This is a genomic window from Anoxybacteroides rupiense, from assembly GCF_014196195.1.
In the GTDB taxonomy this organism is placed as follows: Bacteria; Bacillota; Bacilli; order Bacillales; family Anoxybacillaceae; genus Anoxybacteroides; species Anoxybacteroides rupiense.
The window spans coordinates 115,344-171,222 of sequence record NZ_JACIDF010000004.1 but is presented as its reverse complement, the minus strand read 5'-3'; the positions used below and the strand labels follow the sequence as shown (position 1 = coordinate 171,222).

The window sequence follows — 55,879 nt, the reverse complement described above, 5'->3', positions numbered from 1 at the left end:
ATATATGTAGAAATAAGATGGACAAGGCGACGGAGGAAAGCGATGCGCGTATTCATTTATTTGCTCGGCTTTGGTTTTTCAGTTATAGGGGGGGTTACATCCATTGCTTATTTAAATCTCATCACACCGGAGCGAGGGTGGATCAATTACTTTCAATTTATTAGCACGAGAATGGAGTGCTATTTACTTCCAATCGGCATGATTGTCATGTGGTTCAGTCTATACTTTCCGGATCAAGAATAATGGATAAAAAAGGCTGCTGTGGAATAAAATAATCCCCCTCTGCCTATAATGATGGACAAATAGCTTTTGAAGTGAGGGGTATCTTATGTTATATCTTCATGATATTTGGGTGAATTGGTTTGAAGGCGAGGAAAATGGGTATAACGTCTGTCACTTTCATGAATGGAGAAAGGATGACCAAGTCGAATTGCTCGATCAAGTTCCGCTTTTAAAGGTATCTTCCCGTTTGTTTAATTATGTAGAAAATAGTTTGTCGGAGATACCTAAGCCACTTTTAGAAGATGTTTATCAAAAAGCATATGTGCGGAAAAACCATGAACGTCTTCAGCTTGATTATTGTTTCGTTGTAACGGATGGAAAAGGAATATTAGCGATTGACACGATCGGTTCGAGCATTCCAATTCGCAAAAGTCGGCTGATTCCAAGACAAGAGCAGCTTGTCTATGAAATGGTCGCGGACCAGCAAGAAGAAGCCTATCCGCTTCCTTCATATGAAAAAGAATATCATATTTTATCGCCTGCTCCGGAGCTGATGAACGGACTGACACGGAAGGAGCGCCAACTCAAACAGCTTTTGTTTATGGCAATGGATCAACTTTATTCAACGAAAAATGTAGCAGAAATTCGCTATTGGTACACGGAATGGGCGCCGCATAAATATTCTTTAATTCAGCAAATGTCATTTGAAGAAGCATGGCAGCAGCTATATGAGGAAACAAAATACGATTGGTCGGAAAAGCACGTTCAACTATGCGAAAAAATGATTAAAGGACAGCCATTTTTTGAAAAGCTGTGGGAAATGGAGCAAGAGCCGCGGGTTAACTAAAGAGGTTGAATAAAAAGCAAGCCGATGTTGCGGCTTGCTTTTTTTGCTTTGTTGTTATCCTCGATTTCGTCCTAATCCCATCGCATGTTCCATTTTTTTGAGCATTTCGTTTGCTACTTGGTTCGCTTTCTCTGCCCCTTTATCAAGGATGTCATCAAGAGAGCTGCTTTCCATTAAATGATAATATTTCTCTTGAACCGGAGCGAGGGCATCCATAATCACTTGAGCTAAATCGCTTTTAAATTCTCCATAGCCTTTTCCGGCATATTGCTGTTCTAATTGTTCGATCGTTTTATTTGCTAAAATGGAATAAATATTCAATAAGTTAGTAACACCAGGCTTCGTTTCCTTGTCGTAGCGGATCGTTCCTTCAGAATCGGTTACAGCGCTCTTAATTTTCTTTTCAATGGCTTTGGCATCATCTAACAGCGTAATATATGATTTTTGATTTGGATCCGATTTACTCATTTTTTTCAATGGATCGGCCAATGACATAATTCGCGCTCCGACTTTTGGGATGCGCGCTTCAGGGATGGTGAAAATTTCCCCGTATCGTTTATTGAAGCGCTCCGCTAAGTCGCGAGTTAATTCAATGTGCTGCTTTTGATCTTCGCCAACAGGAACGATGTCTGTTTTATAAAGAAGAATATCAGCCGCCATTAACGGCGGGTATGTTAATAGACCCGCGCTCACTGCCTCTTTTCCCGCCGATTTATCTTTAAATTGCGTCATCCGTTCAAGCTCTCCGATATAGGAAAGACACTGTAAAATCCATCCGGCCTGCGCGTGAGCAGGAACTTCCGATTGCACAAATAAAGTGGCTGTGTTCGGATCAATGCCGACCGCTAAATAGAAGGCCGCCAAGCTGCGGATATTTTGACGCAGCTGTTTTGGATCTTGCGGCACGGTAATCGCGTGCTGATCGACGATACAAAAATAGCATTGATATTCGTGTTGCAGCTCAACAAACTGCCGCATGGCACCAATATAGTTTCCAAGGGTGAGAACTCCGCTTGGCTGGATGCCAGAAAAAATGGTTTTCATGAGATAGACCACTCCTTTTCCATTATTTGCCCATAAATAAAGGCCCTATCTCCCCTTAGCGAAAATTAGGGACGATAGGACCGCGTTGCCACCCTAGTTATTGCACAGAAACGTGCAATCACTCTGATCCATGCTGTATCATGCATGGCGCCTCTATAACGCAAGGCAAACGTCTGAGCCTACTCTCCAGTTCAGCCCAGATGCTCGAAAGCCCATTCCATATTGCTAGCCGCTTGTTCCCACCAACCACAAGCTCTCTGAAGGCATCACAACATGTACTCTTCTTTCTCATCGCATGCTGTTTTTTCTTTATTCTAATGCATGAAGAACATTTGCGCAAGAAATAACCGTCGATTTTCCTATTTCTGTATTATTATATCAAACTCATTGAAAAAATTATTTTCAAAAAATTCTCTTTCCTAAATTAAAGTGATAAATTGCTAGTGTAATGAAAGGATAAATTTTAAAAAAATGAAAATGTAAACGCTTTAATTTGTTGTTTTTTCAGTTTTTTTTTGTGATTTTGTAATTTTTTTTATTTACATTTATCGAAAAAAACTATAAAATGCTAATTAGCTGAAAAATAAAGTTAAAAAAACAATTTTAACAAATGGAAAATTCAGAAAAAACAAAAATATAGAATGATTTCTTTTTTAAGTATATTAATGTTTTCGATCTGTAGTAGAGCAGATAAAATTTTTTCCATCCAGAGTGATGGATCTAGTCTTTTGTACATACCAACTCAAGATGCAACTAGGGTACCAAAAGTTCTGCGCTTTTACGTGGGACTTTTGACTATAAAAATTTTTTACTAGGGGGGAAACTCATTGAAGAAAAGACTATCTCTTTTGTTCAGCTTAATGCTAGTGCTTAGTCTCTTCCTTGCTGCTTGTGGCGGATTCAGCAAAAAAGATGACGCCAGCGATGATAAAGCAGGAGGCAAAAAATCAGATGTTCCGCAAGAGCTGCGTGTGAACATTAAGACTGAGCCGTTTTCTCTACATCCTGGTTTGGCGAATGACTCTGTTTCTGGTAACGTGTTGCGCCAAACATTCGAAGGGTTGACAACCATTAAAGACGGCAAACCTGAATTAGCTGCTGCAGAAAGCTACGAGGTTTCCGATGATTTAACGACTTACACATTCAAGCTGCGCGACGCAAAATGGACAAACGGCGACCCAGTGACAGCGCAAGACTTCGAATATGCTTGGAAATGGGCGCTTGATCCAAAAAATGAATCACAATACGCTTATCAGCTTTACTATATTAAAAATGGCCAAGCCTATAATGAAGGAAAGGCGAAGGCTGAGGACGTTGGCGTAAAAGCACTTGACGAGAAAACATTGCAAGTGACTCTTGAAGCTCCAACCCCTTACTTTTTAGAATTAACAGCGTTCTATACGTATTATCCAGTGAACAGCAAAGTGGCTCAACAAAAACCAGACTGGTATAAAAACGCAGGACCTGATTACACTTCAAACGGTCCGTTCAAAATGGTCACTTGGGAGCATAACAGCAAAATCGTTCTTGAAAAGAATGAATCCTATTGGGATGCGAAAAACGTCAAGCTTGAGAAAATCGACATGGCGATGGTCAATGACACCAATACGGAGCTTTCCATGTTTAACAACGGAGAGCTAGATTGGGCAGGAATGCCTACTGGCCAATTGCCGACAGACTCTTTGCCGCAGTTAAAGAAAGAAGGTAAATTGCACGTTCAGCCAATCGCAGGTACGTATTGGTACAAATTTAATACGGAAAAACCACCATTCAACAATGTGAATATCCGCAAGGCATTCACATATGCGATCGACCGCAAAGCGATTGTAGAAAACGTGACAAAAGGCGAGCAAATTCCAGCGATGGCTGCTGTGCCGCCAACGATGTTCCCTGAAAATGAAAAGGGATATTTCAAAGATAACGATGTCGAAAAAGCAAAAGAGTATTTACAAAAAGGTCTTCAAGAGCTTGGCTTAAAGGATGTAAAAGATTTGCCGCCAATCACTCTGTCCTATAATACGGACGACGCTCACGCTAAAATTGCTCAGGCCATTCAAGACATGTGGAAGAAAAATCTAGGCATTAATGTGAAGCTGGAAAATGCAGAATGGAACGTATACATTGACAAATTGCATTCTGGCGATTATCAAATTGGCCGCATGGGTTGGTTAGGAGACTTTAACGATCCAATCAACTTCTTGGAGCTATATCGTGATAAAGAGGGCGGCAACAACGATACAAATTGGGAAAATCCGAAGTTCAAACAATTGCTAATCGATTCACAAAAAGAGGCTGATCCAGAAAAACGTAAGCAAATGCTCAAAGATGCAGAACAAATTTTAATGGATGAGCTTCCAATCGCGCCAATCTACTTCTACACAAATACTTGGGTGCAAAAAGACAACCTAAAAGGCGTGGAAGTATCAGGCCTTGGCGATGTTCAATTCAAATGGGCATATTTTGAATAAGGTGTGAATGAGTGAAGGTATATGGGAACTGTCCCGTATACCTTCATTTCACGATGAAGCCAAATTACAAAAAAATGGAGGTGTTTGAATATGTTGCGGTATATAGGCAGACGTTTGCTCTATATGTTGCTATCACTCTTTTTAATTATTACAGCGACGTTCTTTTTAATGAGAGCTGCGCCAGGTGGACCTTTCTCTGGGGAGAAAAAGCTGCCTCCTGAAATTGAAAAAAACTTAAATGAATACTATGGGCTGGATCGCCCTTGGTACAGTCAATATTTTGACTATTTAGTTTCTGTTGCGAAATGGGATTTCGGTCCGTCCTTTAAATATAAAGGACAAACAGTGAACGATCTCATTAGCGACGGCTTTCCGGTTTCTTTTTTTCTTGGAATGGAAGCTTTGCTGATAGCAGTAAGTATCGGGATTTTGTTAGGGATTATTGCTGCGCTGAATCATAATAAATGGCAGGATTACGGAGCGATGGTTTTTGCCGTTCTCGGAATATCGGTTCCGAGCTTTATTATGGCCTCTGTTTTGCAATACTTTTTAGCGATTAAGCTGCATTTGTTCCCAGTGGCCCGATGGGAGTCATTGCAGCACACGGTTTTGCCGGCGCTTGCGCTTGCGGCGACACCGATGGCGTTCATTGCTCGCCTGACTCGTTCCAGCATGCTGGAGGTATTAAGCAATGATTATATTCGCACAGCGAAGGCAAAAGGGCTTTCAAGAGGACAAATTACGGTAAAACACGCCATTCGCAACGCTTTATTGCCTGTTGTCACCTATTTGGGACCATTGTCCGCAGGGATTTTAACGGGAAGCTTTGTCATTGAAAAAATCTTTGGTATTCCTGGATTGGGAAGCCATTTTGTATTGAGCATTTCGAATCGTGATTATACCGTGATTATGGGAGTTACGGTGTTTTACAGCATTTTACTGCTGGCATCTGTCCTGCTTGTGGATATTGCGTACGGCTTCATTGATCCTCGAATTAAGCTAGCCGGTGGAAAGAAAGGAGAGTAATCATGCAACAAATTCCAAAAGAGATGTTTCAGCCAGCAGCAGCAGAGCTGGGCGAAGCGGAAAAAATATCGAGACCGAGCCTTTCTTATTGGAAGGATGTTGCGATTCGCTTTCGCAAAAATAAATTAGCGATGTTTGGCCTAGTTTTGCTTGTACTCTTAGTCTTTATGGCGATTTTTGGACCACACATGACGAAATACGACTATGCGACAAACGACTTAATGAATACAAACCAGCCTCCATCTTCTAAGCACTGGTTTGGCACAGATGATTTAGGTCGGGATGTATTCGCGCGTACATGGTATGGTGCTAGAATTTCTTTGTTCATTGGTTTAGCCGCAGCGCTTATTGACTTATTGATTGGGGTGCTGTGGGGCGGTATTTCCGGGCTTCGCGGTGGCAGAACGGACGAAGTGATGATGCGGATTGCCGATATTTTATGGGCCGTTCCTTATTTGTTGCTCGTGATTATCTTAATGGTTGTTTTAGGCCAAGGACTAGGTACCATGATTTTAGCGATGACGATTACCGGATGGATCAATATGGCGCGCATCGTTCGCGGGCAAGTGCTTCAGCTGAAAAGCCAAGAATATGTACTTGCATCGCAAACGCTAGGTGCAAGCACATCGCGGATTATGTTTAAGCATTTAATTCCAAACGCGATGGGCCCGATTCTTGTCACATTAACCTTATCGATTCCATCTGCGATTTTTACAGAAGCATTTTTAAGTTATTTAGGTCTTGGCGTGCCGCAGCCTTTAGCGAGTTGGGGGACGATGGCTTCTGATGGAGTACAAGCCATGCAATACTATCCATGGCGGTTATTTTTCCCAGCTACTTTTATTTGCTTAACGATTTTTGCATTTAACGTAGTAGGGGACGGTTTGCGCGATGCGCTAGATCCGAGATTGCGTAAGTAAGGGGTGAAGACATGAAGAAGCTGTTAGAAGTAAAAAACTTAGAGGTTTCGTTTCAAACATATGGCGGAGAAGTTCAGGCTGTGCGCGGTGTTAGCTTTCACTTAAACAGAGGGGAAACGCTGGCGATTGTAGGGGAATCAGGATCCGGAAAAAGCGTGACTTCCCAAACCATTATGCGCCTTATTCCAACACCGCCGGGCAGAATCAAAAATGGACAAATTCTTTTTGATGGAGAGGATCTTGTTAAGAAAACAGACAAGGAAATGGAAGCGATTCGCGGAAAAGATATCGGGATGATCTTTCAAGATCCAATGACGTCGTTGAATCCAACCATGAAGGTCGGACATCAGATCATGGAAGTGTTAACGAAACATTTGAAAATGGACAAATCGGCTGCAAAGGAGCGGGCGATTGAATTGTTGCGTCTTGTTGGGATTCCGATGCCGGAAAAACGCGTGACCCAATATCCGCACGAATTTTCCGGGGGAATGAGACAGCGGGCGATGATTGCTGTAGCCTTGGCCTCCAATCCGAAGCTATTGATTGCCGATGAACCAACGACAGCGTTGGATGTAACGATTCAGGCGCAAATTTTAGAGCTGATGAAAGAGCTGCAGAAGAAAACCAATACGTCGATTATCTTTATTACTCATGATTTAGGGGTCGTTGCTAATGTAGCGGATCGTGTGGCCGTCATGTACGCAGGAAAAATCGTAGAAATGGGAACGGTGGATGAAGTCTTCTATGACCCGAAGCATCCTTATACATGGGGATTATTGGCGTCGATGCCGAGCTTAGATAGCGATGATAAATCGGAATTAGCTGCCATCCCAGGAACGCCGCCAGATTTGACAAACCCGCCAAAAGGCGATGCATTTGCGCCGCGCAATCCATATGCGATGAAAATCGACTTTGAGTTGGAGCCGCCGCTGTTTCAGATTTCGGATACGCACTATGCAGCGACATGGCTGCTTCATCCGGACGCGCCAAAAGTAGAGCCGCCTGAAGCGGTGAAAAAACGTTTGCGCAAGCTCTCCTCCAATTACCCTCAACCTGTTATTGTAAAGGAGAGTGAGTAAAATGGCAGAAAAGCAAAAACTGATCGAAATCAAAAATCTTAAGCAGCATTTTAACGTCGGGCATGGACAAGTAATCAAAGCAGTAGACGGTATAACGTTCGATATTTATAAAGGAGAAACGCTTGGTCTTGTGGGGGAATCTGGATGCGGGAAATCGACGACAGGAAGGACGATTATTGGCTTATATCAAGCAACGAGCGGCGAGGTGCTGCTGAATGGCGTGAGCGTTCACGGCAAAAAATCGCCTAAAGAATTAAAAATGTTAAAGCGAAAAATGCAAATGATTTTCCAAGATCCATACGCGTCGCTGAATCCGCGCATGACCGTTGCGGACATCATTGCTGAGGGCATCGATATTCACGGTCTTGCAAAAACAAAAGAGGAACGAATGAAACGGGTATACGAGCTCCTCGAGACGGTTGGCTTAAATCGAGAGCATGCGAATCGATATCCGCATGAATTTTCCGGCGGTCAGCGGCAACGGATCGGAATTGCCCGCGCTTTAGCGGTTGAGCCGGAATTTATTATTGCCGATGAACCGATTTCTGCCTTAGATGTTTCGATCCAAGCGCAGGTTGTGAACTTAATGAAGAGACTACAGCGCGAAAAAGGACTGACTTACTTATTTATTGCCCATGATTTGTCGATGGTGAAATATATTAGCGATCGCATCGGTGTCATGTATTTTGGAAAAATGGTTGAATTGGCAGAGGCGGAAGAGCTGTATCGCAACCCGATTCATCCTTATACAAAAGCATTATTATCCGCGATTCCGCTGCCGGATCCGGAAACAGAACGAGTGCGCAGGAGAGCGATTTATGATCCATCACAGCACCAATATAAAGATGGAGAAAGTCTCGAATTTCGTGAAATTACGCCGGGCCATTTTGTATTATGCTCGGAGGAAGAATACAAAAAATATAAAGCCATGCATAGTTGATCTCTCGTTTCGAGAGATCTTTTTTTATAAATGGAATGGATATGAATGATTATAAAACATTTTGATTCATTTGACTATTCTAAAAATAAAAAACATAGACTGTTGGCGACCCTTCATACTGCATCACTGGCTCCGTCCATGAATGTCTTGATTCGGTTGCATTTCTTGTCTTCCGAACGTTTTCAAGCCATTCTGATGTAAGAAACGTCACCATGAATGGAGGGATGCTTAAAATGATGGTAGACAAAGTCCGTGTTGACTTTGTCTACCATCTTCTTGAGCATTATCCCGAGATTTTTTTGCCGCCAACGCGATTCCAGCCTTCTTGTGTTTTGGCTGTTTTTTGAATGTGCTCCAATCGTCTGGAGCCGCCAAATACATATTCGCCAACCCCGTTGGCAAAAACCCCCATTAGCGCCGTCATTCCAATGATGAGGACGCCGACAATCATGAAATCAATAAAATATTGGGTCATATGCCCTTCCTCCCCTTACCTGCTTATAGAATGGCCAACAATGGAAATAAGCAAGATGCCGAAACAGGGATGTTCGTTCAAGTAAACGCTTCGACTGCTTCACTTTATCATCGAATCAGCCGCTAAAAAGCGAAGACGGTCGCGTGGTTTCGTTTTTGAGGTCATGGATGGCCGTTGTTATTTTCCTTTCTTTATATTGTAGAGGATTTTAGAGAATATGGGAAGCGGGCTGAAGAAAATGGGGGGACTTTGAAAAACTATACCGTTCTTAGGAATTTTATTGTATAATATACAGTATGAAATCCATTTTCATCTAAATATGAGCAGAAAACAAGCTGACTGGCTCATATGTAAGCAGGACTATTTATCCTGTTAAAGGAGAGTGAGTAACAATTATGGTTACATTGTATACATCACCTAGCTGCACCTCTTGCCGCAAAGCAAAAGCGTGGCTAGAGCAACATGATATTCCGTATGTTGAACGAAATATTTTTTCTGAACCGCTGTCAATCGATGAAATTAAAGAAATTCTTCGCATGACAGAAACGGGGACAGATGAAATTATCTCTACTAGATCAAAAATTTTCCAAAAATTAAATATAAATCTCGAGTCATTGCCGCTCCAAGATTTATATGAGATTATCCAAAAATATCCGGGAATTTTAAGAAGACCGATTATCATTGATGAAAAACGCCTTCAAGTTGGGTATAACGAGGATGAAATTCGCCGCTTCTTGCCGCGCAAGGTGCGAGCTTATCAGTTGCGTGAAGCTCAACGGCTCGTTAATCAGTAAAAAACTTCTACATGGTTGCTCCATGTAGAAGTTTTTTATCATCTTGTTCTTATGTCCAAGAGCGGTCATTTTTCCGATTGATCAGCCAGCCGGCACAGATGATGAACATAGCGGCGGCAAATGGGAAAAAAGGGCGAAGAGAAACAACTTCGTCAATATGTTGGATTCGTTGCTCTCCTAAGATCATTTTCCCAGCTGTATACGCTAAAATGGCTGCTCCAATGTAAATTAAAAAAGGATATCGCTCCATTGAATAAAGTATAATTTTGCTGCCTAAAATGATAATCGGAACAGAAAAAAGAAATCCAAAGACGACAAGAGAAGCACGGCCATCCGCTGCACCGGCGATGGCAATAACATTATCTAATCCCATCACCACATCTGCTGCAACGATGGTTTGTACTGCTTTCCAGAGCGAGGTTGCTGATTCAATGTGCGTAGGTGTTTCGTTTTTTTGAATTAACAGTTTGAGAGAAATCCAAAGCAGCATGCATCCGCCTACAAACTGCAAAAACGGAATCTTTAGCAATATGACGACCGCCGCTGTTAAAACGATGCGAACGGCAATGGCTAACGTGGTTCCAAGCACAATGGCTGTATTTCGTTTCTGCTCCGGTAACTTTCTGCTCGCTAAAGCAATGACAACTGCGTTATCTCCGCCAAGAATGACATCAATACCGATGATGAGAAGAATCGAAGTTATATATTCGCTTATCATTTATGTTCCTCATCTCCTTTTCTTTCATCATCATTATAGTAGGACATGTTTCATTTCATCACTATTTTTTGAAAAATGGGGTTTTTTTATTTCCCTTCTGAAGGTTTTTATCATAAAATAGAAGTACAAGGCATCGCCTTTCGGGGGTAAAAAAGTCCCTTCAAACTCAGTCTTGGAGAAGGGAGAGTTGACAAATGGAAATGGAACGCATTAATGAGCATACGGTGAAGTTTTATATCTCTTATGTTGATATAGAAGAACGCGGCTTTGACCGCGAAGAAATTTGGTATAACCGCGAACGAAGCGAAGAATTGTTTTGGGAAATGATGGATGAAGTCCATAACGAAGGAGATTTTTCGCTTGAAGGGCCGCTTTGGATCCAAGTGCAAGCGCTTGATAAAGGATTAGAGGTGCTAGTGACAAAAGCGCAGCTGTCCAAGGATGGAAGCAAATTAGAGCTTCCGCTTCCTGAAGAAAAATTGCTTCCGATGGACGAAAAAATGGAGGAGCTTCTTGACCACCATTTTCATGTGCAGCAGGATAGCGAGGGGCTGACAGAAGACGAGGAAGAAGAAGTGCTTCATTTTACGATCTCTTTTAAAGATATCGAAGACTTGATTGCGCTTGCTCATCGCGCTGATTTCACAAATGTGAAAAACAGCCTGTTTCAATTCGAAGGCCGCTACTACTTATTTGTTGAATTTGATGAAAACTATACAGAACACGAAATCGACAATTGGTTAAGCATCTTATTAGAATACGGGATCGATTCTCAACTAACCATTTATCGATTAGAGGAATACGGAAAAGAAATTATTCATAGCAATGCATTGGCTACGCTGGCTAAACATTTTCCGTTAAAGTAAAAGCCGATTTCAGCTGTTGAAATCGGCTTTTTCTTCGAGAACAACAAACGGATAGGGTGAAATTCATTGCGAAATACGTTGCAAGTGTTCATTTTTTTACTTCTGCTAAGCGTACTTTTATTTTTTACAAAAGACTATTGGGAAGGCTGGCTTCTTGGATCGCTCAGTATTTTGACGACCTGTTCCGTTATTTTTATCGCCTTTGTCATTTCCTTGGAAAATCGGCGGCCAGCTCAGACGCTAACATGGCTGGTCGTGCTTGGAAGTTTTCCGCTCATCGGCTTTTTCTTTTATATCCTATTCGGTCAAAGCTATCGAAAACAGCGGTTATTTAAAAAGAAGGCGATGCTGGATGAACAAATGTTTCTAAAATTTGAGGGGCAGCGCGATTTTAACATCGAGCAGATGAAGCATATCGAAGAGCACCAACTGCCGCTTCTCCGGCTTGCCCACCGTCTTGGCAAAAGCCCTGTTTCTTTGGCGACGGAAACGAAAATATTAACGAATGGAGAAGCAACGTTTTCCACTATTTTTGCAGAGCTTGAGAAAGCGAATCATCATATTCATTTAGAATATTATATTGTTCGCCATGATGACGTTGGACAAAGGTTGAAGAACATCTTGATTGAAAAAGCACAAAAAGGGATACATGTCCGTTTTCTATATGACGCTGTTGGAAGCTGGAAGTTATCGAAAGCGTACATTCAAGAGCTTCGTGATGCTGGAGTGGAAATGGTTCCGTTTTCCCCTGTCCGTCTTCCTTTTTTAAATAATAAAATTAACTTCCGCAATCACCGTAAAATTATCGTCATTGATGGAACAGTGGGATTTGTTGGCGGGTTAAATATTGGAGATGAGTATTTAGGCAAAAACGAATACTTTGGCTTTTGGCGCGATACGCATTTATGGATTCGCGGAGAAGCCGTAAGAACACTCCAGCTTATTTTTTTGCAGGATTGGTACTATATGACCGGGGAAACCTTATTAACATTAAATTATTTATCGCCGACCCTCATTCCGAACAGCGAGAAAGGCGGCATCCAGCTTATTTCCGGCGGACCCGATCAAGAATGGGAGGTTATCAAGCATTTATTTTTCGCCATGATCGTATCGGCGAAAAAATCGATTTGGATTGCGTCTCCTTACTTTATACCAGACGAGGACATTTTCGAAGCGTTAAAAGTGGCGGCATTAAGCGGCATTGATGTTCGCATTTTGGCGCCCAAACGGCCTGATAAAAAAATTGTGTTTTATGCTTCACGTTCCTATTTTCCAGAATTATTGGAGGCTGGAGTGAAAATTTACGAATATCGCAAAGGCTTTTTACATAGCAAAATTATTATTGTCGATGGAGAGCTTGCCTCGATTGGGACAGCCAATATGGATATGCGCAGCTTTCATCTGAATTTTGAAGTGAATGCTTTCTTATATCATACAGAAAGCACAAAAACGCTTGTAGCTGATTTTTTAAACGATTTGAATGATTCCGATCCCATTGATTATGAAACATTTAAAAAGAGGCGCTTGGCCACCCGTGTGGTCGAATCGATTTGCCGCTTGCTTTCTCCGCTTCTTTAGCGATTTCTATCCAAAAGGTTTATGGAACAGCCTGAGCATGATGGCTCAGGTTTTTTGTTATATCACAATGGATCTCTTGTCCTTTTTTCAAGAAGTAAGGAGCATCTAGTTTTAAGCACCAGCGGCTCGAGTTACAGCTATCCGCACAGGATCAAGCGCGTTTGGTTCACTATCTTCTTGGATCTCTTGTCCTTGTTTTATATTCGGCAGCTAGCAGGAATTTAAGCCAAACGGAACGAATGCTATAAAGAATAAGCCGTGATGAAAGGAGTGTTTTTTTTGCTGGTTGCACAACGTTCAAATGGCCAAACGATTTCTCTATTGGATGGCTGGACGCGGCAAAAGCTCAAGCGACTGAAGGAAGAAGAAACTTTTGTTTGTCCCGGATGCCAAAAAGAGGTGATTCTAAAGCTGGGTACAAAGAAGCTGCCGCATTTTGCCCATAAAAGAGAAACGAAATGTCCGTTTGAGCATGAGACAGAATCGTCGTATCATGCTTCTGGAAAACGGGATTTGTTTACGTGGCTGCAAAAACAAGCACCCGATGTCCAGCTAGAGCCCTACTTTCTTACGATTCAACAGCGTCCAGATCTTTATGTGAACATCCAAGGACGGCCGTATGTGTTCGAATATCAATGCTCGGTCATAAGCGAAGCACAATTTCAAAAGCGCAATAATGGCTACAAAAAAACGGGTATGCAGCCCATTTGGATATTGGGAGCACACCAGCTTCAACGACTATCCGCTTTTCATTTTAAGCTTTCTAGGTTTCAATGGCTATTCACACAGTACGTGTCCTCCATTTCCCCGCAACCCTTGCTTTTCTATTACTGTCCTCAGACAAAGAAGCTGATCCGCCTCGTTCATCTCGTTCCTTTTTCGACCTATCATGCTTTTTCTGTTCCCATCATTCAAAAGATTGATCATGTTCGTATCCATGATTTTTTTACCTATCCGCAAATTTCGTTGCCGTCCTCCTTTTGGCGAACATGGCTCATGCAAAAAACAAAATGGCGCCAAACCTTTACGTTCTATCCTTCCACGTTGACGAGGGCAGTCTGTGCGGATTTCTATTTGCACCACCCTCCATCTTTATTTCCTTGTGAAGCAGGGTGGCCGCTGCAATTTGGCTATTTATTTGAAAGTCCTCCATTTATTTGGCAGACCTATATTTTACTTTTTATAAACAGTTCCAACCGAACGTATTCGCTTGCGGAGATTTATAACTGGATAAAGAAAAAAATTGCAGAACGCAAGCTATTTGTACGTGCGCTTCCATTGGCACAAGCATACCCTTACACAAGGGCGATATATGAGTATATCCAGCGGCTGGAACAGCTCGGCTATGTTCGATGGATGACCAAAAAGTCCATTCAGCGCATCCAAAACTGGACGTTTCCGGCGACGATAGAAGAAGCACTGGCCAATGATCGCTCATTGCTTGAGCAAATAAAAAGAACGTCGCTGTCATATAATGATTGGAGGGAATTTTAAAAAGAAAGAGAATACTACTATAATGTAATGTTTGATAAAGGAGGACAATTTGCATATGACTGAAAAGCAAGCGGTAAAATCATTGCCAAAGCGCAATGAAATTCCTATCGAGGAAACGTGGCGGCTTGAAGATATTTTTCCAAGCGATGAGGCATGGGAGCAAGAATTTCAAGAAGTCAAAAAAATGCTGCCCCAGCTCGCTGATTATCAAGGGCGTCTAGGAGAATCCGCCGATGTTTTCTATGAGGCGCTGCAATATCAGGATCATTTGTCGCTGCGTCTTGACAAGCTGTATACGTATGCGCATATGCGCTACGACCAAGATACCACCAACTCTTTTTACCAAAGCTTAAATGATCGGATTAAGGGGCTTTACAGCGAAGCATCAAGCGCAATGGCTTTTATCGTGCCAGAAATTTTGGCGATTGATGAGGCGAAAGTGAAGTCATTTCTTAAGGAAAAAGAGGAACTTAAGCTTTATGAACATGCTTTAGATGAAATTAACCGACAGCGACCGCATGTGCTGAGCGCAAAAGAAGAGGCGTTGCTTGCTCAAGCGGCGGAGGTGATGGCCTCATCAAGCAATACATTTGGGATGCTAAATAACGCCGATTTAAAATTCCCGACCATTATTGACGAAAATGGGGAAGAAGTTGAAGTGACGCACGGACGTTACATACGCTTTCTTGAAAGTGAAGATCGCCGCGTTCGCCGTGATGCGTTTAAAGCTGTGTATAAAACATACGGAAAATATAAAAACACTTTTGCCAGCACGCTTAGTGGCGCAGTGAAAAAAGATAACTTTTTTGCCCGCGTGCGACAGTATCAATCTGCGCGTCAAGCGGCTTTAAGCAGCAATAATATTCCGGAGAGCGTTTATGATAATCTTGTGGAGACTGTAAATAAAAATTTGGATTTGCTGCACCGATATGTTCGATTGCGCAAAAAAGCTCTAGGGCTTGAGGAACTTCATATGTACGATTTGTATACTCCTCTGGTGAAAAATGTAAAAATGGAAGTGACATATGAAGAAGCAAAGCAGTATCTACTAAAAGGACTAGCTCCACTTGGCGAAGAATATGTAAGCATCGTGAAAGAAGGACTGGAAAATCGTTGGGTCGACGTGCGTGAAAATGTAGGAAAAAGAAGTGGAGCTTATTCTTCAGGAGCTTATGGAACCAATCCATATATTTTGCTGAATTGGCAGGATAATGTCAATAATTTATTTACGCTTGCCCATGAGTTTGGCCATTCTGTCCACAGCTATTATACGCGGAAAACGCAGCCATATCCATATGGCAGCTACTCGATTTTCGTGGCGGAAGTCGCTTCGACATGCAATGAAGCATTGCTCAATGATTATTTGCTAAAAACGATTGAAGAGGAAGACAAGCGGTTGTATTTGCTCAATCATTATTTGGAAGGTTTTCGCGGCACTGTATTTCGGCAAACGATGTTTGCTGAGTTTGAGCATATGGTTCATGTAAAAGCCCAACAGGGAGAAGCGTTAACAGCCGAATCACTGACATCTATGTATTATGAGCTCAATAAAAAATATTTTGGAAGCGATGTGGTTGTTGATGAGGAAATCGGTTTAGAATGGGCGCGAATTCCGCATTTTTACTACAATTATTATGTATATCAATATGCGACAGGCTTTAGTGCGGCTACAGCGTTGAGCAAGCAAATTTTAGAAGAAGGAGAGCCGGCTGTTCAACGGTACGTTGAGTTTTTAAAAGCCGGCAGCTCTGATTATCCGATTGAGGTGCTGAAGAAGGCTGGAGTGGATATGGCGACAGCTAAGCCAATTGAGGAAGCGTGCCAAGTGTTCGCACAAAAACTGGAAGAGATGGAACAACTGCTGTCGTAGATAAAAAACGAATGTGGGGATTACCACATTCGTTTTTTTTGAAATCCTTTAAAACGGTTGCGGTTGTTAAATGTCCATAATGCGAATAAAATCGAAAGAAACAAAAGAGGCATCGTAATGAATAAAGGCATGACGTGCATTAAGCCGAATAAATTCAAAAGAAAGGCAATCAACACTATCAACATCCAAAAAATGAGCGTGATTCGTTTCATTGTTCCCTCCATTTCTAGCTGTTTTATATTCATTGTATGATGATGGTCCGGCTTAACATGCCTTGCTTAAGGATTTATGACAAAATCGTGAACAAATAAACAAAACAGTTGTCAAAAAAAACGATCACTGATATGATAATTACGTGAATAAAATCACAAATAACCTTATACCCCTTTGTTTGACCGTGAAAATTTTCTCCCATCCCCTTTGTTGTCTTAATGACAATAAAAAGACAAAAGACCCGGCCTGCGCTGGGTCTTTTGTCTTTTTATGTGTAAAAGGAAATTATTTGGTCGAAAGATACCTCCAAAAAGTTCCGTACTTTACGGGGACTTTTTCAATTTTTTGCTTGAGTTGCAGCTTTTTCATTTCCTTTTCGACCTCTTGTATATCAAGATCATACACAACGGCGATTTCTTTTGTGGCAACAAATCTAAAATGGTTTAAAAAGGCTTCAAGTGGGGGGGGCGGTGATGGCTCTGGACAGAATCCCAGCATTTCATGAATCAACTCCACATAAATGCTATATGGATAGCATCCAGAAATTTTAATGCCCTCTTCTTCAATATTTTCGTTAAAAAAGACGAGTGTGGGAACTTCTTGGACATCCATTTCTGATGTAATTTTTAAGTCGCATTGAAATGCTTTCGCGGCACTGTTAGAATGAAGGTCCTTCATAAATTCATTAACATCCAGCTCGACATTTTTCGCACACTCCAACAAAACATTAATATCAGCAATATTTTGTTTTTCTAAAAACAGGAGTTCTTGGAGCTTGCGCAAAAAGCGCATGCCAGCCCGTTTTCCTTGTAGTTCCGCCGCTTTAATGGCAATCGAAGCGGAATAGGGAGTGTCTATAGGGTTTTCAAACCATAGGCTTCCATCACAAGACATGCCGGAGCGGCTGGCCGTGCGTTCCCACGTATGAGCAATCACTTCAAATTTTTGTTTTTTACAGATGTTCAATGTTGCCAGTCTTCCGCTTAGCACATGCTTCAAGGTAAAAAATCGTCCATATTCAATGAAAAGCTTTTTGATAATGGGTTCAAGCGCCCAGCATTCCGGACAAAGAGGATCGATAAATAAATAAATTTCCAAAGGCTTTTTCTCACCACTACAATGCTGAAAAGCGAATGGAAAGTTGGATACGATGCCAGCTACCTTTTCATTCAAAGGAATGCTCCTCTCTATCTTGTTCTGGAGTGTTAATCATATGGTGAGCAGTCAGTACAAGGCGATGATAGAATTCTTCACGCACTTGTCCGGATAAGCCGACTTCGTCCATCGCTTCTCTCATACAGGCCAGCCATGCTTTGGCCCGAGTCGGAGTGATTTCAAACGGCAAATGGCGGGCTCGAAGCATTGGATGGCCGTGTTCTTCTGTATAGAGGGGCGGACCTCCTAAATATTGAGTTAAAAATTGTTTTTGTTTTCTGGCTGTTTCCGTTAAATCAGCCGGGAAAATAGGTTGTAAGTCAGGATGTTTAGCAACACGGCTGTAAAACGCATCAACGAGCTTTGCAATCATTGGTTCCCCGCCAATCGATTCATACGGTGTTCTCGAGTGTTCCGCCATCATTGATAACTCCTTTAAAACAAATATCATGTATTGCTATTTTAACAATGAAGTCCATATATCTCAAACAAAGCGACTTAGCGGTCGCACTCTAAACAAAGGATTTTTTACGAATAGTATATGTTTAGTACTTTTTGTACATACGACCTTGTTTCACGAAATGGAGGAACTCCTCCGTATTTGTCAACGTTCCCCGGTCCTGCATTATAAGCGGCGAGGGCAAGCTCAAGATTGCCATTGTAACGGTCTAATAGCTGACGTAAATACTTTGTTCCTCCTTCTATATTTTGAACGGGATCGAATACATCAGCTACCCCAAGCATTTTCGCTGTGCTCGGCATTAACTGCATAAGCCCGGCGGCGCCAGCATGGCTTTTCGCATCAGGACGGAACCCGGATTCTTGACGAATAACCGCATGAATCAGTTTAGGCTCCACACCATATTTTTCAGCGGTTTGTTGAATGATTTCCTCTATACGGCTGTTTGAAGGAGCGGCTTGATTGGCTGGAGCAGCTGCTAGCGTGCGGAGCGGCAGAGCGGTCAGAGATTTCAAGGAAGTCTCCTCTGTTTGCGGCTGCTTTGATTCTGTCTGCTCAAGCACTTGGGACAACAACGCTTGAAACGGCGTTCCCATTTCCGTGAAAGGATCAGCTGTAGTTGAAGTGTTGGTAGAAAATGAACGCAACGCTTGAAGCTCCATCCACATTTTGATTTGTTGAATGTTCATGATTGATCCTCAACTCCATATTTTTTAGCATAGAGACGTTTGATCTTGTTTGCACTTGGACGATAGGGAATACGGAAGGAAGCGAGCAATTTCTCGAAGCTGTTTTTTCCTTGTTCCCAGTCATTAACTTCAAATTCCAGCTCGTAATCTTCTGTTTGCAAATAACAGCTATGATCCAACACAAGCATTCCGCCTTCATAAGGAACTTGCGCCCGGTGGGTTGCGAGTGTTCCGAAATGCTGCAATTGTTCTGCTGCTATCCCCATGTCTTTTAAAAGGCTTTTCATTTCTCCTTCCATCATCGCCGGATTGTTTAATATGGACTGCGCTTTTTCTTTTGTAAGTGCTTCATGAGTTTCCAACAATCCTTGTTCGATTGTTTGCTTTAACGTCAGTGTATATGTATCGTTTTTGACTCGAATGCGCAATGCCGCTCCTTGTCCTTTTAAGGAAAATTCCGGCGTGTCAAAATAATGATTTTCCTGATAAACAAACTGATCATCCCTAATGAAAAAAAAATGCTTAAGGCGATTGAACTCTTCTTGCGTCAGCAAGTTTTTAAACTCCATTTCGATTTCTTGTTTCATCTGCTTTCGTCTCCTTGTATTCTTATCCTTATTATGAAATGTTTCAAACTGAATATCAATGGTTTATTGTGCATAGGTGTATTATGGTAAAATAAAAGTTGGATTGGATTGTTGCAGTGGAAGGAGACGGTATGATGAGGAAAAAGATAATGATTCAACAAGTAGAAAAACGCAATGAACAACTATGGCTGTTGGCTGAAGAACCGCCGTTTTCGCTGGATAATGCGGCGCCGAAACGCTATATGCTTGTGGATTCTGATCTTTTATCATTTATTTATATAATGGAAGCGGGGGATGAATTTATCTATGTGGTCATTCCCCAGCCAGTCTGGCCGGAAGTAAAACAGGCATTGCACCAGCCGCTTTCTGTTTTTCTCCAATGCGGTGCTGCCAAAATGGAATTGCCTGGTTTCCAGGAAGAATTGGCTTATTTAGTTGACAATATTGAAGGAAATGCAAACTATGGTGAAGAGATGGAGAAGGCCGTAAAAGACGTATTTCTTACATAATGCTTGGTGGTGGTTATATGGTAAAGCATTGGGACTTATTTCTCGCCCCTTATAAACAAGCAGTAGAAGAGTTAAAAGTGAAATTAAAAGGAATGCGGACACAATTTGAAATGCAAGGTGTTCCTTCACCGATTGAATTTGTGACTGGAAGAGTCAAGCCGATCGCGAGCATTCTTGATAAAGCTCAAAAGAAAAATATCCCTCTCGATAAGTTGGAAGAGGAAATGCAGGATATTGCCGGACTGAGAATGATGTGTCAATTTGTGGATGACATAAAAATCGTGGTGGAGCTGCTGCGGCAGCGCAACGATTTTGAAATCGTGGAGGAGCGTGATTATATCACGCAAAAAAAAGAAAGCGGCTATCGCTCTTACCACGTTGTTGTTCGCTATCCTGTACAAATGATCCATGGTGAAAAGAAGATTTTGGTAGAAATTCAGATTCGAACGTTGGCTATGAATTTTTGGGCGACAATTGAGCATTCTTTAAATTATAAATATAGCGGGCGTTTTCCGGAAGAGATTAAAGCACGTCTGCAGCGCACGGCAGAGGCTGCTTATTTGTTGGATGAGGAAATGTCGAAAATCCGGTTTGAGATTCAGGAGGCGCAAGCGGTGTTTTCCCGAAAACAAGAAGCAAAAGGGGAAGAACGATGAAGAAAAAACAAGAGGATATGAAATTTGCCATCACCTCTAAAGGAGATGCCATATCTAATGCGCTAACACAAAAAATGAAAAGCTACTTGTTGGATTTTGGACTTGAATATGATGAAAATCAGCCCGATATTGTCATTTCCGTTGGCGGTGATGGGACGCTGCTTTATGCATTTCATCGGTACTGCCGCCGCCTTGATAAAACGGCATTTGTTGGCGTGCATACAGGCCACTTGGGCTTTTACGCAGATTGGGTGCCTGAAGAAATTGAAAAACTTGTGATTGCCATTGCGAAAACTCCTTATCAAGTGGTCGAATACCCATTGCTTGAGGTGATTATCCGTTACGTTAATGGCGGGCGGGAGGCAAGATATTTGGCGCTGAATGAATGCACGGTAAAAAGTGTCACGGGAACGCTTGTTATGGATGTAGAAATAAAGGGTGACCTTTTTGAAACGTTTCGCGGAGATGGGCTTTGCATTTCGACCCCGACTGGAAGTACGGCATACAATAAAGCGTTAGGAGGAGCCATTTTGCATCCATCGCTGGAAGCGATTCAATTGGCGGAAATGGCATCCATTAACAATCGTGTGTTCCGGACGATTGGTTCGCCGCTTGTTTTGCCAGCGCACCATACATGTATGTTGAAGCCGGTCAATTACAGCGATTTTCAAATTTCAATTGACCATCTATCGCTGCTTCATAAAGAGGTAAAATCCATTCAATGCCGTGTAGCCGATGAAAAGGTTCGCTTTGCGCGTTTTCGTCCGTTTCCGTTTTGGAAACGGGTCCGCGATTCATTTATTACCGACTAAACATGTGAAAGAAAGGGTAAACAGCATTGACGTACTTTTCATTGCAATGGACGATTACACAACAAGCAGATGGAAAGCTTATTCGCGATTTTTTGAAAGAACAACACATTTCGCGGACTGCATTAACCGATATTAAGTTTCATGGCGGCGCTATTGAAGTTGATGGAAACCCTGTCACTGTCCGTCATCTCCTTCGGTGCGGTGAGACATTGTTTGTGCGTTTTCCTCCAGAAGAACGAAGTGCAGATATGATAGCAGAACCTCTATCCCTTGATGTGGTGTATGAGGATGAATATTTGTTAGTGGTTAATAAGCCGCCTTACATGCCAACCATCCCATCTCGTGAACATCCAAGAGGCACGTTGGCGAACGCTTTACTGCATCATTACGACAAACAAAATCTATCTTCGACGGTGCACATTGTGACGCGGCTGGACCGTGATACTTCAGGGCTGGTGCTTGTGGCCAAGCACCGCCATGTCCACCACTTATTGTCCGAATTGCAGAAGAAAGGGTATGTAAAGCGAAAATATGAAGCTCTTTGCCATAACGTAGTGGAAGATGAGAGAGGAACGATCACTGCGCCGATTGGCCGAAAAGAAGACAGCATTATTGAGAGGGAGGTCCGTGAAGACGGACAACGGGCGATCACACATTTTCATGTTTTGCGGCGCTTCCGGCATTATACGCATGTATCATTGGAGCTTGAAACAGGACGAACCCATCAAATTCGTGTTCATCTGGCTTATTTAGGTCATCCGCTTTTAGGCGATGAATTATATGGAGGGAGCCGCGAAAAAATAAATCGCCAAGCGCTGCATAGCACGGAGCTGTCTTTTTTTCATCCGTTTCACCAGCAAATGAAGCGGTTTCGTTGTCCGCTTCCCCATGATATGAACCGGTTGATTGAAGAGGGCGCTGCTGCACAGTAGCGCCCTCTTTTAGTTGAATTCTTTAAATTTTTCTGGAATATACGGCAAAGTAGAGGGAACGGAAACCGTTTCGATTTCTGGATAGCGCAATGCTGTTAGCGCTCCTCCGAATACGCATCCTGTATCAATATTTGCTGTTCGATTGAGGATGCGCGGCTTTCTAACAGGAGTATGACCATAGACGATCCATGCGTCTCCATTATAATATTTGGCCCAATCTCGGCGAAGCGGTGTTCCGTCCGGATTCGTTTCCCCAGTGATATCTCCGTATAACACAAATGTTTTGACCTTTTGATTGTACTTGCCAATATCATCTTGACGAATGCCAGCGTGAGCGATAACCAAACGATTGTTGTCGAGGCGAGCATATAAAGGGGCATGCTCGTAAAGCCAAATAAACTTTTTCTTCATCAGGTTCTGTTCGCTTAAAGGGAGAGCGACATATTCAGCTACGGTCGTTTCTAAGCCGTGCGTGATTTGTACGTTTCGTCCGAGGAAAAAGCGGTACAGCTTATTGCAATGATTTCCGGGGACATAATGAGCCAGCCCGTTTTTCACAAGTGAAAATACAGTTTCGATGGTTTGTAAAGATTGTGGTCCGCGATCGGTCAAATCGCCGACAAATCCCAGCTTTCTTCCTCTCGGGTGAATCGGCATGCCGTTTATCCACTCATATCCTAGCTTTTTTGTCAGAGCAACTAGCTCCGTGTAACAACCATGAATATCTCCGATAATATCGATTTTCATCCGTTCCCCTTCTTTCCATTTCAATCATGAGTTAAAGCCAATGGTTTCTGCATGAGCGACGGCCGGAGACAATCGGCAGATTTGTTTTGTCATGTCCCGCGCGAAAAGGGATTAAACAGCATCGCTTTCAGGCTAATGGGCGAGTTTGTAAGGCGGTTGGTTATTCGATGATCTGGCCGTCCAAAATGATCCGATTTCTAGATGCAAACCTGTTCAGTGACACCTTTTATATTGTATGACCTTTTGGCAGGGAATAAACAAAGAAGCCGCAAGCTTGCGACTTTAGCAGATTGATCCATGCTGTGTCGCTTGCCTCGCTCATCCGCCTGTGAGGGTGCGTCTTAAGCATGTTGAAAATAGGATAAGGTGAAAAAACACAAGGAATGGGTGCTTAAAATGACAGTAGACAAAGTCAAAGAGGACTTTGTCTACCCCATCAAGGTTATTCTTCGGAAGAAAACATAAATTTTTTCGTGCGGGAACGCACGTTTAAGACGATGCCAATGGCCAGCATGTAAGTGGCCAGCGAGCTTCCTCCATAGCTGATAAATGGAAGCGGCAATCCTGTAATCGGCAGCAATCCGATGGTCATGCCAATATTCTGAAAGACTTGAAACGTAATCATGCCGATGACCCCTGTGCATAAATAACTGCCATATAAATCATGGCTTTCAAGAGCAATGTGAACCATCCGGTATACAAGCAGGAAAAAGAGCGAGATCACAATGCTTGCGCCAATGAACCCAAACTGCTCAGCGATAATGCCAAAAATGAAATCCGTGTGCGCTTCCGGCAAATATACATCCAAATTTCCAAACCCTTTTCCGTACATTTCTCCTGATCCGATCGCAAGAAGAGAGCGAATGAGCTGAAACCCTTGCTCATTGGAGTATTCATATGGAGCAAGCCAGCCGTAAAAGCGATCTAATTGATAATCTTTCAAAATATATTTATGGAAAAAATCAGGAAATTGAAAGAAAATAAAAATGAGAATGCCGGCAATAGAGAGGCCGCTAAAAATAATCCCCAAAATAATGCGCCAGCGAATGCCCGATACGAGCACAAGGGAGGCGACAATCGCCATAAACACCATCGACATGCCTAAGTCTGGCTGTCTAATAAGCAGAAATAAAGGCGGCGCGGTGGCGAGGAGGGTTTTCCCTAGTAGTTGAAAATCCTCCTTTACCGTTGGTTCCGGATATTTTTCGCGATGATTCATAATAATACGGCTTATGACAATAATCATAAAAATTTTCATTAATTCGGACGGCTGAAAGTTACCGGCACCAGGGATGTGGTACCAGCTTGTTGCTCCTTTGAGGGTCACCGTTCCGGGAACATTGAGCTCAAGACCGAGCAGAAGCAGCATTCCAAATCCGTACAGGTACCAAGCTAAGTGAAAGAGGCGGTCATAGTCAATAATCAGCGTAGCCGCAATGACAAAGGCTCCGATGACATACCACTGCAGCTGCTTCAATGAAAAATTTACCGATTGCAGCTTTTCAGGGAGCGACGGTTCTGCGCTCTGGATGGCAATCGAGCTGACAATCGCCATTAAAAATAGCACAAACAACAAATTATAATCTAACTTTGATTGCGATAATTTATCTTGTTCCATCGTTTTTTCAACTCCGTGTTAAAAACTTACCATATCCATATTAGCTAATTCTATTATTTTTGCAAAGGGAAGTGCGTAAATCAAGCGGAAAAAATTTGTCGATTCTTTTTTTTCGAGAAAATTATTATTTTGTCGAGCTATTTTTTTTGTTATAATGAAATTAATACTTGGTACTAATAACAAATAATAAAAATAAAAGCTATGATCATTAGGAGGATGGCGAATGACGTTATCATTAAAAGGTCGCACATATGTCGTGATGGGAGTGGCGAATAAACGAAGCATTGCGTGGGGAATTGCCCGTTCGCTTCACGCAGCAGGCGCCCGGCTGATTTTTACCTATGCGGGAGAGCGTTTTGAGGCGGAAGTGCGCAAATTAGTTGAAACGCTTGAAGATGAGACCGCTTTGTTGCTTCCTTGCGATGTGACAAATGATGAGGACATTGTCAAATGCTTTGCAGACATCAAAGAAAAAGTGGGTGTCATCCACGGAGTAGCGCATTGCATTGCATTTGCCAACAAAGAAGATTTAAGCGGCGAATACATGAATGTAAGCCGTGAAGGATTTTTGTTAGCGCATAATATTAGCGCTTATTCATTAACGGCTGTCGCAAGAGAAGCAAAAGCGCTTATGACTGAAGGCGGAAGCATTGTTACGTTGACGTATCTTGGCGGCGAGCGCGTTGTACAAAACTATAATATCATGGGTGTTGCCAAAGCTTCATTAGATGCGAGTGTCAAATATTTAGCGAACGATTTAGGTCAATACGGCATTCGTGTCAACGCGATCTCTGCTGGGCCGATTCGCACATTATCAGCAAAAGGGGTCAGCGATTTCAACTCTATTTTAAAAGAAATCGAAGAGAAAGCCCCGCTTCGCCGGACAACAACACAAGAGGAAGTAGGAGATGCGGCGCTGTTTTTGTTCAGCGATTTGTCTCGCGGTGTTACCGGCGAATGCATTCATGTCGATTCCGGCTATCATATTTTGGCCCGTTAATATCATGGCTTTTTCAAAAAAACGGGATGGAGCGGCATATATAGATACGGATGCCTCCACTCTTTGTTCCTGAGTGGGGATTTCAACGGTCGGGCGGTCGAACAATACCGCTTCCAGACAAATTCGTTTACCTGAAAGCGGCTGGTTGTTCGGCGTCCTGTCCTCTTATAATTATGGATCCATAGCCCCATAGCAACAAGCTTATAAATTGATGAAAAAACGACGAAAGATGGGGTATATGAGAAAGTCCATCTGCAATCGAAACGATGGATGCTGCAAGAAGGCAATCGCATAGGAAATCCAAAGCAGTCTGTGGGTGATATCCGCGGGCTGCTTCTTTTTTTGATAAACGTAACAAGGAAAGCAATGGACGACAGAAGATCTCCATGACATTCTGGGAAGCGGTGTCGTTCGTCCACCCAACCGCGGAAAAGGTTCAAACTCCAATATTCACATCACAAATGGCAGCGATAGAACCAAACAAGCAGTTTGGTCATTTTTTATTTTATGAAATCTGCTTTGTCACGCTCGGGCATTTCTTGTTTGCGAGTGTACTTTTGCCTAGAGAAAGCATACATTATGTTGTAGAACATTTTGAATAAAGGGGGAAAGCCGATGAAACAAAGCGTTCCGAACGAGCCGCTTCTCTATATTGTCCAACCAAATTTAGAACCAAAGGTTTCATATATGCAGCAGTCCTTTCAAGCCAAAAAGCCTCGATCATCTCAGCAGACAGGAATAGCAGAATGGGGGGAGGATGCGGAGAAACAAGGAAAACAGAAGCAATTTCAAGAAATGACATTGGAAGAGCAAATTCAATTTCTTGTGAAGCTACCTAACCAAATGTCACGGATCAAATGCCACCTTGTTACGAGAAAAGGGGAATATAAAGGCTTTATTTTGGAGTATCGAAACGGTCATGTGAAATTTCAAACGGACCGAGGAAACAAATTTACTATTCCATTTAACCAAATTGATTCTGTAACCTTAATCGGGTTTAGCAAAGATGCATAAGATGAAAATTGCGAAGAAATCGCCTCTGTCAGCTTAACGGTTGATAGGGGCATTTTTTATAAAGAAGAGCTTGCGTTCTTTTGTTAAAGGGAGAGCGGTAACGGCTGCTCAGAGGAAAAAATGTTTCCCTTTGTTATATTTGTCTATACCTTATTCCTAAGGCGGCATACCTTATAGTAGGTTTCAGGCGGATGCCTCATCGCTGTCAAAAGAGGTGATCCTCTGTTTCTGAGTGGCCTCTCTCATTCGTTGGCTCAATAAAGTGAAAAGATCGAGAATAGGAGTTTAGGACATGAAGACAAAAAGGAAAAGAGAGAGCGTCATCCATTATACGGGTTTCTATAATAACTGCCATTTTGAAGGTCAAGCGAACAGGTTCGAGAAAAAAGCAGCCGGATGGTCTTGACGGTCATAGACTCTTCTTCAGCACAAAAATCGGTAACTACGAACCGGACAACGAACGGTTTAGCGAAATATCAGTCTGAAAGCAAGGGGTCTTGGACATTCGGCCGTTGGACAACAGCATATGCTCCATATGAAAAGAGGAGGCTTCTATCTAGTGCATGAGCATGTTCCATGGAACGCTGGGTTTTTATTCAAAGAATGGAGACACTTTTGCAACAAATGCAGGAGAATCGTTTATAAAGGCTGTCTTCATTCAGTTAATGATGTGAATCGCTTTATATGGCAAGAGGAGGGATCGTGTGGAGAAGAGTGGAATCGGGCCGTGGGTGGTCAGTGAACTAGATCATGAATTTTATGTACCTGATTATATCGAGCAAATAGCGCAAGAGGTGCTGCAAAGCTACGATTTGTCTGTACAGAGCCGTCAGGTTGTGACGACAAAGCCGGATAAAGGGGGAGCTATTTGGAAGCTAGAGACAAAATCAGGCCCCAAAAGTCTAAAGTTATTGCATCGCCGACCGACTAGAAGCTTGTTTAGTTTAGGCGCCCAAGAGTATTTAGTGAATGTGAAGAAAGCAAGGGTGCCAGCCATTATCCAGACAAAGGATGGACAAAATTATGTGGAAGCGGGGGGAAAGTTATGGTTTGTGGCTGAGTGGATTGAACCACTGGCGCCCGTTTCTAAAGATTTAGAAGGAGCAAAGCAGCTATGCTACGCTCTTGGCGAGTTTCATCACTTAAGCAAAGGCTACGTTCCGCCACAGCAGGCAGAAGTCGCTTCCAGACTGCATAAGTGGCCGAAAAGCTATAAAAAAATGATTGAAAAAATGGAATGGTTTCGGACCATTGCTACGGCTTATCAAGAGATGCCGGCGAGTCCGCATTTATTAAATACTGTCGACGAGTTTAAAGAGCAGGCAAAAAGAGGATTTGACAGACTAAATCAATCTCATTATTTTGAGCTGGCGGCGAAGGGAAACGAGTATTGGGGGCTTGTCCATCAGGACTATGGCTGGTCCAATGGTCAAATGGGAGCCGAAGGAATGTGGATTATTGACTTGGACGGTGTTGCTTTTGATCTCCCAATTCGTGATTTAAGAAAGCTGATTAGCGGCACAATGGCTGACTTATATCGCTGGGATGCGCAATGGGTGAGGGAAATGATCCGATCATACCATGAAGCAAATCCAATCTCGGCTGAGCTATATGAAATTTTAATGATTGATTTGTCCATGCCGAATGAATTTTATAAAAATATAAAAGAAGTTGTATATGAGCCGGAACTATTTCTAAACGAAGAAACGACCCAGCTGATCCAAACGATTGTTGATACGGATCAATCGAAATGGCCTGTTTTAGAAGAGATTCAACATGATTGGGAAAAAGGGGGATACGAATGAAAGTTTTAATGATTTGCACGGAAAAACTTCCTGTTCCCCCAGTATTAGGCGGAGCGATCCAAACTTATATTGAGGGAATTCTTCCGTTTTTAAAAAAAGAGCATGATATTACGGTATTAGGCGTGAGCGATCCATCTCTGCCAGATGAAGAAACGCTGGACGGCATTCATTATGTGCGAGTTCCGGGAAAAGTGTTTGAGATTTATCGGGAAAGTGTTGTTCGCTACATTGAAGCACATCCATTTGATCTGATCCATATTTTTAACCGCCCGCGTCTTGTCCTTCCTGTCAGGCAGGCAGCTCCGTTAGCGAAAATTACACTAAGCATGCATAACGATATGTTTCATCCTGAAAAAATGGATCCTCAAGAAGCAGAGAACGTTATACAAGAAGTATCCAATATTGTTACGGTCAGCGATTATGTTGGAAATGTAATTAGCGACCTTTACCCACAAGCGGCTGCCAAGGTGCGCACAATTTATTCCGGGGTGGATACGAATCGGTTTTTACCAGGCCACCATCCGAAAATGCAGAAAATACGCCAGGAAATCCGCCGAGCTAACGGCTTGGAAAATAAAACGGTGATTTTATTTGCCGGAAGACTCTCTCGCAATAAAGGGGTCGATCAATTAGTGAGGGCGCTTCCAGAGCTAGCAAAAAAATTTAAAGATCTTGCCTTAGTGATCATTGGAAGCAGATGGTTTAGCCAAAATGATGTAAATGATTATATTGCTTATGTACGCGCATTGGCAAAAAGACTTCCAGTGCCCGTTGTCACAACCGGCTTTGTTGCTCCAGATGAAATTCAAAATTGGTTTGCGGCTGCTGATCTCTTTGTTTGTACATCCCAATGGCAGGAGCCCTTGGCTCGAGTGCATTATGAAGCGATGGCTGCTGGCCTTCCAATTGTAACGACTGCTCGAGGAGGCAATTCCGAAGTGATCGTGCCAAGAGAAAACGGTCTTGTTGTAGAAAATCCGGAAGATCCGAACGAGTTTGTTGCTCAAATTGCGCAAATTATATCAGATCGATCGCTTATGAAGAAAATGGGGGAAAAAGGAAGAGAATTAGCGGTTTCTCGCTATGAATGGAATCGGGTGGCTTCTGAGTTGCTTGATGTTTGGACCCATGCGCAGCAAGCAGAGCACGAACAAACGCACCAAGAATATGCAGTTGAGCCGCTGCAACAACATACAGCGGTTGAACTGGAGGAAGCAGACTTAAATCAAGAGGAAAGCAAAACTGAACAGAAGAACAAAAGGAAAGAAAAGGGAAGAAAGCGGAAAGGAACGTTACAAGCGGACCGTCCAGCAAAGCAAGAACAAAACTCAACTGGTGAGCATGTAAGTGCAAGCGAACCGAAAAGGAAGAAAACGCTTGAAGAAAAACAACCTAATTCGCCGGCTGCTGCGAATCACAAATCTTTAGTGTTATCGTCCTCTTCTTATGAGCTTCCTGTATTTCCTCGCAGGAAAGGGAAAGGAAGCAATGACAAACCGTTTCGCGCTTTTATCATTGGCAAATGAAAAGAGAAAGGATGCTCCGATGAGGGGCATCCTTTCTTGATGATTTCATGAGGCAAGACGAATCTTTCCTATTTACACTCTGTTAAGAGGCGGGTGGCTTTTTGATGGATTATTAAAAGAGAAGCATTCGCTAATGAAGGCAATGGTTTGTAAACGCTTCTTCATATATCGCCGCAAAGCGCTGGGCGACATGCCGAAATTGAAACTGTCTTTCCACCTCCTCCCTGCCGATGCGCGCCATTTCTTGTGCTTTTTCCGGATGAGTGAACATATAATCAATCGCTTTTGAAAAAGCAGTGGCGTCGTGATAATGATTGATGACAAATCCGTTTTCCAGATGACGGATAATTTCCGGATTTCCGCCGCGATTGGTGGTAATAATCGGGATTCCTGCTGCCATTGCTTCATAATGGACACGCGCAAGCGGTTCATGCCATTGTGAGCTGCAAACAAATACATCACCGATTAAAAACATGCGAGGAATTTGCTCAGAGGGAATATAGTTTGTAAATATAATATGGTTTTTAAGCGGAGCAGATAAGCGATGAAGCATGCTTACGTAATCATCCCAAGTGTTTTCGCTAAACCATTTTCCGCCGACAATGACCAATCGTGCATCCGGATGACGCAAAAGGAGATCAGGCATACATTGAATAAGCAAGTGCGGCCCTTTTGTTTTGCTTAACCTTCCGATGAACACGATTACCTTTTGATCATCAATGCCGAATGTTTGGCGAAGCTGGCGGCGAATGCGCTCGCCTTCCTCTGTCCAGATAGGGACATATTTTTCTAAATCGACCCCTGAATAAGCAACACGAATTTTTTGCTCCGGGACATGATATCTCCTAATCACCGTTTGTTTGATATATTCGCTAACTGCGGTAATGAGTGTGCTGCTCTGCAAAGCTTGCTCCGCTTTTTCTTTACATAGTTTGAGTGGAGAAAACATATCGTTATGAAGGCTGAGAACAAATGAGCTTTGTTTGGCGGCTTCTTTATATTTGGCTATATGGGCTGGACGATTAAATACATGAATCACATCAAATGAATGTTTCGCTAGTTCGGCGGCCACATCATGCTCATATGTTTCTTTTGGAAAACGAATATACTCGATTCCATTTCTACATTCTCTTACAGGTAAAAGCGGATCGGTAATGGAAAAAATCGTAAGCTTGTTTGTTTGTGATATAAACGGAGCGATTCCGTCGATCATAAGCTGAATCGCTCCCCCTTTTATGGCAGGGGAAGGCAGCTTTTCTGTACAAATGTAAGCGATATTCATGGCAGGTCCACCTGATAGATGGAACGAATATACTCGATTTCACGTCTTAATCCTTCTTTTAGCGTTATTTTTGGGGAATAATGCAAATCTTGTTCTGCCATTGAAAGATCGGCCCAAGTATGTTTGGGTTCGCCAAGCGCTGAAGGGAAGTAATGTCTGTCGGCCTTTATTCCTGTCAATTCTTCAAGCAAATCAATGACTTCATTAATGGATGCTTTTTCTTTTCCCCCGATATTAAATGTTTTGCCAATGATATGGCGTTTGCCCAAGACTGAAATGGTTCCTGCTATACAATCAGAAATGTAAGTAAAATCACGCGATTGCATTCCATCGCCGAAAATCGTGATCGGTTGCTTCGTTAACAATTGTTTAATAAAGCGATGAAATGACATATCAGGACGCTGCCTTGGACCATAAACAGTAAAGTAGCGTAAAACAACGGTCGGAATTCCGAATGAGGTGTGATATACGCGACATAAATGCTCTCCTGTTAATTTTGTAATACCATAGGGAGAAAGAGGGGCCGTCTCTGCTGTTTCTGAGAGCTTTCCGGTTTTTTCTCCATATACCGAGGAGGTGGAAGCATAAATAAATTGCTTGATAGGCGAATTTTTACATGCTTCCAGCAGCCGTTGAGTCGAAGAAATATTATGAAGAATGTATGCTTCAAACTCCTTTCCCCAGCTTGTGCGAACACCTGGCATCCCTGCTAAATGATAAATGATGTCTACATCTTTTAAGAGAGCCTCTAAATCAATCATGAAAAGGTCTTGGGCAAGCATCGTAAACCTTGGATGCGAACAAAGCGAGTCCATGTTAAAGGATTTTAGATGGATGGGAGTAGGGCCGATAAAGCCATCAATGCCTATGACAATGTTTTGCTCGTCTTCTAATAATTTTTCGCATAAATGAGAGCCGATAAAGCCTGCCGCTCCCGTGACCACGATTTTCATCCACAACCAACTCCTATATATTGTAGTCCCCATTGTTCAATGTCTTGACGTCTGAGGCAATTTCTTGCGTCAAGCACAATGGGGCCGTTCATTCGCGCTTTTATTTCTCGCCAATTTAATTGCCGAAACTCTTGCCAATCAGTGGCGATGATTAAGATATCTGCGCCTTCAACTGCTTCTTGGAGGGTATCGGTTTGCGTTACGTTTGGCTGATGGCTGCTATCTAGCTTCGCTTTCGGATCATAGGCACGGACGATGCAGCCGGCTTCGCTAAGCTTTCGAATAAGGTGTTCTGCAGGAGAGTGGCGAGTATCGTCGGTATTGGGCTTAAAAGCGATTCCTAGAACCGCAATGGTTTGATCAGATAAATGGTTGACTGCTTGTTGCAGCTTTTGAATGTAAAGATCCACTTGAGAATCATTAATTAGCTGAACCGCTTGTAAAAGATGAGGGGTAATCTTTTGGGAATGAGCAACTTGCTCGAGTGATTTTACATCTTTCGGAAAACATGATCCGCCGTACCCAAGTCCTGCTTGCAAAAAATGGGGGCCAATCCGCGGATCATATCCAATGCCTTTGGCGACATCGTGTATATTCGCGCCGACGGCGTCACAGATGCGTGCCATTTCATTTATGAAAGAAATTTTTGTCGCCAAAAAGGCATTAGAAGCGTATTTAATCATTTCTGCCCCTGTGAGGCTTGTAATCACATATGGACAAGAGATCCCGGCATATAAGCTTTTCATAATCGGGAGCGATCGCTGGTCATCCGGACGGAGTCCAATGACAATTTTGTCCGCGTGCAGCATATCGAAGATGGCTGAGCCTTCCCTTAAAAATTCAGGATTTGCAACAATAGAAAATAAATGGTTCGGCACTCCTTTCTCTAATAATTGGATATAGAGCTGTTCGGTTGTTCCAGGAGGCACCGTGCTTTTAATAATAATCGTTTTATAGGAGTCGATATGGAGCGCTAAATGGTCAATGGCTGATTGGATGTAGGTTAAGTCCGTCCGTCCGTCTGTTAAAGAAGGAGTACCGACACAAATGATAACTATAGAAGCGTGTTTGATGCCTAGATCAAGGCCGTTTGTAAAAGTGAGACGGTCGCGATTTTTCTCTATTATTTCTTTTAGATTGGGTTCATAAATCGGAATATATCCGCGGTTTAGCTGCTCGATTTTGTCATGGTTTTGATCGACACAGTATACTTGGTGGCCGAGTTCAGCTAAAACCGCCGCTGTTGTTAATCCGACGTATCCAGTTCCGACAATGCATACATTCATTAGAAACACCCCTTTTTTTAACAAATGAATCTGTTTGGAGCCACAATCGAGAAATTGATGTTTGGTTAGTGGGATGAGGGCAAGTCATCGACTTGTTATTTCGTCATGCACGTATGTGATGGAGGCGAATTGTATTCTTATTGCTGATGGTCAAAAACATCAATCACTTTCTTTTTCGATAGTTGCTGTATCTTTGCGTTAGTATGAGGCCGTTTTTTAATAACGTTTGATCAAGCATATATAAAACCGTCATCGCTTGTGCTTGAGCGTTTCCTTGATGACGAGGCCTTGCTTTTGCTGAGTGAATATGTGCCAATGAAAGCGTAAGCTGGTTGTGACGGGTGATGATTGAATTAGAAAATCACGGATTCAAGTGCGAATGGGCAGGATGAGCACTATTTGTGATAGTGTATGTGAGGACATTCTTTATCGGAAATATGGCAAAAGCCTATTTTATAAGAAAAATTGCCATTATAACAGCAAATAAAAAACCAGGTTTACCACCTGGCTGCATACAATTATTCGTCTTCTTTGTCCGCGAAATGACTCTTATTTTCCGAAACAGGAAAATCAAGAGAAAGGATGTCGCTGCTTTTAACACATATAATCTGGCCGCCGTCCTTATAAAATGGATCGATTAATAAGGAAACTTCTTCCGTCTGTTCGTTAAATGACTGGAAGAGGGCGTTATAATAGGTTTGGCCGGCAGTATGAACGTTAAGCTCTGTTCCTGGCGGCAAGCCGACTAATTGCTGCTTTGCTTCATTGGCGACTGGTGAGACTGCGTGGCTTTTCTTTGTTTTTTTCTTTAATAGCTGCGGATGAATGAATACCCGATACATGCTCTGTCACTCCCTTGTGGACGATAGTAAAAATAGCTAGTGACATTATATGACTGAAAGGGAAAAACGGTTTAGACCAACGCCTAATGCGGCTTGCTCTGATATTCGAGATGAAAAGAGAACTTAAATAAAAAGCCCCTCTGTTGATGGAAAACAGAGGGGATCATAGGTTAATAATAATATGATTTAATGACGCCAGCCCGCGCGGTATTTCATTGCAGTAAACGAAGCCGTTTACGACAACGGAGCGGATATCTTCTATTTGGTTAATTCTCATTTCGAAGTGGGAAAAGCGCAGTTCTTCATTTGGCATCAGCTTTTTCATATGGGTCGGCTTCAGCCAGTATTCTCCCTCTTTGATTTTCTCTTTCCAATCCTCGTAGGCAAATGTCCATTCCAACATGGTTTCATTCGCTGCGTCAGAAGCATGAGAGTCAGCCGGAAGAGGCTTCGTTGCGATTTTACCGCTAAGTTCACCTGCTCTTTTTGGGGAAGAGCGGATGCAAACAATCAAATTACTTAGTGGTTCATTTCCAATATTTTGAATAACAAAATCGCCAATGACAATGATTTCTTCTTCGCTTGTTTCAGGAAGAAGGAGCGAGTAGGCAAAAAAGGCTTGGGCTTTCGTCACCGCAGGAACCGTTTTTTCTTCATGTTCGGTATACTTCAATTGCTTTAGATGCTGAATTTGCCGTTCAGCCTCTTCAAGGGCTACCTCGTACGATAACATTTGCTGTTCGAGCTGAGCGATCTTTTTTTCGTAAGGCTCAATATGCGTCGTTTCAGTCAAATGAAGCTTGTCGAGCAAATATTCATTGCGGAGTTTTTCTTTTTGCAGCTCTGTTTCGAGCGCTTTTAACTGAGTTTCATATTTAGCAATTTCTGAACGGTAATGGATAATTTTTTGCTGCAATTGAATTTGGTGGTTCGGGGGGTTTTGTCCCATGATCTCCACCCTCCTTAACAGGCTGAATACGTCAAACGAGTCCTTGGTTCGACAGGCATTTCGAATCCGTCATAATGGATTCATTTGTACTCTTGATATATATATATGAAAAAAGAAAATGAATACGACTGTATAAGTTGTAATAGAATGCCACAAGGATGTTTCCAAGGCTGGCTTACTTAAAGTCTTATAAAAATCAAAAGGGGAAGCTTCACCTTATATGATCGTGGATCCAAACATTCTCCCTGTTTTTCCTGCTGTGAATCTGCAAATAAAAAAGGCTGTTGTATGGAGCAACAGCCTAACTCGCAAAGAGATTTAATGACTTGGGAATACTTCAGGACATTGAGGCGGGAAGTTATCAGTAGGGCAAAGTGTTGCTTCCAAAATTTCTTCACGTGGTCTGCAAAAACGACCTTCTACCTCAATTTTCACATCCGCTTCAATTTGCACTTCTAAGCACAATGTGATGGAAACATCTAATTGTGAAAAGTTGTTTGTGCAGATCAAGCTGGCATCGCATTCGAAGAAGGAAATATGGCAGTCAAGCGATGTTCCTTCAGGAGCGCATAAAATAAAGGTTTGGGCAGTAGCAAACGGAATAGGGGCTGATTCGCCGACAATATGTCCGTTCGCATTTAAAATTTGTACAACAACGTGCCCTTTCACAAGCACTTTCACTTTTTGCAATGTGACTTGATCCCCAGATGGCAGAGTAACATTGACAGGCTGCCGGCCATTGGATTGGATGATTTCTTGGCAGATAAGCGCATCGTTATCCACTACAGGATCGATTCGGTTTCCATCCTCGTCGGATAAGAAGCAGCGGATCATGAAATCTTGAGCGTTCAAATCATTGGAAGCCAAGAAATCACAAATGTTTTTATGATGTCGCGGGCAGCGATCTTCTGGAAAGACGGCTTCTAATTCATCATCGTTAAAGCTTCTTAGCGGTACATCGACCTGGCGAGTAACCCAGTCATACACTTTGCGAGTTTTAATACATACTTTTTCTTTATGATGAGAGTGACTCATAACTCTTTCCTCCTATTTAAAGTTTTCTCCGCTGTAATGAATGAAATAAATCGTAGCGGAGGTTACGACTACTGTATACTATGAAAAAGCTGGGTAAATGTGCCGTGATAAAAGCGGAAATTTCATTTTTTTGGTCTAAAAGGAAAACGGGTTGAATTTGTATGTATTAGAATCACATGATTTTTTAAGGAGGAGAATAGCGGTGAACTCAAAACCACAAGAGGATGTTATGGTATTGAAGCAAAAAATGGCGGATTTGCAGTCCAAACTGGCGCAATATGAAGCGCAGCGAAACGATTCTAACGCGCTCAAGCTGGAAAATAAACGACTCACAGAGGAACTGGAAAGGGCAGAAGCTAAAGTAAGAGAGTTAACAAAGCAAATAGAAGAAGTGGTGGCTGAAAATATCATTTTAAAAGAGCTTGCTTGGCAAAGTGAAAAACGGTACGAAGAGTTAACGAAACTTAAGCAAGAAAAAGAAGAGCTGGAACGGCGTTTAGCACAATCCAAAATCCATTTTCCAACAGAGGAAGGAGAGAATTGGTTTTTCCACACGCTGCGACAACAAAATGCGATTATCAAAAGAAAGGAAAAAAATGATTCTCCTCCATCTTCAGCTCCTTTTTCCTTTAGTGAAGGAACGGAAGAAAAATAAAGTTTGCCTGGTACCAACGCTCTGCTGCCTTCATAGAATAGTAACAACCCAACACTTGGAGGTCATAGAGCGATGAAAGGGAAAAAGCCGATTGTTATCAATGGGTCGAAATCCTATTCGATCCACTCATCATCTAAAGGAAAAAAATCTGGTGGATGCGGATGTGGAAAGACGATTAGAAAAAAATGAACGAAGCTGCAAGGATTATCGGAAAGATCATCCTTTTTTATGAAAAACGCCTATACCATAAGCGTGACAGTTGCATAGTCTAACAATGCAAAAAGCTTAAATTACAAGGGAGGAAGCGAAGATGTCCGAAAATAAAAAGCCTCGTGTCATCCACGTTGATAAATTAATTATCCACGCTGATGATGTCATTATTTCTCCAAAGGGCCGCATCCACGATCCGTGGTTCTCGCCGCCGCGCCATTTAGAGAGTGGCGAGATGGAAGCGGAGGAAACGCATAAAGACCATCATTCAGAAGAGAATGATGGCGACGAAAACAGAAGACCTTTTTCATGGTTTTAATTGAATAAGTGAAAATGGAGCTGAGGAGAAAATGGAACGATTTAAAAACTATGGGCTTTGGGTAGCGCTTGGCTCGTTTATTTTACTGGCGTTGCAAACATTCGGAGTGGATCTTGATTTAGGAAAATACGAACAGCTGTATGAAACGTTGCTAGGAATTTTGGTTGTAGCCGGAATCATCAATAATCCGTCAATTGGGCGTGGTTATTTGGACAAAACCGATAAAAAAGAATGAACAACATTCTGCCTCTATAGTAAAGAGGCAGTTTTTTATTTCAGAAAAAAATGGAAGTTATATTTTTGTTACAAAAACCCATTCTAACAGTGTAATCAAAATTTTTAGGAGGTTGTGCACGTGACAGTAGCATCTCAAGTAAAGCAAACGCTTGCCGGATTAAAATCAGCTCAAGCAAGCTTCGAAACATTTGCACTTCAAACCGAGAATAAAGCGGCAAAACAGCTTTATCAGCAAGCAGCTCAACAAACGCAAGCCATTGTTGATTTAGTGAACGCCCGTGTTCAAGAGATCCAAAAAGAAGAGCCGCAATATAATCAATAAAGCTGTGGCAGGCGTTTTTTGTTTCCGCAACAAAGGTTAGCACGCCTGCAAGGATTAAAAGGTTGGTTAAGCACCAACCTTTTTTCAAACGAAATACATAGATGAATGGGTTGATGAAGAATGATGAAAAAGGTGACATTATTACTGGTTTGTAGCCTCTTTATCGTTGGTTGCGCAAGAGAGCCAGAAGTGAAGGACCAATCGCTCCAAGGAAAAAATATGATTCGATTAAATACGGATGGAACAGCGCATTCGGCAACGATGGACCAGTCTGCCGCTCAACAAGCGGTGAACGATATCAAGCAAAAACAAGCGATTCGCGATGCAGTGGCCGTCAATACGAAAAATAAACTGTTCCTTGCTTATCAAGTCAAACACATGGAGCGTTTTCATAAAAAACAAATCGAAAAAGAGGTGCAGAAGCAGCTGAAAGAACGATTTCCACAGCATCAAGTCGTAATCTCCAGCGATTTAAAGCTGTTTTGGAAGACGAACGAGCTGAAAAAGCAGCTGCAAAAAACGCGAATGGGAGAACGCAAGCTGAATGAAGAAATCGAAAAACTGAAGAAACTGAGCGAAGAGACCGCATAATCCAAAGGGGTGAACGAGATGGCAGATGAGAAACGGAAAAATTTAACGGCGGTACAGCAGGATTATCAAGCATTTGCAAAAGAACGGGAAACGAAGCGTCCAGTGTTGAAAAATTGTATTCGCGCTTTTTTCGTAGGCGGGTTGATTTGTGTAATCGGCCAGGCCGTTTCTTATTTTTATATGTATTTTTTTGATTTTACTGAACAAACAGCCGGCAATCCGACCGTGGCAACGATGGTTTTTTTGTCGATGATTTTAACTGGATTTGGTATTTATGACCGAATCGCTCAATTTGCTGGAGCTGGAACAGCCGTACCGGTAACGGGATTTGGAAATGCCGTCATTTCCGCAGCGATTGAACATCGGACAGAAGGATTTGTTTTAGGAGTCGGCTCCAACATGTTTAAGCTGGCGGGTTCTGTCATTTTATTTGGCACCTTTGCTGCTTTTGTCATTGCCTTAATTAAAACGATTGCCGTGAAATGGGGTGGGCTCGGATGATGAAAGGACATCGCACCTGGATATTTGAGAACAAGCCTGCCATTGTTGCCGCAGCGGCAGTCGGAGGGCCATTTGAAGCAAACGGACGCATTGCCGATGATTTTGATTTGCTGCATGAAGACCTTTGGCTCGGGGAAGAATCATACGAGAAGGCTCATAAAGTGCTGCTGGAAGAAGCCTTTTTTAAAGCTATGGAAAAAGGCAACATTACAAAAGAACATATACAATTTATCATTGCCGGTGATCTCATTAACCAAATGACACCGTCCAACTTTGCGGCCAAAACAATCGGCGCCCCTTATATTGGCGTGTTTGGAGCCTGTTCTACTTCAATGGAAGGGCTTGCGCTTGGAGCCTTTATTGTGAATCATGGCGGAGCGCAATATGTTTTAACGGGCGCGTCAAGCCATAATACAGCAGTAGAAAAGCAATTTCGCTACCCTACTGAATACGGCGGACAAAAACCGCCGACGGCTCAATGGACGGTAACAGGGGCCGGGGCAGCGCTAATCAGCAGCAGCGGAGCAGGACCCCGTATCGTTGCTGCGACAATGGGCCGCGTGGTGGATATGGGATTAACGGATCCGTTTAACATGGGAGGAGCGATGGCGCCCGCTGCCGTTGATACGATTGAAGCGCATCTGCGCGATATGCAAATGGACAGCTCGGATTACGACTTAATTGTAACTGGAGACTTAGGAAAAATTGGACGGCAAGTGTCGCTCGATTTATTGCGGGAGCATGGATTGAATCTTGATGAAGAAAAATACCAAGATTGCGGCTTGCTGATTTATCGTGAAGGTCAGCCCGTATTATCGGGAGCGAGCGGTGCGGGGTGCTCGGCAGCTGTTGTATATGGACATTTGCTCAATCGCATGAAGCGAGGAGAATTGAAAAGAATCCTCGTCGTAGCAACAGGAGCCTTATTATCGCCGTTATCGTTTCAGCAAGGTGAAACGATTCCATGTATCGCGCATGCAGTCGCGATTGAATATGGAGGGGATGAAGAATGATGGGAATGTTTTTTTGGGCGTTTGTTGTTGGTGGGATCATTTGTGTGATTGGTCAAATTATGATGGATGTGTTTAAGCTGACCCCAGCTCATACATTAAGCATTCTTGTAGTCGCTGGTGCGGTTTTGGATGGCTTTGGCTTATATGAGCCATTAATTGATTTTGCCGGAGCTGGCGCCACCATTCCGATTACAAGCTTTGGGAATGCTCTCGTTCATGGAGCGCTTCAAGAAGGGGAACAGCACGGCATTATTGGTGTATTAACGGGCATGTTTGAGGTCACAAGCGCAGGAATTTCAGCCGCGATCGTCTTTGGATTTATTGGTGCGTTATTGTTTCGCCCAAAAGGATAAGGAGGAAAGCTATGACTGTTGCTTCACAAGTTAAGCAAAGCTTGGCCAGCCTAAAAAGTATTCGCGCTTCTTTTCAGCAATTCGCTCTTTCTTCAAGGGATGAACAGGCGCAGCGAACATTTCATGAGGCGATGATGAAAACAGAGGAAATCATTGCTGATTTAAAGCAGCGCATTAGCCAATTAGAGCGAGAAGAACCACAATATCATGGAAAGTAAGGAGCATGATCAATGCCAATATGGTTAGAAGCATCGATACGATCCGCTTCCATTTTGATCGGATTGTTTATCATTACAAGAATGTTAGGAAAAAAACAATTATCGAAGCTGTCTTTTTTTGAATATATTGTCGGGATTACGGTCGGCGATATTGCGGCAGCTATGTCGGTCGACCTCAGTATTAATCTAAGGGAAGGAATCCCCAGCATTTTAATATGGTCTTTAGTTCCTGTTGCCGTCTCGTATATTTCATTGAAAAATAAAAAATTCCGCGATTTTGTCGAAGGGAATTCAACGGTTTTCATTAAAAACGGAAAAGTATTAGAAGATAACTTGAAAAAGGAAAAATACACGATTGATGAATTGATGGAGCAGCTGCGAAAAAAAGACGTATTTCGCTTGGCGGACGTCGAATTTGCCGTATTAGAACCGAATGGAGATTTAAACGTTTTATTGAAAAGGGAAAAACAGCCTCTAGCGGTTGGCGATGTCTTTCCAAATGCTCCAAACGAAAAAGAGCCGCAGACGGTGATTATGGATGGAAAAATTCTAGACGAACCGCTCTCAACTGCCGGATTAAATCGCAGATGGCTCCAAATGGAGTTAGAGAAGCAAGGGGTAACGTTGGAAAATGTTTTTATTGCCCAAGTGGATTCATACGGCCAGCTAACCGTCGATTTATATGATGATAAAATTCAAATACCGGAAGCGTCAGAAAAGCAACTGCTACTGGCGGCTCTGAAAAAGGTCGAGGCAGATTTTGAGATCTTTGCTTTAGAGACAAAAGCAGAGGAAGCGAAGGCGATGTATCAGAAAAATGCGGAAAAAATTCGTAATCTGTTGGCAAAAGTAGAGCCGTTATTAAAAAATTAAAAGGGAGTGGCCTGAATGAAGAAAAAAGTGACAACAACAGATGAGGATATAAAAATATCGTTAAAGAAAAAAGAGACGGAACAGCCCGCTTATACGACCGATGAAGAAATCGACATTAAATGGACATACAACGACGAGCATGTGACGCCTCATCCAAAGGAGTATGAAGAGATTGACTACTAGGATCTTGTAAAAAGGGTGCCCGATTTAGCAAAACCTCGGGACACCCTTTTTAAGTAGATTGAAACGCTATTTTTTGGCGATGTAGTTGCATAATGCGTGCGGTCTCGGAAAGAGCGAGGGAAAACGAATGAATTCCACTGGCTTATTCCACTTTATTTAGAGAAAACGGATCGTAAAAATTCTTTTACTTCCTCAGGCGTTTTAGCATTAGCGCTGTGAAGATGAGCCGTTTTTTCGCCTTTTTGAAACACAAGCAAGCTAGGAATGCCCATTACCTGGTATTTTTCAGCAAGCTCTGGCACATGATCACGATTGATTTGAAACCAATCGTATTGTGAATATTCATTGACAATATCAGCGATGAACATATCCATGCGCACACAATCAGGACACCATGTTGTATAAAATTTGACAATAACCGGCTGTTCCCCGGAAATGACCTCTTGGAATTGATCAATGGTTTGCAACTCTTTCAACCGAAATTCCTCCTTATTCACATGTTGAATTCATCCGCTTCTACTTTATCATATTTCGTTTGTAAAAAAGAATCGATATGCCTTATCACAAGTGTTGATAATATAACAGATGTGTTGATGATCCAATAAAAACCCATTGACATTGCTTGACCCTATTGGAGTCCATATAGCCTATTATGATGATAGGCAGGTTTATAAATATGGAGAGGTATCCACACTACTTATGCGTCATGCTCAACAAACAGAAAATTGAACCTATTATCATTTCAAAAGAAGAATCCCCGTTTTTCCCACAACCGAAGGCAAGTCAGTGCTTCTTTCCGCCCTCAAAACATCCTTACTTTTATGCCAATTTTTTAATCTTCCGAATTTATCGCGCACATTGTTTGGCTTTTTGCATAAATAATCTGATAGAAAGGCGGTGAAGGGATGAGCGAAAAATTTGAAAAAGCATTGCGGGATATCGCCAAATCTAAGCATGAAGGACATGACCAATTTATTAAACGATTTGAAAAGTGGGGACAGGAATTTGAACAAAAAATAAAGGAAATTGAAAAAATGAACGGCCAATTTTTAAAAGATATTGAAGGAAATATCGGCTATATCAATAGCTGGTTTGGGAAAAAAGGAAAACAAATGGAGAGAATTTTCCGGAATTTTAAATCATAAGCGCCCATACCGTTTTCGTCATTCCTGCATACGATAGAACTACCAACATGCAAGGAGGTGCAACGCAATGTTTGGATATTGTGGATACGGTGGTTATGGTGGTTATGGCTACGGCGGCGGCGGTTATGGTTACGGTTCTACATTCGTGTTAATCGTCGTGTTGTTTATTTTGTTAATTATCGTGGGTGCGGCGTTTGTAGGTTAATGAACCGAAGGTACGGGCTGGTTGAGAAAAGAGCAGCTCGTACTTTTTCTTTGAATGGATGCACTTCTTATTCGTTTTTTCATACGATGTAATAGTAAAAGGGAGGATGGAAAGATGGATAACCAATTTTTTAAAAACGTTGAAAAGAAAACAGGCGTGAATATGAAAGATATATTTGAACTGGCTAATTCATTACAAAATGCAAACTTTAAAGATGAGCAAACAGTGCGCGGGGTTGTAAAGCGAGTAGCGCAAATCGCTAATCGAAAAGTGCCGAAAGAATTAGAAGACCAAATTGTGAAGATGATCACCAAAAACGGTAAACAACTAGATTTTAATACCATTGCGAATATGCTGAACAACAACAAAAAGTAACGAGGAGGGAGTCTCTATACGGGAGCTCCCTCGGTCGTTTGCCGAACCAATTCTTTTAAAAAGCGTGATGGCTGAGCGGTTTTCATTCGTCTATGTGCTGGAACAGATAGATGAAGTGAACGTTTCGCTCTTGTAATCGCAACGTATAGGAGACGTCGCTCTTCTTCTAAGGGAAGCGGGTCTCCATTGCGATTTGCTTCCATGGCATAGTCATGTGGAATACTTCCTTCCACTGCTCCCAACACGTATACATACGGATATTCCAATCCTTTGGCCCGATGAATCGTCGAGAGCTGAATGGCGTTTGGGGCTGTCTTTTGCTTGGGCAGCTGTCTGGCAGCTTCCATCATCGTGTCCACATGTTTGAGAAACGCGGGAACGGTTTTAAACTTTTTGGCTACTACCTTTACATCCCGAATATCATCGCTCCCCTTTTCAATCACATTGCCTTCATTTCCTCGTTTTTTAAGAAACTCTGAAAATCCCATTTCCGTCTCAATCATCTCAATCGCCTCAATTGGCTTCAACTTCGCTAAGCTTTTGAAGAAAGGAAAAATGTTTTTTAATTTTTTTCTTTGAAATGGATAAATCGACGATAAGCTTGTTAAAGCCTTCAAAAGCGAACAATCTTCAAGAATGCTTACGGCCTTTATTTCTTGAAGAAGCGACTGCTTTAAAAAGAGAGACACAAGCAGATCGTTGATGGCTTCTTCATGATTGGGATCCAGACTAAGCCGCAAATAAGCAAGTAAATAACGAACAAAGCGGCGTTGATAAAAAGATTCGCCGTCCTGCTCCACAACAAAAGGAAGTCCGGCCTGCACGAGACGTTCAAAAATCGCACGCGATGTGGTATGAGTACGATAGAGGATGGCAAAATCGCTAGGTTTAGCTCCGTGCTGAAGCCGTTCTTTAATATCCTCCACTACCATTGTCGCCTCTTCTTCTTCATCATACGGAAAAAAGAAAAGCACGGGTTCATCATCGGCAAATTGCGCCCTCATTTGTTTGCTGCGTCGGAAGCGATTTCGCGAAATGACAGTGTTGGCGACTTCTACGATATGATGGGACGAACGATAATTTTCAGTAAGGGCAACGACTTTCGCTTCAGGATAGTGACGATCAAATTCTAAAATGAACGAGGGATCAGAACCGCGAAATGAATAAATCGCTTGGTCATCGTCGCCGACGGCGCAAAGATTTCTCGTATGAGCACATAGCATATTGATAATGTCGTATTGCACGCGGTTAATGTCTTGAAATTCATCGATTAAGAAGTAGCGAAACCGATCCTGGTAGCGCGCAAGCAAAGAAGGCTGCTCCGTTAGCATTTCGTAGCACCCTAACAGCATATCATCGAAGTCGAATAATCCTCGTTCCCGCTTCATCTCCTCGTAGCGTTTATACAAATAAAGAACTCGCTCTTCCCATTGGCCGCTGCTTCGAACACGTTCCACAGTGGCAAGCGTGTTTTTCCAATAAGAGATTTGTTGTAACGCTTGGTCATAGGCAAATTCGCGTTCATCTAAATCAAGCTCGCGTCCCGCTTCTTTTATCATTTGTTCCTTCTGCCATTCCCATTTTAGCAGACGGCTCGAATGCCAGCGCTGTGGATGGAAATGGACAAGCATGCGGTAAAAAATGCTGTGAAATGTGCCAGCTACAAGCCGGGATAAGATTGCTTGATTCATATTTTGATATGTAAGAAGCCGCGCTTTCATTTCATTTGCTGCTTTTGCCGTAAATGTTACAAGCATGATCGCAGAAGGAGGGATGTTTCGTTCCTCGATCATATAAGCTGTTCGTGCTGTTAATACACGTGTTTTTCCGCTCCCGGCTCCCGCTAATACAAGCAGCGGTCCTTCAATTGTTTGCACCGCTTGCAGCTGGGCGGCGTCTAAAGGAAGTGATGCAATGGCCGGCGCCTGCTGCTTGCTTGGGATTGGTTGGGTTTTCAAAAAAGGTGACGCAGCCTGATAAGCGAGCGGTTTTCGCCATTCTGGATGTTCGAATGGTTTGATTGAAGAGGAAGGGGAGCAAACGTGTCTCTCCTCATGGTAAAAATGTGGCTGTTGTTGAATGCCTAAATATAGTTGAACTGGATCGCCGCATATCGTACAGGTAATCTGTCCGCGCAAGGCGGCCTCATATAACGCTTCATATTTTTCTCTGGGCAGTGACGCAAGCCGCAGCGTTTTTCCTTTATAAACTGCTTTATCCATTATCGAAAGCTCCTTTTTGTCTTTTGCGAACGTCAATGTTTATCTTAACAAAACATAAGATGAGAAAAAAAGGATTTGTTTGTGAAGGAGCGAATTTAAATTAAAAAGGAGGAATCCAATATGTATACAGTGGGATTTCCATATGACGCCTTTTTTTATTATGCGAATCGACCTGGACGAACGCATTCGGGGGTGCCGGCGGCATTTCCGATTACAGCATGTAGCCGAATAGCGGAGCAAAACAACGCGGCTACTTATCAGCGTTCCCGATCTAGGCGTCCCGACAAAGAAAAACAAACAGCCGCTGCTCGGTTTGAAGCAGAGCTGACAGGTAAAGGACAACGGTTGAATCAATCCATTTAAGCTGGAGGAGTTTCATGAAGCTGATTCGTATTAACCATCATTGCTATTATTTTCAAGGAGCTGTGAACATTGGCTATGTTTGCGATGGAGAGGTAGGAATTTTGATTGATGCGGGGCTTGATCAAGGAGCGATGAGAAAGGTATTGAATCAATTGGATCAGGAACGTCTGCCGCTTACTCACCTTCTTATCACTCATGCTCACGCGGATCATTACGGAGGAGCAGCGTATTTGCAAAACAAGCGAAACATTTATACGATGGCTCCTGTTTTAGAAGAAGCGATTTTGCGCAATCCAGTGCTTGAACCGATCTATTTGTTTCAAGGAAATTGGCCGACGCTGGATATGCGAAATAAGTTTTTGGAAGGAGAAGCGATCCGGATTGATGAGGTAGTAAGCGAAGGAGTATGGGACATTCAAGGCATCCAAATCAACAGCATCGCTTTGCCAGGACATAGCTATTATCAGCTGGGCTATCAGATTCACGATGTGCTGTATGCGGGCGATGCCTTTTTTGGACGAGAAACATTACAAAAGCATAAAATCCCTTATCTTGTGGATGCCGATCAAACGCTGCAAACCCTTAAATGTTTGCTTGAATGGCCTGTAAAGCGCGCCGTTCCTGGGCATGGGGCCTATGAAGAAGATGCTGAGGAGCTAATTCGCCAGAATATCGCTTGGCATCAGCGCGTACTCGAAAGCATGGAGGATGTGATCAAAAACGCGCCAGACGGATTGAGCCATGAACAATTGGTTCGCGAAATGTGTACGCGCTGGGAGATCGAGACAAGCCGCCTTTCTTCATGGGTGCTATATCGCACCGCTATAACCGGCTACTTGTTAAAGCTGGTCAAGGATGAAAAAGCTGTGCTTTCCATTCAGCGGCATGCATTGTGGATTGCGCCTTATGAAAAAAGGACCGCATGATGATTACGGTCCCAATGGTTGTAGACAACGTCCATGTTGACGTTGTCTACAACCATTTTTATATCCTTTATTGATGGTGATGGTTTCACATCGGACTCGCTTGAAAATGATTGGCAGACAAGGAGCGTAGACGAGCAAAGACGAGAAGCGAATGAAAGCGTTCATAAGCGGACTGACGCAGTTTGAAGGACCGTATGATCATACGGTCCTAGAGTGTTTTTATCATCGTCACATGCGGAATGCCTGCATCCATAAATACGCCGGAAACGGTTTCATAGCCGAGCTTTTGATAAAAAGGTTCAGCGTGTGTTTGCGCATTCAATTTCGCCTGCCGTAAACCGCTTTCTCTGGCAAATTTCTCGATGCGCTCCATAATCAGGCGACCGGCTCCTTTGTTGCGATAATGGGGCAAAATGCAAATGCGCTCCATTTTGCCGATGCCATCCCCGATCATGCGGAGCCTTCCCGCTCCCACCGGCTGGTTTTGTGCGTAAAGAACGAAATGCACGGAGTCTTCTTCAAAAAAATCGATTTCCTCTTCTTCAGGAACGCCCTGCTCCTCAATAAATACTTTTCTCCGCACAAAAAGAGCGTCGCTGTACAGCTCTTGATCGTCTTTTCTGCCGAATGCCACTTCCATGCTATTCTCGGTCCTTTCCAAGCAGGAAGGTTTCATACACAGTCCAAGCGCCATCCTCCAGCTGATAAAGCAAATGGAAGCGATCGGCTGTTTCTTCAAAATGCACCGTTTGCATTTTAAGCCGCCCAAATACATCAAAATACTCAGCGTCCGATAAATTGCGGCCAATCGTAATATGCGGGACAAACGTATAATCAGATTGGTCTGTAAGAACACCGCTGTGCAATTTTTTATAAAGCTCCTGAAGCGTCTCGTTTGGCTCCACTTTTAAATAAATGACGTTGTTCACCGGATAAAACGAGCTGAATTTTGTAATTTTTAACGGAATTACATCGGTTTCCGCAGCAATTTGGCGAAGCGTTTTAATAATCGTTTGCGCTTGAATGTCGTCCGCTTCGAATACGTTTTTCAGCGTGATATGCGGCGGAATGAGTGCGTAATGGCTATCATAGCGTTTTCGGTATGAATTCGCAAAATCCTGTATCTGTTTTGATGGAAAAAGAGCAATCCCGTATTTCAACTCAATCCCTCCCTATATTGCGGTATTATTTAATTATAACAAAATTTTGAAAAATATTATAGTGTAACATTGCGCTAAAGAGAGAGAATATGTTCAAGCGCTTTCGGAAGATCAGGCTGCCAATACGTCCACGCATGATCGCCTGCAAATTCCTCGTATTGATAAGAAAAACCCTTTCGGACAAAAAGATCATGTGCCTGCCGATTCGGTGTCACAAAATCTTCAATGTTGCCGTTTGTCGTTTTTACCGCTGTTTCCTCGCTGCCGATGGAGTGATAGACATGAAGCAGATGCGGATCAGAAAAATGCTCCATTTTCTTGATGATCGCTTCATTGATGTACGGTGATTGCATCGCGATTTTTCCAAACGTATGCGGATATGTAAGACCAGCTAGCAGCGAAACGGTTCCACCTAAGGAATCGCCGATTAAGGCGCGGCCCATTCCCATTTGATAGGTAGGAAACTCTTGATCTAAATAAGGCACAAGCTCCGTCGTTAAAAATTTCAGATAAGCGGCATGCTGTTTGCCGTTTGGATGATATTTTTCGTAGCGGTCATGGACATCTTTATATGGAATGCCGACGACGATCGTACGGTCAATTTTTTGTTCCTCCATCAGTTTCTCAATCACGCGCCCGACTTTTCCAAACATGAAATAATCTTTTCCATCTTGGGCGATTAAAAGAGAATATTTATAAAGTGGAGAAAAGGTGCTTGGCACATAAATCAACAGTTTTACTTCCTCATCGAGTTCCCGGCTGTAAATCGTTTGTTCATTGACTACTCCTTTTTGTATCATCATTGCTTGCATCCTCCATCATAAAATAAAGGTTCATCAATATTGTAACATATTTTCGACAAAGTATGTCATGCTCAAGCATTTATATAACTGCCGCTTCACAATGGGACCGATAGGCAATTCAGCACTCAAATGGTCTGAAAGCGGCGTTGCTCCGGCTTTTGTCCCCCAAAAAATGCGCTCGAACAACAGGATACTGACAGCTCCATCGATTATGTGGATCGCTTACCTGCTCATTTGAGTGTGAATACGTCAAGTGAGAGCGATCGAGAAGGTGTTTGGCTGTCTTTGTCAAACTTATGATTACAAAAGCGGTTTTATGGGGACGGAAGGGGGAGCGACAGGTGGAGAATGTTATTTTTCAGCATCAAATTTTAGAGGCGGTCATTAATAACGCTTATGAATGGATTGTTGTGGTAGATGAGAAAGGGAACATTATTTATATGAATAAAAATTATTGTGAATTTTTGGAGAGGAAACAAGAAGAGGTAATCGGAAAGCATGTGACAGAGGTCATTGAAAATACGCGAATGCATATTGTAGTCAAGACAGGGAAAGAAGAGATCGCTGATTTGCACTACATTAAGGGAAATTATATGATTGCGAACCGCATTCCCATCGTGGTGGACGGAAGGGTTATTGGCGCGGTGGGTACGGTCATTTTTCGAGATACAAATGAATGGAAGCGAATGAATAGCCATATTAAAAGTTTATTGTTGCAGCTGCAAACCTATTTTCAAGAATGGACGGAAAACAATGGAGCGAAATATACACTGACGCATTTAATATCGTGTTCAAAGCAAATGGAAGAATTAAAGGAAAAAGTCAAACGAATTGCTGATAGCGATATTTCTGTGCTCATCCGCGGGGAAAGCGGCACCGGCAAAGAATTGTTCGCTCACAGCATCCATCAGCTCAGCAGCAGAAGCCAAAAACCGTTTGTTAAAGTCAATTGCGGCGCCATTCCCGAGCATTTATTGGAATCCGAGTTATTTGGTTATGAGGAAGGAGCCTTCACAGGCGCCAAAAAGGGCGGAAAGAAAGGCAAATTTCAGCTCGCTGACGGCGGCACCATTTTTCTTGACGAAATTGGCGATTTGCCATTGCATATGCAAGTCAAGCTGCTGCGTGTGCTGCAGGAAAAAGAAATGGAGCCGATCGGCTCGACAAAGACGGTATCTGTCGATGTCCGAATCATTGCCGCTACCAATCGCCCATTAGAAAAAATGGTAGAGGAAAAACGATTTCGCGAAGATCTTTATTATCGAATTAATGTGATTCCATTTGTGATTCCGCCCCTGCGCGAACGGCCAGGGGATATCGAAATGCTCGCTTATCATTTTATGAAAAAAATCGCCAAGCGATCAGGGAAAAGAGTGAATGCAGTCAGCGCAGAGGTCATGAAGCTGCTGCGACAGCATGTGTGGCCGGGGAATATTCGTGAATTAGAAAATGTCATGGAGGTGGCGGTTCATTTTGCCAATGGCGAAACGATTACAGTGGATGCCCTTCCGGAATATTTGAAAGCGAATTCATCTTATCAAATGAAAGGAAAAACACTAAAAGAACTGCTGGAGGAAACAGAAAAAGCAGCGATTCAACAAAGCCTGCAGCGCTGCGGCCGTGATAAACAAAAAGCCGCGAAAGAACTGGGCATCAGCAAATCAGCCATGTATGAAAAAATCAAAAAATACGGTTTATCATAATGTAAAGATTCCGCTTTTTCGGAAATCATTCCGGGAAAGCGGAATCTTTTCGTCATATTGGGATGTATATCTTGTCCTTTTTAAGTAAGGTGCTGTTTAACTGCAAGCGCCATCGGCTCAAGTCGCTCCGTCCCGCACTGCGGCGGCCATAGCCTCCTCGGCGGGCGCTTTGCGCTTTTCTAATTGCCGTGATTCAAATGCTGATGAAAGAGCTTCCAGAGGAACGGAATGGAAAGGACAGGAGGACAATCAAACGGTTTTCGTTTCATTCCTTTTTATTGGCATATTTTTTGCAATAAAAAACAAGTGAATCACTCTAAAAAGGAGGGGAGAAAAGAAGGCGAGGTCAATTGGTGCCGAAATGTCGATGAGGAAACGCATCGCTTTTACCTTTTTCTGCGTGAAACTGTAAGTCGTTGACCGCTGTTGTGTTGGAGACAAATATAGGGGGTGCTGAGGAAATGTGGAGTATGATCGGTCTCATTGGGGGATTGGCTTTATTAATTTATTTGACCATGAGAGGGATGAATTTATTTATTGCCGCGCCGTTATGCGCCCTTTTGGTGGCGGTGCTGGGCGGATTGGCCCTTTTCCCGCAGCAGGTTGGCGAGGGGGAGGCCAGCTTTGTCGGAAATTATATGGCGGGATTTTCTAGTTTTATTCAATCGTGGTATTTAATGTTTTTACTTGGCGCCATTTTTGGAAAAGTCATGGAGGATAGCGGAGCGGCAGAAAGTGTAGCACAATGGATTGTCGCAAAGCTTGGCATGAAGCGAACGGTTTTGGCGGTTGTAATTGCCTGCGCCGTACTGACATACGGCGGTGTCAGCCTATTTGTCGTAGCGTTTTCCGTTTATCCGATGGCTGTCAGTTTATTTAAACAAGCGAATTTGCCGCGGCGTTTTATTCCGGGGGCATTAGCGTTTGGGTCCGTGACGTTTTCGATGACATCAGCTGGTTCGCCGGAAATTCAAAACTGGATTCCCATTGAGTATTTAAAAACATCGCCGTATGCAGGTTGGGAAGTTAGCATCATTGTCTCCATTTTCATGGCGATTTTCGGGTATTGGTGGTTAAAGCGCATGGTGATGAAAGCGGTTGCAAAAGGAGAGAAATTTGTAGCAAGAGAGGGAGATCCACTGGACGGTACAAGGGAATTGCCGCCTCCTATTTTGGGGTTTATTCCGCTTCTTGTCGTGTTGGTAATTGCTTTTGTTTTCCATCATTCGTTGCAGCAATCGGCATTAATCGTGGCGCTTCTTGGCGGAGTCATTGCGGTATATGCTCTCAATCGCCGCTATTTCCAAAACTTTAGCGGGGCTGTTTCTGAGGGAACTTTAGGCGCATTGATCGCGCTTGGAAATACGGCGGCCGTCGTCGGTTTTGGCGGTGTGGCGAAAGCCGTTCCAGCGTTTACGGATGCCGTGCACGCGATTACCAGTATTCCAGGCAGTCCATTAATTGGCAGCGCTATTGCTGTCAGTGTCATCGCTGGCCTAACCGGCTCGTCATCAGGAGGTCAGGCTATTGCTCTTCCGTTGCTCGCTCCGCATTATTTGGATATGGGAGTCCATCCTGAAGCGCTGCATCGGGTGGTCGCGATTTCGTCAGGAGCTTTGGATTCTTTGCCGCATAATGGCTATGTCGTGACAACGATTCGAGCGATTTGCGGTGAAACGCACCGCGAGGCATATGGCGCGGTTGGGGCTTTAACGGTTATTGTACCTGCTCTTGGGACGATTCTTGCGATTATTCTTTTCTCATTAGGACTAGGGATATGAACGAGGAGGAATGAAAAATGGTAGACGATCAAGTATTGTTCATAACAGGAGCGGCGCAAGGAATCGGCTTTGAAATCGCCAAATGCTTTGCTGAGCATGGCACGAAAGTCGTTCTTAGTGATATCAATGAAAGGGCTGTCCAAAAAGCAGCCGAATCGTTATGTGCACAAGGCTGGGATGCATGGGGACTGAAGTGTGATGTAACAAAAGAAGAGGAAATCAAACAAATGTTGGCTCAAACTGTTTCTCGTTATGGCCGGATTGACATTTTAGTGAATAACGCTGGGCTGCAGCATGTGGCGCCGATTGAAGAATTTCCTTCCGAATCGTTTGAAAAACTGATTCGCGTCATGCTTATCGCGCCGTTTTTGGCGATAAAGCATATATTCCCCATCATGAAGCAGCAGCGTTATGGCCGGATTATCAATATGGCCTCGATTAACGGTTTGGTCGGCTTTGCCGGCAAAGCGGCGTATAATAGCGCGAAACATGGGGTCATTGGCCTAACCAAAGTAGCTGCTCTAGAAGGAGCCGCTCATGGTATTACAGTGAACGCTTTATGCCCGGGATATGTCGATACGCCGCTTGTACGCAACCAGCTGGCCGATTTGGCCGCAACACGCCGCGTGCCGCTTGAGCATGTATTAGAGGAAGTCATTTATCCGCTTGTGCCGCAGCAGCGCCTGCTGTCAACGAAAGAAGTGGCCGATTATGCGCTCTTTTTAGCAAGCGAAAAAGCAAAGGGAATTACCGGGCAGGCCGTTGTGATCGATGGAGGATATACCGCGCAGTAAAAAAAAGCTTGCAAATTATCAGAAAATCATGTAAATTGATAGAAAATCAGAAAATTCCATATCGTCGTTCATTCTTATCAAGAGAAGCGGAGGGAACTGGCCCAGTGAAGCTTCAGCAACCAGCCGATATCGGTCAGGTGCTAAATCCAGCGAATTGGTTTCAATTCGAAAGATAAGAAGAAGCGCTTTTGTTGATCTGTAAAAGTCTTCTTCTTAAAGAAGGCTTTTTTTATTGGAGGAAAGGAAGGAGAAAAAAGGATGGAAAAAGTAGAAACCTTACTGGCGCAGATTGGCAACAGAAGCGAGAAGCTGACAGGAACCGTCAATCCGCCTGTCTATTTTTCCACCGCTTACCGCCATGAGGGAATTGGCCAATCAACAGGATTTGATTACATCCGTACCGGAAACCCGACGCGCAAAATTGTAGAAGAAGCCATTGCTAAACTGGAGGGAGGAGATCAAGGGTATGCATTCAGTTCGGGAATGGCGGCGATTCAGACGGTGCTTTCCCTGTTTGAAAGCGGTGATGAATTTTTAGTGTCTGCCGATTTATATGGAGGAACGTATCGGCTGTTTGAAAGAGGCTGGAGAAAGTACGGCTTAGCGTTTCATTATGTTGACTTTCGCGACATACAATTAGTGGAGAAATCGATTTCGAAAAACACAAAGGCGATTTTTTTAGAAACGCCGACAAACCCGCTTATGCAGGAGACAGACATCGACGAGGTGGCGAAACTGGCCAAACGCCACGGGCTGCTTTTGATTGTGGATAATACGTTTTATACGCCTGTGATCCAGCAGCCGATTCGCCACGGAGCGGATCTCGTCATCCATAGCGCAACAAAATATTTAGGAGGTCATAATGATGTGCTCGCTGGTCTCGTCGTCGCAAAGGGTGAGCCTCTTTGTCAACGGCTGGCCGAGTATCACAACGCAATCGGCGCGGTCCTGTCGCCATTTGATTCATGGCTGTTGATTCGCGGCATGAAAACACTGGCGCTGCGAATGAGGCAACATGAAGAAAATGCGCGGAGAATCAGCGAATTTTTGGCATCACACGAAGCGGTCACGGATGTGCTGTATCCAGGAAGAGGAGGCATGCTGTCCTTCCGCCTGCGTGAAGAGCGGTGGGTCAACCGCTTTTTGCAAAGCTTAAACGTCATTACATTCGCTGAAAGCTTAGGAGGAGTTGAAAGCTTTATTACATACCCGGCGACGCAAACACATGCCGATATCCCTGAAGAGATTCGGATTGCCAATGGGGTATGCAACCGCTTATTGCGCTTTTCTGTAGGCATTGAGCATGTGGAGGATTTAATCGCTGATTTGTCGCAGGCCTTGGAAAATATGAAAGAGGTGTAGCGCAATGGAAAAATCATTTTCATTTCAAACCAACTTATTGCATAACAAATGGAAAGTGGATGAGCAGACAGGAGCGGTCAGCGTGCCCATTCAGCACGCTTCGACGTTCCATCAAGCGGATTTTGATGTGTTTGGAAAGTATGATTATAGCCGATCTGGAAATCCGACGCGCGAGGCGCTTGAAGAGACGATAGCGGAGCTGGAAGGAGGAATCCGCGGCTTTGCCTTCTCTTCGGGAATGGCGGCGATTTCGACCGCGTTTTTGCTGCTTTCCAAAGGGGATCATGTGCTCGTGACCGAAGATGTATACGGCGGAACGTACCGAATGATTACCGAGGTATTAAGCCGTTTTGGCATCGAGTACACGTTTGTCGATATGACGGATTTGCATGCAGTCGCTTCCCGCATCCGGCCAAATACAAAAGTGATTTATGTAGAAACCCCTTCCAACCCGCTATTAAAAATTACGGATATTTGCGGCATTGTGAAGCTGGCAAAAGCGAACGGTTGTTTAACCTTTTTAGACAATACGTTTATGACTCCGGCATTGCAGCGGCCGCTTGAGCTCGGCGTCGATGTTGTGTTGCATAGCGCGACAAAATTTTTATCAGGACATAGCGATGTGGTGGCCGGGTTAGCGGTTGTCAAAGATCGCGGGCTGGCTGAGCGGCTGTATAAGCTGCAAAATGCCTTTGGCGCCATATTGGGAGTGCAAGATGCTTGGCTCGTTCTGCGCGGCTTAAAAACCCTTCACGTCCGTTTACAGCAATCAAGTCAATCGGCGCTGAAAATCGCTTCGTTTTTAGCGAAGCACCCAAAGGTAGAGGAAGTGTATTATCCAGGACTTTCTTATCATCCGGGACATTCGGTACAACGGTACCAAGCAGAGGGATTTGGCGCGGTGCTTTCGTTTCGCTTAGCAGATGAAGCGGCCGTCCGTACGTTTGTCAAGCATGTCCAAATTCCGGTGTTTGCCGTCAGCTTAGGAGCGGTCGAATCGATCTTATCGTATCCGGCTAAAATGTCGCATGCGGCGATGCCAAAAGAGGAAAGAGAACGAAGAGGAATTACAGATGGCTTGCTGCGCTTAAGTGTCGGATTGGAGGCCGCAGAAGACTTGATTGCCGACTTTGAACAAGGATTGTCCTATGTCA

62 protein-coding genes, 1 riboswitch and 1 other annotated feature (1 of these 64 running past the window's edge) are annotated in these 55,879 nt (G+C 43.1%); of the genes, 41 read left to right on the top strand and 21 right to left on the bottom strand.

The window, feature by feature from the left end:
- Positions 1-42: 42 nt before the first annotated feature.
- Both GGQ95_RS08665 and GGQ95_RS08660 read left to right on the top strand, forming a co-directional pair.
- Positions 43-243, top strand: coding sequence for a YuzI family membrane protein (locus GGQ95_RS08665; RefSeq protein ID WP_066148283.1), 201 nt, complete (start codon positions 43-45; stop codon positions 241-243).
- Between the two features lie 85 nt (positions 244-328).
- On the top strand, positions 329-1,069 hold the full coding sequence (locus GGQ95_RS08660; protein WP_183186611.1) for a YjbA family protein: 741 nt from the start codon (positions 329-331) through the stop codon (positions 1,067-1,069).
- Between the two features lie 54 nt (positions 1,070-1,123).
- Here GGQ95_RS08660 and trpS read toward each other — a convergent pair whose 3' ends face one another.
- Positions 1,124-2,113, bottom strand: coding sequence for a tryptophan--tRNA ligase (gene trpS / locus GGQ95_RS08655; protein ID WP_066148289.1), 990 nt, complete (start codon positions 2,111-2,113; stop codon positions 1,124-1,126).
- 64 nt (positions 2,114-2,177) lie between these two features.
- Positions 2,178-2,414: a binding site (T-box leader), on the bottom strand.
- 526 nt (positions 2,415-2,940) lie between these two features.
- Here trpS and GGQ95_RS08650 point away from each other — a divergent pair.
- The 5 genes from GGQ95_RS08650 to oppF all read left to right on the top strand — a co-directional run bounded on the left by GGQ95_RS08650 (position 2,941) and on the right by oppF (position 8,546).
- Entirely contained in the window at positions 2,941-4,581 is a 1,641-nt protein-coding gene (locus GGQ95_RS08650) for a peptide ABC transporter substrate-binding protein (protein WP_044745732.1), read from the top strand.
- Between the two features lie 90 nt (positions 4,582-4,671).
- Positions 4,672-5,607, top strand: coding sequence for an ABC transporter permease (locus GGQ95_RS08645; RefSeq protein WP_044745733.1), 936 nt, complete (start codon positions 4,672-4,674; stop codon positions 5,605-5,607).
- Positions 5,608-5,609: 2 nt separating this feature from the next.
- Entirely contained in the window at positions 5,610-6,527 is a 918-nt protein-coding gene (oppC, locus tag GGQ95_RS08640; protein WP_044745734.1) for an ABC transporter permease, read from the top strand.
- An 11-nt stretch (positions 6,528-6,538) separates the two neighbouring features.
- On the top strand, positions 6,539-7,606 hold the full coding sequence (locus GGQ95_RS08635) for an ABC transporter ATP-binding protein (RefSeq protein WP_080860620.1): 1,068 nt from the start codon (positions 6,539-6,541) through the stop codon (positions 7,604-7,606).
- A 1-nt stretch (position 7,607) separates the two neighbouring features.
- Positions 7,608-8,546, top strand: a complete 939-nt coding sequence (gene oppF, locus GGQ95_RS08630) for an ABC transporter ATP-binding protein (protein ID WP_044745736.1) — start codon at positions 7,608-7,610, stop codon at positions 8,544-8,546.
- A 283-nt stretch (positions 8,547-8,829) separates the two neighbouring features.
- On the opposite strand, the gene GGQ95_RS08625 is transcribed toward oppF, so the two are convergent.
- Positions 8,830-9,021: a hypothetical protein gene (locus tag GGQ95_RS08625; protein ID WP_066148293.1), complete on the bottom strand. Its 192-nt coding sequence runs from the start codon at positions 9,019-9,021 to the stop codon at positions 8,830-8,832.
- Positions 9,022-9,416: 395 nt separating this feature from the next.
- On the opposite strand from GGQ95_RS08625, the gene spxA reads away from it, so the two are divergent.
- Positions 9,417-9,815, top strand: coding sequence for a transcriptional regulator SpxA (gene spxA / locus GGQ95_RS08620; protein ID WP_044745738.1), 399 nt, complete (start codon positions 9,417-9,419; stop codon positions 9,813-9,815).
- Positions 9,816-9,864: 49 nt separating this feature from the next.
- On the opposite strand, the gene GGQ95_RS08615 is transcribed toward spxA, so the two are convergent.
- Complete coding sequence (locus GGQ95_RS08615) at positions 9,865-10,533, bottom strand: TerC family protein (RefSeq protein ID WP_044745739.1); 669 nt, start codon at positions 10,531-10,533, stop codon at positions 9,865-9,867.
- A 194-nt stretch (positions 10,534-10,727) separates the two neighbouring features.
- On the opposite strand from GGQ95_RS08615, the gene mecA reads away from it, so the two are divergent.
- From mecA to pepF, 4 genes are all read left to right on the top strand, one after another.
- Entirely contained in the window at positions 10,728-11,399 is a 672-nt protein-coding gene (mecA, locus tag GGQ95_RS08610; protein ID WP_066148295.1) for an adaptor protein MecA, read from the top strand.
- A gap of 66 nt (positions 11,400-11,465) precedes the next feature.
- Positions 11,466-12,977, top strand: a complete 1,512-nt coding sequence (cls, locus tag GGQ95_RS08605) for a cardiolipin synthase (protein ID WP_066148297.1) — start codon at positions 11,466-11,468, stop codon at positions 12,975-12,977.
- 279 nt (positions 12,978-13,256) lie between these two features.
- Complete coding sequence (locus GGQ95_RS08600) at positions 13,257-14,471, top strand: competence protein CoiA (RefSeq protein ID WP_066148298.1); 1,215 nt, start codon at positions 13,257-13,259, stop codon at positions 14,469-14,471.
- Between the two features lie 55 nt (positions 14,472-14,526).
- Entirely contained in the window at positions 14,527-16,341 is a 1,815-nt protein-coding gene (gene pepF / locus GGQ95_RS08595; protein WP_066148300.1) for an oligoendopeptidase F, read from the top strand.
- Between the two features lie 20 nt (positions 16,342-16,361).
- Here pepF and GGQ95_RS08590 read toward each other — a convergent pair whose 3' ends face one another.
- From GGQ95_RS08590 to GGQ95_RS08570, 5 genes are all read right to left on the bottom strand, one after another.
- Positions 16,362-16,553: a hypothetical protein gene (locus tag GGQ95_RS08590; protein ID WP_044745743.1), complete on the bottom strand. Its 192-nt coding sequence runs from the start codon at positions 16,551-16,553 to the stop codon at positions 16,362-16,364.
- 286 nt (positions 16,554-16,839) lie between these two features.
- Complete coding sequence (locus GGQ95_RS08585; protein WP_044745744.1) at positions 16,840-17,727, bottom strand: ClpXP adapter SpxH family protein; 888 nt, start codon at positions 17,725-17,727, stop codon at positions 16,840-16,842.
- Positions 17,720-18,130: a globin domain-containing protein gene (locus GGQ95_RS08580; RefSeq protein WP_044745745.1), complete on the bottom strand. Its 411-nt coding sequence runs from the start codon at positions 18,128-18,130 to the stop codon at positions 17,720-17,722. Before GGQ95_RS08580 ends, GGQ95_RS08585 begins: the two co-directional genes overlap by 8 nt.
- Positions 18,131-18,237: 107 nt before the next feature.
- Entirely contained in the window at positions 18,238-18,858 is a 621-nt protein-coding gene (locus GGQ95_RS08575; RefSeq protein WP_066148302.1) for a lytic transglycosylase domain-containing protein, read from the bottom strand.
- On the bottom strand, positions 18,855-19,445 hold the full coding sequence (locus GGQ95_RS08570; protein ID WP_066148304.1) for a CYTH domain-containing protein: 591 nt from the start codon (positions 19,443-19,445) through the stop codon (positions 18,855-18,857). The genes GGQ95_RS08575 and GGQ95_RS08570 overlap by 4 nt, the downstream gene beginning before the upstream one ends.
- 134 nt (positions 19,446-19,579) lie before the next feature.
- Here GGQ95_RS08570 and GGQ95_RS08565 point away from each other — a divergent pair, with 134 nt between their 5' ends.
- The 4 genes from GGQ95_RS08565 to GGQ95_RS08550 are packed head-to-tail and all read left to right on the top strand — an operon-like array spanning position 19,580 to position 22,354.
- Positions 19,580-19,954: a UPF0738 family protein gene (locus tag GGQ95_RS08565; protein ID WP_183186610.1), complete on the top strand. Its 375-nt coding sequence runs from the start codon at positions 19,580-19,582 to the stop codon at positions 19,952-19,954.
- A 17-nt stretch (positions 19,955-19,971) separates the two neighbouring features.
- Positions 19,972-20,610 (top strand): GTP diphosphokinase, encoded by a 639-nt coding sequence (yjbM, locus tag GGQ95_RS08560; protein WP_066148307.1) that lies wholly within the window; start codon positions 19,972-19,974, stop codon positions 20,608-20,610.
- A gap of 17 nt (positions 20,611-20,627) precedes the next feature.
- Complete coding sequence (locus GGQ95_RS08555; protein ID WP_183186680.1) at positions 20,628-21,422, top strand: NAD kinase; 795 nt, start codon at positions 20,628-20,630, stop codon at positions 21,420-21,422.
- Positions 21,423-21,448: 26 nt separating this feature from the next.
- Complete coding sequence (locus tag GGQ95_RS08550) at positions 21,449-22,354, top strand: RluA family pseudouridine synthase (RefSeq protein WP_183186609.1); 906 nt, start codon at positions 21,449-21,451, stop codon at positions 22,352-22,354.
- 9 nt (positions 22,355-22,363) lie between these two features.
- Here GGQ95_RS08550 and prpE read toward each other — a convergent pair whose 3' ends face one another.
- Both prpE and GGQ95_RS08540 read right to left on the bottom strand, forming a co-directional pair.
- A complete protein-coding gene (gene prpE / locus GGQ95_RS08545; RefSeq protein ID WP_183186608.1) occupies positions 22,364-23,101 on the bottom strand; it encodes a bis(5'-nucleosyl)-tetraphosphatase PrpE in 738 nt (245 codons plus the stop codon).
- A gap of 442 nt (positions 23,102-23,543) precedes the next feature.
- Positions 23,544-24,719 carry an FtsW/RodA/SpoVE family cell cycle protein gene (locus GGQ95_RS08540; protein ID WP_183186607.1) on the bottom strand — a complete coding sequence of 392 codons (1,176 nt, stop codon included), beginning with the start codon at positions 24,717-24,719 and terminating at the stop codon, positions 23,544-23,546.
- A 223-nt stretch (positions 24,720-24,942) separates the two neighbouring features.
- Here GGQ95_RS08540 and fabI point away from each other — a divergent pair, with 223 nt between their 5' ends.
- The 4 genes from fabI to GGQ95_RS08520 all read left to right on the top strand — a co-directional run bounded on the left by fabI (position 24,943) and on the right by GGQ95_RS08520 (position 30,064).
- Positions 24,943-25,719 (top strand): enoyl-ACP reductase FabI, encoded by a 777-nt coding sequence (gene fabI, locus GGQ95_RS08535; protein ID WP_066148319.1) that lies wholly within the window; start codon positions 24,943-24,945, stop codon positions 25,717-25,719.
- 615 nt (positions 25,720-26,334) lie between these two features.
- Positions 26,335-26,733, top strand: coding sequence for a CotO family spore coat protein (locus GGQ95_RS08530; RefSeq protein WP_183186606.1), 399 nt, complete (start codon positions 26,335-26,337; stop codon positions 26,731-26,733).
- 704 nt (positions 26,734-27,437) lie between these two features.
- Positions 27,438-28,538, top strand: a complete 1,101-nt coding sequence (locus GGQ95_RS08525; protein WP_044745757.1) for a CotS family spore coat protein — start codon at positions 27,438-27,440, stop codon at positions 28,536-28,538.
- On the top strand, positions 28,535-30,064 hold the full coding sequence (locus GGQ95_RS08520) for a glycosyltransferase family 4 protein (RefSeq protein ID WP_159719441.1): 1,530 nt from the start codon (positions 28,535-28,537) through the stop codon (positions 30,062-30,064). Before GGQ95_RS08525 ends, GGQ95_RS08520 begins: the two co-directional genes overlap by 4 nt.
- Positions 30,065-30,194: 130 nt before the next feature.
- On the opposite strand, the gene GGQ95_RS08515 is transcribed toward GGQ95_RS08520, so the two are convergent.
- The 6 genes from GGQ95_RS08515 to GGQ95_RS08490 all read right to left on the bottom strand — a co-directional run bounded on the left by GGQ95_RS08515 (position 30,195) and on the right by GGQ95_RS08490 (position 36,411).
- Positions 30,195-31,346 (bottom strand): glycosyltransferase family 4 protein, encoded by a 1,152-nt coding sequence (locus tag GGQ95_RS08515; protein WP_066148327.1) that lies wholly within the window; start codon positions 31,344-31,346, stop codon positions 30,195-30,197.
- Positions 31,343-32,299 (bottom strand): NAD-dependent epimerase/dehydratase family protein, encoded by a 957-nt coding sequence (locus GGQ95_RS08510; RefSeq protein ID WP_044744166.1) that lies wholly within the window; start codon positions 32,297-32,299, stop codon positions 31,343-31,345. Before GGQ95_RS08510 ends, GGQ95_RS08515 begins: the two co-directional genes overlap by 4 nt.
- Positions 32,296-33,585, bottom strand: a complete 1,290-nt coding sequence (locus GGQ95_RS08505; protein WP_159719442.1) for a UDP-glucose dehydrogenase family protein — start codon at positions 33,583-33,585, stop codon at positions 32,296-32,298. Before GGQ95_RS08505 ends, GGQ95_RS08510 begins: the two co-directional genes overlap by 4 nt.
- 518 nt (positions 33,586-34,103) lie before the next feature.
- Positions 34,104-34,427 carry a hypothetical protein gene (locus GGQ95_RS08500; protein ID WP_052660982.1) on the bottom strand — a complete coding sequence of 108 codons (324 nt, stop codon included), beginning with the start codon at positions 34,425-34,427 and terminating at the stop codon, positions 34,104-34,106.
- A 163-nt stretch (positions 34,428-34,590) separates the two neighbouring features.
- The gene (locus GGQ95_RS08495) at positions 34,591-35,376 is read right to left on the bottom strand and encodes an intermediate filament family protein (protein WP_066148330.1); all 786 of its coding nucleotides are present in this window, start codon (positions 35,374-35,376) and stop codon (positions 34,591-34,593) included.
- A gap of 318 nt (positions 35,377-35,694) precedes the next feature.
- Positions 35,695-36,411, bottom strand: coding sequence for a BMQ_0737 family morphogenetic spore coat protein (locus GGQ95_RS08490; RefSeq protein WP_044744169.1), 717 nt, complete (start codon positions 36,409-36,411; stop codon positions 35,695-35,697).
- Between the two features lie 202 nt (positions 36,412-36,613).
- Between GGQ95_RS08490 and GGQ95_RS08485 the strand changes: the two genes are divergently transcribed.
- The 11 genes from GGQ95_RS08485 to GGQ95_RS08435 all read left to right on the top strand — a co-directional run bounded on the left by GGQ95_RS08485 (position 36,614) and on the right by GGQ95_RS08435 (position 41,886).
- Positions 36,614-37,066 (top strand): GAS domain-containing protein, encoded by a 453-nt coding sequence (locus tag GGQ95_RS08485; RefSeq protein WP_066148332.1) that lies wholly within the window; start codon positions 36,614-36,616, stop codon positions 37,064-37,066.
- Positions 37,067-37,376: 310 nt separating this feature from the next.
- Positions 37,377-37,595: a hypothetical protein gene (locus GGQ95_RS08480; protein ID WP_183186605.1), complete on the top strand. Its 219-nt coding sequence runs from the start codon at positions 37,377-37,379 to the stop codon at positions 37,593-37,595.
- A 31-nt stretch (positions 37,596-37,626) separates the two neighbouring features.
- Complete coding sequence (locus GGQ95_RS08475) at positions 37,627-37,830, top strand: phage holin family protein (RefSeq protein ID WP_044744171.1); 204 nt, start codon at positions 37,627-37,629, stop codon at positions 37,828-37,830.
- Between the two features lie 120 nt (positions 37,831-37,950).
- Positions 37,951-38,154, top strand: coding sequence for a DUF1657 domain-containing protein (locus GGQ95_RS08470; protein WP_044744172.1), 204 nt, complete (start codon positions 37,951-37,953; stop codon positions 38,152-38,154).
- A 120-nt stretch (positions 38,155-38,274) separates the two neighbouring features.
- Positions 38,275-38,745 (top strand): YhcN/YlaJ family sporulation lipoprotein, encoded by a 471-nt coding sequence (locus GGQ95_RS08465; RefSeq protein ID WP_183186604.1) that lies wholly within the window; start codon positions 38,275-38,277, stop codon positions 38,743-38,745.
- An 18-nt stretch (positions 38,746-38,763) separates the two neighbouring features.
- Positions 38,764-39,246, top strand: a complete 483-nt coding sequence (gene spoVAC, locus GGQ95_RS08460; RefSeq protein WP_066148336.1) for a stage V sporulation protein AC — start codon at positions 38,764-38,766, stop codon at positions 39,244-39,246.
- The gene (gene spoVAD, locus GGQ95_RS08455) at positions 39,243-40,259 is read left to right on the top strand and encodes a stage V sporulation protein AD (RefSeq protein ID WP_066148338.1); all 1,017 of its coding nucleotides are present in this window, start codon (positions 39,243-39,245) and stop codon (positions 40,257-40,259) included. Before spoVAC ends, spoVAD begins: the two co-directional genes overlap by 4 nt.
- Positions 40,256-40,612, top strand: coding sequence for a stage V sporulation protein AE (gene spoVAE / locus GGQ95_RS08450; protein ID WP_044744175.1), 357 nt, complete (start codon positions 40,256-40,258; stop codon positions 40,610-40,612). Before spoVAD ends, spoVAE begins: the two co-directional genes overlap by 4 nt.
- Positions 40,613-40,623: 11 nt before the next feature.
- On the top strand, positions 40,624-40,830 hold the full coding sequence (locus GGQ95_RS08445; RefSeq protein WP_044744176.1) for a DUF1657 domain-containing protein: 207 nt from the start codon (positions 40,624-40,626) through the stop codon (positions 40,828-40,830).
- Positions 40,831-40,842: 12 nt separating this feature from the next.
- Entirely contained in the window at positions 40,843-41,703 is an 861-nt protein-coding gene (locus GGQ95_RS08440) for a DUF421 domain-containing protein (protein ID WP_066148340.1), read from the top strand.
- Positions 41,704-41,718: 15 nt separating this feature from the next.
- Positions 41,719-41,886 (top strand): hypothetical protein, encoded by a 168-nt coding sequence (locus GGQ95_RS08435; RefSeq protein WP_172798647.1) that lies wholly within the window; start codon positions 41,719-41,721, stop codon positions 41,884-41,886.
- A gap of 152 nt (positions 41,887-42,038) precedes the next feature.
- Here GGQ95_RS08435 and GGQ95_RS08430 read toward each other — a convergent pair whose 3' ends face one another.
- The gene (locus GGQ95_RS08430) at positions 42,039-42,383 is read right to left on the bottom strand and encodes a thioredoxin family protein (RefSeq protein ID WP_304440073.1); all 345 of its coding nucleotides are present in this window, start codon (positions 42,381-42,383) and stop codon (positions 42,039-42,041) included.
- Positions 42,384-42,791: 408 nt separating this feature from the next.
- Between GGQ95_RS08430 and GGQ95_RS08425 the strand changes: the two genes are divergently transcribed.
- The 3 genes from GGQ95_RS08425 to spoVIF all read left to right on the top strand — a co-directional run bounded on the left by GGQ95_RS08425 (position 42,792) and on the right by spoVIF (position 43,611).
- A complete protein-coding gene (locus GGQ95_RS08425) occupies positions 42,792-43,031 on the top strand; it encodes a hypothetical protein (RefSeq protein WP_044744179.1) in 240 nt (79 codons plus the stop codon).
- 67 nt (positions 43,032-43,098) lie between these two features.
- Positions 43,099-43,236, top strand: coding sequence for a YjcZ family sporulation protein (locus GGQ95_RS08420; RefSeq protein WP_080860649.1), 138 nt, complete (start codon positions 43,099-43,101; stop codon positions 43,234-43,236).
- 114 nt (positions 43,237-43,350) lie between these two features.
- Complete coding sequence (gene spoVIF / locus GGQ95_RS08415; RefSeq protein ID WP_044744180.1) at positions 43,351-43,611, top strand: sporulation-specific transcription regulator SpoVIF; 261 nt, start codon at positions 43,351-43,353, stop codon at positions 43,609-43,611.
- 14 nt (positions 43,612-43,625) lie between these two features.
- On the opposite strand, the gene GGQ95_RS08410 is transcribed toward spoVIF, so the two are convergent.
- Complete coding sequence (locus GGQ95_RS08410) at positions 43,626-45,833, bottom strand: UvrD-helicase domain-containing protein (RefSeq protein ID WP_183186603.1); 2,208 nt, start codon at positions 45,831-45,833, stop codon at positions 43,626-43,628.
- Between the two features lie 120 nt (positions 45,834-45,953).
- Here GGQ95_RS08410 and GGQ95_RS08405 point away from each other — a divergent pair, with 120 nt between their 5' ends.
- Both GGQ95_RS08405 and GGQ95_RS08400 read left to right on the top strand, forming a co-directional pair.
- Positions 45,954-46,196, top strand: a complete 243-nt coding sequence (locus GGQ95_RS08405) for a hypothetical protein (protein WP_080860654.1) — start codon at positions 45,954-45,956, stop codon at positions 46,194-46,196.
- Positions 46,197-46,210: 14 nt separating this feature from the next.
- Positions 46,211-47,122 (top strand): MBL fold metallo-hydrolase, encoded by a 912-nt coding sequence (locus GGQ95_RS08400; protein ID WP_183186602.1) that lies wholly within the window; start codon positions 46,211-46,213, stop codon positions 47,120-47,122.
- 208 nt (positions 47,123-47,330) lie between these two features.
- Here GGQ95_RS08400 and GGQ95_RS08395 read toward each other — a convergent pair whose 3' ends face one another.
- The 3 genes from GGQ95_RS08395 to GGQ95_RS08385 form a co-directional block, all read right to left on the bottom strand.
- Complete coding sequence (locus tag GGQ95_RS08395; protein ID WP_044744184.1) at positions 47,331-47,762, bottom strand: GNAT family N-acetyltransferase; 432 nt, start codon at positions 47,760-47,762, stop codon at positions 47,331-47,333.
- A 1-nt stretch (position 47,763) separates the two neighbouring features.
- Complete coding sequence (locus GGQ95_RS08390) at positions 47,764-48,282, bottom strand: YjcG family protein (RefSeq protein ID WP_044744185.1); 519 nt, start codon at positions 48,280-48,282, stop codon at positions 47,764-47,766.
- 74 nt (positions 48,283-48,356) lie between these two features.
- Entirely contained in the window at positions 48,357-49,085 is a 729-nt protein-coding gene (locus GGQ95_RS08385; RefSeq protein WP_044744186.1) for a GTNG_0744 family esterase, read from the bottom strand.
- Between the two features lie 341 nt (positions 49,086-49,426).
- On the opposite strand from GGQ95_RS08385, the gene GGQ95_RS08380 reads away from it, so the two are divergent.
- The 5 genes from GGQ95_RS08380 to metC all read left to right on the top strand — a co-directional run.
- The gene (locus GGQ95_RS08380) at positions 49,427-50,788 is read left to right on the top strand and encodes a sigma-54 interaction domain-containing protein (protein WP_312856945.1); all 1,362 of its coding nucleotides are present in this window, start codon (positions 49,427-49,429) and stop codon (positions 50,786-50,788) included.
- 461 nt (positions 50,789-51,249) lie between these two features.
- Positions 51,250-52,569: a GntP family permease gene (locus tag GGQ95_RS08375; protein ID WP_044744189.1), complete on the top strand. Its 1,320-nt coding sequence runs from the start codon at positions 51,250-51,252 to the stop codon at positions 52,567-52,569.
- A 17-nt stretch (positions 52,570-52,586) separates the two neighbouring features.
- Positions 52,587-53,363 carry a 3-hydroxybutyrate dehydrogenase gene (locus GGQ95_RS08370; RefSeq protein WP_183186601.1) on the top strand — a complete coding sequence of 259 codons (777 nt, stop codon included), beginning with the start codon at positions 52,587-52,589 and terminating at the stop codon, positions 53,361-53,363.
- A 71-nt stretch (positions 53,364-53,434) separates the two neighbouring features.
- Positions 53,435-53,542, top strand: a riboswitch (SAM riboswitch).
- A 79-nt stretch (positions 53,543-53,621) separates the two neighbouring features.
- Entirely contained in the window at positions 53,622-54,725 is a 1,104-nt protein-coding gene (locus tag GGQ95_RS08365; RefSeq protein ID WP_183186600.1) for a methionine biosynthesis PLP-dependent protein, read from the top strand.
- Positions 54,726-54,729: 4 nt separating this feature from the next.
- Positions 54,730-55,879, top strand: the 5' portion of a protein-coding gene (gene metC, locus GGQ95_RS08360; protein ID WP_183186599.1) for a cystathionine beta-lyase. 32 nt of this gene lie beyond the right edge of the window; the window shows 1,150 of its 1,182 coding nt (coding positions 1-1,150); its start codon is at positions 54,730-54,732; its stop codon lies beyond the right edge, outside the window.

Bases quoted from the DNA above. Each gene is read 5' to 3' on its own strand.
- GGQ95_RS08495 (WP_066148330.1), bottom strand. From the start codon at position 35,376: ATGGGACAAAACCCCCCGAACCACCAAATTCAATTGCAGCAAAAAATT.
- GGQ95_RS08420 (WP_080860649.1), top strand. From the start codon at position 43,099: ATGTTTGGATATTGTGGATACGGTGGTTATGGTGGTTATGGCTACGGC.
- fabI (WP_066148319.1), top strand. From the start codon at position 24,943: ATGACGTTATCATTAAAAGGTCGCACATATGTCGTGATGGGAGTGGCG.
- GGQ95_RS08645 (WP_044745733.1), top strand. From the start codon at position 4,672: ATGTTGCGGTATATAGGCAGACGTTTGCTCTATATGTTGCTATCACTC.
- oppF (WP_044745736.1), top strand. From the start codon at position 7,608: ATGGCAGAAAAGCAAAAACTGATCGAAATCAAAAATCTTAAGCAGCAT.
- mecA (WP_066148295.1), top strand. From the start codon at position 10,728: ATGGAAATGGAACGCATTAATGAGCATACGGTGAAGTTTTATATCTCT.
- GGQ95_RS08635 (WP_080860620.1), top strand. From the start codon at position 6,539: ATGAAGAAGCTGTTAGAAGTAAAAAACTTAGAGGTTTCGTTTCAAACA.
- GGQ95_RS08540 (WP_183186607.1), bottom strand. From the start codon at position 24,719: ATGGAACAAGATAAATTATCGCAATCAAAGTTAGATTATAATTTGTTG.
- GGQ95_RS08375 (WP_044744189.1), top strand. From the start codon at position 51,250: ATGTGGAGTATGATCGGTCTCATTGGGGGATTGGCTTTATTAATTTAT.
- oppC (WP_044745734.1), top strand. From the start codon at position 5,610: ATGCAACAAATTCCAAAAGAGATGTTTCAGCCAGCAGCAGCAGAGCTG.
- GGQ95_RS08660 (WP_183186611.1), top strand. From the start codon at position 329: ATGTTATATCTTCATGATATTTGGGTGAATTGGTTTGAAGGCGAGGAA.
- spxA (WP_044745738.1), top strand. From the start codon at position 9,417: ATGGTTACATTGTATACATCACCTAGCTGCACCTCTTGCCGCAAAGCA.
- GGQ95_RS08515 (WP_066148327.1), bottom strand. From the start codon at position 31,346: ATGAATATCGCTTACATTTGTACAGAAAAGCTGCCTTCCCCTGCCATA.
- GGQ95_RS08480 (WP_183186605.1), top strand. From the start codon at position 37,377: ATGTCCGAAAATAAAAAGCCTCGTGTCATCCACGTTGATAAATTAATT.
- GGQ95_RS08445 (WP_044744176.1), top strand. From the start codon at position 40,624: ATGACTGTTGCTTCACAAGTTAAGCAAAGCTTGGCCAGCCTAAAAAGT.
- GGQ95_RS08475 (WP_044744171.1), top strand. From the start codon at position 37,627: ATGGAACGATTTAAAAACTATGGGCTTTGGGTAGCGCTTGGCTCGTTT.
- GGQ95_RS08365 (WP_183186600.1), top strand. From the start codon at position 53,622: ATGGAAAAAGTAGAAACCTTACTGGCGCAGATTGGCAACAGAAGCGAG.
- GGQ95_RS08590 (WP_044745743.1), bottom strand. From the start codon at position 16,553: ATGAAACGAATCACGCTCATTTTTTGGATGTTGATAGTGTTGATTGCC.
- GGQ95_RS08575 (WP_066148302.1), bottom strand. From the start codon at position 18,858: ATGAACATTCAACAAATCAAAATGTGGATGGAGCTTCAAGCGTTGCGT.
- trpS (WP_066148289.1), bottom strand. From the start codon at position 2,113: ATGAAAACCATTTTTTCTGGCATCCAGCCAAGCGGAGTTCTCACCCTT.
- spoVIF (WP_044744180.1), top strand. From the start codon at position 43,351: ATGGATAACCAATTTTTTAAAAACGTTGAAAAGAAAACAGGCGTGAAT.
- GGQ95_RS08505 (WP_159719442.1), bottom strand. From the start codon at position 33,585: ATGAATGTATGCATTGTCGGAACTGGATACGTCGGATTAACAACAGCG.
- GGQ95_RS08565 (WP_183186610.1), top strand. From the start codon at position 19,580: ATGAGGAAAAAGATAATGATTCAACAAGTAGAAAAACGCAATGAACAA.
- GGQ95_RS08370 (WP_183186601.1), top strand. From the start codon at position 52,587: ATGGTAGACGATCAAGTATTGTTCATAACAGGAGCGGCGCAAGGAATC.
- GGQ95_RS08530 (WP_183186606.1), top strand. From the start codon at position 26,335: ATGAAACAAAGCGTTCCGAACGAGCCGCTTCTCTATATTGTCCAACCA.
- GGQ95_RS08440 (WP_066148340.1), top strand. From the start codon at position 40,843: ATGCCAATATGGTTAGAAGCATCGATACGATCCGCTTCCATTTTGATC.
- GGQ95_RS08435 (WP_172798647.1), top strand. From the start codon at position 41,719: ATGAAGAAAAAAGTGACAACAACAGATGAGGATATAAAAATATCGTTA.
- GGQ95_RS08580 (WP_044745745.1), bottom strand. From the start codon at position 18,130: ATGGCGGAACACTCGAGAACACCGTATGAATCGATTGGCGGGGAACCA.
- GGQ95_RS08400 (WP_183186602.1), top strand. From the start codon at position 46,211: ATGAAGCTGATTCGTATTAACCATCATTGCTATTATTTTCAAGGAGCT.
- GGQ95_RS08510 (WP_044744166.1), bottom strand. From the start codon at position 32,299: ATGAAAATCGTGGTCACGGGAGCGGCAGGCTTTATCGGCTCTCATTTA.
- prpE (WP_183186608.1), bottom strand. From the start codon at position 23,101: ATGAAAATCGATATTATCGGAGATATTCATGGTTGTTACACGGAGCTA.
- GGQ95_RS08615 (WP_044745739.1), bottom strand. From the start codon at position 10,533: ATGATAAGCGAATATATAACTTCGATTCTTCTCATCATCGGTATTGAT.
- GGQ95_RS08465 (WP_183186604.1), top strand. From the start codon at position 38,275: ATGATGAAAAAGGTGACATTATTACTGGTTTGTAGCCTCTTTATCGTT.
- spoVAC (WP_066148336.1), top strand. From the start codon at position 38,764: ATGGCAGATGAGAAACGGAAAAATTTAACGGCGGTACAGCAGGATTAT.
- GGQ95_RS08395 (WP_044744184.1), bottom strand. From the start codon at position 47,762: ATGGAAGTGGCATTCGGCAGAAAAGACGATCAAGAGCTGTACAGCGAC.
- GGQ95_RS08520 (WP_159719441.1), top strand. From the start codon at position 28,535: ATGAAAGTTTTAATGATTTGCACGGAAAAACTTCCTGTTCCCCCAGTA.
- GGQ95_RS08500 (WP_052660982.1), bottom strand. From the start codon at position 34,427: ATGTATCGGGTATTCATTCATCCGCAGCTATTAAAGAAAAAAACAAAG.
- GGQ95_RS08555 (WP_183186680.1), top strand. From the start codon at position 20,628: ATGAAATTTGCCATCACCTCTAAAGGAGATGCCATATCTAATGCGCTA.
- yjbM (WP_066148307.1), top strand. From the start codon at position 19,972: ATGGTAAAGCATTGGGACTTATTTCTCGCCCCTTATAAACAAGCAGTA.
- GGQ95_RS08385 (WP_044744186.1), bottom strand. From the start codon at position 49,085: ATGATGATACAAAAAGGAGTAGTCAATGAACAAACGATTTACAGCCGG.
- spoVAD (WP_066148338.1), top strand. From the start codon at position 39,243: ATGATGAAAGGACATCGCACCTGGATATTTGAGAACAAGCCTGCCATT.
- pepF (WP_066148300.1), top strand. From the start codon at position 14,527: ATGACTGAAAAGCAAGCGGTAAAATCATTGCCAAAGCGCAATGAAATT.
- GGQ95_RS08625 (WP_066148293.1), bottom strand. From the start codon at position 9,021: ATGACCCAATATTTTATTGATTTCATGATTGTCGGCGTCCTCATCATT.
- GGQ95_RS08570 (WP_066148304.1), bottom strand. From the start codon at position 19,445: ATGAAACAAGAAATCGAAATGGAGTTTAAAAACTTGCTGACGCAAGAA.
- spoVAE (WP_044744175.1), top strand. From the start codon at position 40,256: ATGATGGGAATGTTTTTTTGGGCGTTTGTTGTTGGTGGGATCATTTGT.
- GGQ95_RS08405 (WP_080860654.1), top strand. From the start codon at position 45,954: ATGTATACAGTGGGATTTCCATATGACGCCTTTTTTTATTATGCGAAT.
- GGQ95_RS08490 (WP_044744169.1), bottom strand. From the start codon at position 36,411: ATGAGTCACTCTCATCATAAAGAAAAAGTATGTATTAAAACTCGCAAA.
- GGQ95_RS08425 (WP_044744179.1), top strand. From the start codon at position 42,792: ATGAGCGAAAAATTTGAAAAAGCATTGCGGGATATCGCCAAATCTAAG.
- GGQ95_RS08410 (WP_183186603.1), bottom strand. From the start codon at position 45,833: ATGGATAAAGCAGTTTATAAAGGAAAAACGCTGCGGCTTGCGTCACTG.
- GGQ95_RS08665 (WP_066148283.1), top strand. From the start codon at position 43: ATGCGCGTATTCATTTATTTGCTCGGCTTTGGTTTTTCAGTTATAGGG.